Origin of the sequence: Thermoflexibacter ruber, from assembly GCF_900113045.1 — a bacterium.
GTDB classification, from domain to species: domain Bacteria; phylum Bacteroidota; class Bacteroidia; order Cytophagales; family Thermoflexibacteraceae; genus Thermoflexibacter; species Thermoflexibacter ruber.
Genome location: NZ_FONY01000022.1, coordinates 1 through 57,671, shown reverse-complemented (window position 1 = coordinate 57,671; position 57,671 = coordinate 1). Strand labels below are relative to the sequence as shown.

General features: G+C 37.2%; 46 protein-coding genes, 1 tRNA gene and 1 pseudogene (1 of these 48 running past the window's edge). 20 read left to right on the top strand and 28 right to left on the bottom strand.

The window, feature by feature from the left end; translation table 11 throughout:
* The 3 genes from BM141_RS12945 to BM141_RS12935 form a co-directional block, all read left to right on the top strand.
* Positions 1 to 674, top strand: the 3' end of a protein-coding gene (locus BM141_RS12945; protein ID WP_091546103.1) for a DNA polymerase/3'-5' exonuclease PolX. Its footprint begins 1,015 nt before the window's first position; the window shows 674 of its 1,689 coding nt (coding positions 1,016-1,689); the start codon falls outside the window, past its left edge; its stop codon occupies positions 672 to 674.
* A 105-nt stretch (positions 675 to 779) separates the two neighbouring features.
* On the top strand, positions 780 to 1,568 hold the full coding sequence (locus tag BM141_RS12940) for a cysteine hydrolase family protein (protein WP_091546098.1): 789 nt from the start codon (positions 780 to 782) through the stop codon (positions 1,566 to 1,568).
* 23 nt (positions 1,569 to 1,591) lie between these two features.
* A complete protein-coding gene (locus tag BM141_RS12935) occupies positions 1,592 to 2,356 on the top strand; it encodes an SDR family NAD(P)-dependent oxidoreductase (RefSeq protein ID WP_091546093.1) in 765 nt (254 codons plus the stop codon).
* Positions 2,357 to 2,361: 5 nt separating this feature from the next.
* On the opposite strand, the gene BM141_RS12930 is transcribed toward BM141_RS12935, so the two are convergent.
* The 3 genes from BM141_RS12930 to BM141_RS12920 form a co-directional block, all read right to left on the bottom strand.
* Entirely contained in the window at positions 2,362 to 3,273 is a 912-nt protein-coding gene (locus BM141_RS12930) for a magnesium transporter CorA family protein (protein WP_177217373.1), read from the bottom strand.
* Between the two features lie 14 nt (positions 3,274 to 3,287).
* The gene (locus BM141_RS12925) at positions 3,288 to 3,632 is read right to left on the bottom strand and encodes a hypothetical protein (RefSeq protein ID WP_091546089.1); all 345 of its coding nucleotides are present in this window, start codon (positions 3,630 to 3,632) and stop codon (positions 3,288 to 3,290) included.
* A 196-nt stretch (positions 3,633 to 3,828) separates the two neighbouring features.
* Complete coding sequence (locus BM141_RS12920; protein ID WP_091546087.1) at positions 3,829 to 4,404, bottom strand: acyl carrier protein phosphodiesterase; 576 nt, start codon at positions 4,402 to 4,404, stop codon at positions 3,829 to 3,831.
* Positions 4,405 to 4,687: 283 nt separating this feature from the next.
* Between BM141_RS12920 and BM141_RS22605 the strand changes: the two genes are divergently transcribed.
* Genes BM141_RS22605 through BM141_RS12910 form a run of 3 tightly spaced genes read left to right on the top strand, consistent with a single transcriptional unit; the run spans position 4,688 to position 6,547 of the window.
* Positions 4,688 to 4,918 (top strand): hypothetical protein, encoded by a 231-nt coding sequence (locus tag BM141_RS22605; RefSeq protein ID WP_143090920.1) that lies wholly within the window; start codon positions 4,688 to 4,690, stop codon positions 4,916 to 4,918.
* Between the two features lie 14 nt (positions 4,919 to 4,932).
* Positions 4,933 to 6,066 (top strand): DUF4221 family protein, encoded by a 1,134-nt coding sequence (locus BM141_RS12915; RefSeq protein WP_091546084.1) that lies wholly within the window; start codon positions 4,933 to 4,935, stop codon positions 6,064 to 6,066.
* Between the two features lie 25 nt (positions 6,067 to 6,091).
* On the top strand, positions 6,092 to 6,547 hold the full coding sequence (locus BM141_RS12910) for a hypothetical protein (protein ID WP_143090919.1): 456 nt from the start codon (positions 6,092 to 6,094) through the stop codon (positions 6,545 to 6,547).
* A 124-nt stretch (positions 6,548 to 6,671) separates the two neighbouring features.
* On the opposite strand, the gene BM141_RS12905 is transcribed toward BM141_RS12910, so the two are convergent.
* Positions 6,672 to 10,340, bottom strand: a complete 3,669-nt coding sequence (locus BM141_RS12905; protein ID WP_091546078.1) for an AAA family ATPase — start codon at positions 10,338 to 10,340, stop codon at positions 6,672 to 6,674.
* A gap of 69 nt (positions 10,341 to 10,409) precedes the next feature.
* On the opposite strand from BM141_RS12905, the gene BM141_RS12900 reads away from it, so the two are divergent.
* On the top strand, positions 10,410 to 15,293 hold the full coding sequence (locus BM141_RS12900; RefSeq protein WP_143090918.1) for an nSTAND1 domain-containing NTPase: 4,884 nt from the start codon (positions 10,410 to 10,412) through the stop codon (positions 15,291 to 15,293).
* On the opposite strand, the gene BM141_RS12895 is transcribed toward BM141_RS12900, so the two are convergent.
* From BM141_RS12895 to BM141_RS12870, 7 genes are read right to left on the bottom strand one after another with little or no spacing between them, the layout of a single operon-like run.
* Positions 15,264 to 15,992, bottom strand: a complete 729-nt coding sequence (locus BM141_RS12895; RefSeq protein WP_091546072.1) for a VOC family protein — start codon at positions 15,990 to 15,992, stop codon at positions 15,264 to 15,266. The two genes, BM141_RS12900 and BM141_RS12895, sit on opposite strands and share 30 nt — an antisense overlap.
* Before the next feature lie 7 nt (positions 15,993 to 15,999).
* Entirely contained in the window at positions 16,000 to 16,980 is a 981-nt protein-coding gene (locus BM141_RS12890) for a GNAT family N-acetyltransferase (protein WP_091546069.1), read from the bottom strand.
* 12 nt (positions 16,981 to 16,992) lie between these two features.
* The gene (locus BM141_RS12885) at positions 16,993 to 17,757 is read right to left on the bottom strand and encodes an ABC transporter ATP-binding protein (protein ID WP_091546066.1); all 765 of its coding nucleotides are present in this window, start codon (positions 17,755 to 17,757) and stop codon (positions 16,993 to 16,995) included.
* Positions 17,758 to 17,804: 47 nt separating this feature from the next.
* Positions 17,805 to 17,969 (bottom strand): hypothetical protein, encoded by a 165-nt coding sequence (locus BM141_RS22965; RefSeq protein WP_177217371.1) that lies wholly within the window; start codon positions 17,967 to 17,969, stop codon positions 17,805 to 17,807.
* A gap of 3 nt (positions 17,970 to 17,972) precedes the next feature.
* On the bottom strand, positions 17,973 to 18,239 hold the full coding sequence (locus tag BM141_RS12880) for a hypothetical protein (RefSeq protein WP_091546063.1): 267 nt from the start codon (positions 18,237 to 18,239) through the stop codon (positions 17,973 to 17,975).
* A gap of 26 nt (positions 18,240 to 18,265) precedes the next feature.
* Positions 18,266 to 19,051, bottom strand: coding sequence for a carboxypeptidase-like regulatory domain-containing protein (locus BM141_RS12875; protein WP_091546060.1), 786 nt, complete (start codon positions 19,049 to 19,051; stop codon positions 18,266 to 18,268).
* A 25-nt stretch (positions 19,052 to 19,076) separates the two neighbouring features.
* On the bottom strand, positions 19,077 to 19,688 hold the full coding sequence (locus BM141_RS12870) for a TerD family protein (protein WP_091546057.1): 612 nt from the start codon (positions 19,686 to 19,688) through the stop codon (positions 19,077 to 19,079).
* Between the two features lie 440 nt (positions 19,689 to 20,128).
* Between BM141_RS12870 and BM141_RS12865 the strand changes: the two genes are divergently transcribed.
* Positions 20,129 to 21,478 (top strand): tetratricopeptide repeat protein, encoded by a 1,350-nt coding sequence (locus BM141_RS12865; protein ID WP_091546054.1) that lies wholly within the window; start codon positions 20,129 to 20,131, stop codon positions 21,476 to 21,478.
* A gap of 11 nt (positions 21,479 to 21,489) precedes the next feature.
* Here the strand turns inward: BM141_RS12865 and BM141_RS12860 are convergent, their stop codons facing one another.
* From BM141_RS12860 to BM141_RS12840, 5 genes are all read right to left on the bottom strand, one after another.
* Positions 21,490 to 22,911 carry an anthranilate synthase component I family protein gene (locus BM141_RS12860; protein ID WP_091546050.1) on the bottom strand — a complete coding sequence of 474 codons (1,422 nt, stop codon included), beginning with the start codon at positions 22,909 to 22,911 and terminating at the stop codon, positions 21,490 to 21,492.
* A 151-nt stretch (positions 22,912 to 23,062) separates the two neighbouring features.
* Positions 23,063 to 24,664, bottom strand: a complete 1,602-nt coding sequence (rho, locus tag BM141_RS12855; RefSeq protein WP_091546047.1) for a transcription termination factor Rho — start codon at positions 24,662 to 24,664, stop codon at positions 23,063 to 23,065.
* Positions 24,665 to 24,951: 287 nt separating this feature from the next.
* The gene (locus BM141_RS12850; protein WP_091546044.1) at positions 24,952 to 25,671 is read right to left on the bottom strand and encodes an RNA polymerase sigma factor; all 720 of its coding nucleotides are present in this window, start codon (positions 25,669 to 25,671) and stop codon (positions 24,952 to 24,954) included.
* Complete coding sequence (locus BM141_RS12845) at positions 25,662 to 26,804, bottom strand: glycosyltransferase (protein ID WP_245764056.1); 1,143 nt, start codon at positions 26,802 to 26,804, stop codon at positions 25,662 to 25,664. Before BM141_RS12845 ends, BM141_RS12850 begins: the two co-directional genes overlap by 10 nt.
* A gap of 151 nt (positions 26,805 to 26,955) precedes the next feature.
* A complete protein-coding gene (locus BM141_RS12840; protein WP_091546040.1) occupies positions 26,956 to 28,308 on the bottom strand; it encodes an acetylxylan esterase in 1,353 nt (450 codons plus the stop codon).
* A gap of 174 nt (positions 28,309 to 28,482) precedes the next feature.
* On the opposite strand from BM141_RS12840, the gene BM141_RS12835 reads away from it, so the two are divergent.
* A complete protein-coding gene (locus BM141_RS12835) occupies positions 28,483 to 29,463 on the top strand; it encodes a leucine-rich repeat domain-containing protein (RefSeq protein WP_091546037.1) in 981 nt (326 codons plus the stop codon).
* On the opposite strand, the gene BM141_RS12830 is transcribed toward BM141_RS12835, so the two are convergent.
* On the bottom strand, positions 29,433 to 30,941 hold the full coding sequence (locus BM141_RS12830; RefSeq protein ID WP_091546034.1) for a GH3 auxin-responsive promoter family protein: 1,509 nt from the start codon (positions 30,939 to 30,941) through the stop codon (positions 29,433 to 29,435). The two genes, BM141_RS12835 and BM141_RS12830, sit on opposite strands and share 31 nt — an antisense overlap.
* 317 nt (positions 30,942 to 31,258) lie before the next feature.
* On the opposite strand from BM141_RS12830, the gene BM141_RS12825 reads away from it, so the two are divergent.
* The 3 genes from BM141_RS12825 (at position 31,259) to BM141_RS12810 (ending at position 33,853) form a co-directional block, all read left to right on the top strand.
* A complete protein-coding gene (locus BM141_RS12825) occupies positions 31,259 to 32,395 on the top strand; it encodes a DUF2252 family protein (protein ID WP_245764055.1) in 1,137 nt (378 codons plus the stop codon).
* Positions 32,377 to 33,096: a sulfite exporter TauE/SafE family protein gene (locus tag BM141_RS12820; RefSeq protein WP_091546031.1), complete on the top strand. Its 720-nt coding sequence runs from the start codon at positions 32,377 to 32,379 to the stop codon at positions 33,094 to 33,096. The genes BM141_RS12825 and BM141_RS12820 overlap by 19 nt, the downstream gene beginning before the upstream one ends.
* 196 nt (positions 33,097 to 33,292) lie before the next feature.
* Positions 33,293 to 33,853, top strand: a complete 561-nt coding sequence (locus BM141_RS12810; RefSeq protein WP_091546027.1) for a DUF3575 domain-containing protein — start codon at positions 33,293 to 33,295, stop codon at positions 33,851 to 33,853.
* 48 nt (positions 33,854 to 33,901) lie between these two features.
* Here the strand turns inward: BM141_RS12810 and BM141_RS12805 are convergent, their stop codons facing one another.
* Both BM141_RS12805 and BM141_RS12800 read right to left on the bottom strand, forming a co-directional pair.
* Positions 33,902 to 34,294, bottom strand: a complete 393-nt coding sequence (locus BM141_RS12805) for a VOC family protein (protein ID WP_091546024.1) — start codon at positions 34,292 to 34,294, stop codon at positions 33,902 to 33,904.
* 1 nt (position 34,295) lies between these two features.
* Positions 34,296 to 35,270 (bottom strand): polyprenyl synthetase family protein, encoded by a 975-nt coding sequence (locus BM141_RS12800; protein WP_091546021.1) that lies wholly within the window; start codon positions 35,268 to 35,270, stop codon positions 34,296 to 34,298.
* Between the two features lie 124 nt (positions 35,271 to 35,394).
* On the opposite strand from BM141_RS12800, the gene BM141_RS12795 reads away from it, so the two are divergent.
* Positions 35,395 to 36,960 carry an MORN repeat-containing protein gene (locus tag BM141_RS12795; protein WP_091546017.1) on the top strand — a complete coding sequence of 522 codons (1,566 nt, stop codon included), beginning with the start codon at positions 35,395 to 35,397 and terminating at the stop codon, positions 36,958 to 36,960.
* A gap of 51 nt (positions 36,961 to 37,011) precedes the next feature.
* Here the strand turns inward: BM141_RS12795 and BM141_RS12790 are convergent.
* The 4 genes from BM141_RS12790 to BM141_RS12775 form a co-directional block, all read right to left on the bottom strand.
* Positions 37,012 to 37,084 (bottom strand) — tRNA-Thr (locus BM141_RS12790).
* Between the two features lie 134 nt (positions 37,085 to 37,218).
* Positions 37,219 to 38,388 carry a class I SAM-dependent rRNA methyltransferase gene (locus tag BM141_RS12785; protein ID WP_091546014.1) on the bottom strand — a complete coding sequence of 390 codons (1,170 nt, stop codon included), beginning with the start codon at positions 38,386 to 38,388 and terminating at the stop codon, positions 37,219 to 37,221.
* Between the two features lie 62 nt (positions 38,389 to 38,450).
* On the bottom strand, positions 38,451 to 40,712 hold the full coding sequence (locus tag BM141_RS12780; protein WP_091546012.1) for a sensor histidine kinase: 2,262 nt from the start codon (positions 40,710 to 40,712) through the stop codon (positions 38,451 to 38,453).
* A 40-nt stretch (positions 40,713 to 40,752) separates the two neighbouring features.
* Complete coding sequence (locus tag BM141_RS12775) at positions 40,753 to 42,519, bottom strand: ABC transporter ATP-binding protein (protein ID WP_091546009.1); 1,767 nt, start codon at positions 42,517 to 42,519, stop codon at positions 40,753 to 40,755.
* 193 nt (positions 42,520 to 42,712) lie between these two features.
* Between BM141_RS12775 and BM141_RS12770 the strand changes: the two genes are divergently transcribed.
* Complete coding sequence (locus BM141_RS12770; protein WP_091546006.1) at positions 42,713 to 43,378, top strand: hypothetical protein; 666 nt, start codon at positions 42,713 to 42,715, stop codon at positions 43,376 to 43,378.
* A gap of 25 nt (positions 43,379 to 43,403) precedes the next feature.
* On the opposite strand, the gene BM141_RS12765 is transcribed toward BM141_RS12770, so the two are convergent.
* Positions 43,404 to 46,211: a DUF1553 domain-containing protein gene (locus BM141_RS12765; protein ID WP_091546181.1), complete on the bottom strand. Its 2,808-nt coding sequence runs from the start codon at positions 46,209 to 46,211 to the stop codon at positions 43,404 to 43,406.
* A gap of 251 nt (positions 46,212 to 46,462) precedes the next feature.
* Between BM141_RS12765 and BM141_RS12760 the strand changes: the two genes are divergently transcribed.
* Positions 46,463 to 47,062, top strand: coding sequence for a peroxiredoxin-like family protein (locus BM141_RS12760; RefSeq protein WP_091546003.1), 600 nt, complete (start codon positions 46,463 to 46,465; stop codon positions 47,060 to 47,062).
* Between the two features lie 10 nt (positions 47,063 to 47,072).
* On the opposite strand, the gene galK is transcribed toward BM141_RS12760, so the two are convergent.
* The 3 genes from galK to BM141_RS12745 all read right to left on the bottom strand — a co-directional run bounded on the left by galK (position 47,073) and on the right by BM141_RS12745 (position 49,398).
* Positions 47,073 to 48,233, bottom strand: coding sequence for a galactokinase (gene galK, locus BM141_RS12755; protein ID WP_091546000.1), 1,161 nt, complete (start codon positions 48,231 to 48,233; stop codon positions 47,073 to 47,075).
* Positions 48,234 to 48,248: 15 nt separating this feature from the next.
* Entirely contained in the window at positions 48,249 to 48,698 is a 450-nt protein-coding gene (locus BM141_RS12750) for a hypothetical protein (RefSeq protein ID WP_143090917.1), read from the bottom strand.
* Positions 48,699 to 48,900: 202 nt separating this feature from the next.
* Positions 48,901 to 49,398: a hypothetical protein gene (locus BM141_RS12745; protein ID WP_091545993.1), complete on the bottom strand. Its 498-nt coding sequence runs from the start codon at positions 49,396 to 49,398 to the stop codon at positions 48,901 to 48,903.
* A 149-nt stretch (positions 49,399 to 49,547) separates the two neighbouring features.
* Here BM141_RS12745 and BM141_RS12740 point away from each other — a divergent pair, with 149 nt between their 5' ends.
* The 4 genes from BM141_RS12740 to pdeM all read left to right on the top strand — a co-directional run bounded on the left by BM141_RS12740 (position 49,548) and on the right by pdeM (position 55,515).
* Positions 49,548 to 51,626 carry a TonB-dependent receptor plug domain-containing protein gene (locus BM141_RS12740; RefSeq protein WP_091545990.1) on the top strand — a complete coding sequence of 693 codons (2,079 nt, stop codon included), beginning with the start codon at positions 49,548 to 49,550 and terminating at the stop codon, positions 51,624 to 51,626.
* Positions 51,627 to 51,655: 29 nt separating this feature from the next.
* Positions 51,656 to 54,085: a tetratricopeptide repeat protein gene (locus BM141_RS12735; RefSeq protein WP_091545986.1), complete on the top strand. Its 2,430-nt coding sequence runs from the start codon at positions 51,656 to 51,658 to the stop codon at positions 54,083 to 54,085.
* A gap of 99 nt (positions 54,086 to 54,184) precedes the next feature.
* Complete coding sequence (locus tag BM141_RS12730; protein WP_091545983.1) at positions 54,185 to 54,658, top strand: hypothetical protein; 474 nt, start codon at positions 54,185 to 54,187, stop codon at positions 54,656 to 54,658.
* 209 nt (positions 54,659 to 54,867) lie between these two features.
* Positions 54,868 to 55,515: a ligase-associated DNA damage response endonuclease PdeM gene (pdeM, locus tag BM141_RS12725; RefSeq protein WP_091545980.1), complete on the top strand. Its 648-nt coding sequence runs from the start codon at positions 54,868 to 54,870 to the stop codon at positions 55,513 to 55,515.
* Position 55,516: 1 nt separating this feature from the next.
* Here the strand turns inward: pdeM and BM141_RS12720 are convergent, their stop codons facing one another.
* Positions 55,517 to 57,193 carry an N-acyl-D-amino-acid deacylase family protein gene (locus BM141_RS12720; protein WP_091545977.1) on the bottom strand — a complete coding sequence of 559 codons (1,677 nt, stop codon included), beginning with the start codon at positions 57,191 to 57,193 and terminating at the stop codon, positions 55,517 to 55,519.
* A 287-nt stretch (positions 57,194 to 57,480) separates the two neighbouring features.
* Here BM141_RS12720 and BM141_RS22960 point away from each other — a divergent pair.
* Positions 57,481 to 57,671 (top strand): annotated as a pseudogene (locus tag BM141_RS22960) (IS982 family transposase); the annotation flags it as partial.

Sequence of the window (57,671 nt, the reverse complement as noted above, 5' to 3'; positions counted from 1 at the left end):
ACGGCAAAAACTCTTTGTTGCAGATGGCTCAGGCTTGCATAGACATGGGCTTAGCATATTTTGGTATTTGCGACCACTCACAAACTGCTTTTTATGCCAACGGACTTACAGAAGAAAGAGTTATCCAACAGCACGCCGAGATAGAAAAACTAAACCAACAATTAGCTCCTTTTAAAATCCTAAAAGGCATAGAATCAGATATTTTACCTGATGGACGGCTCGACTATCCTGAAGAAATTTTAAAAACCTTTGACTTTATCGTGGCTTCCGTCCACTCAGGGCTTAAAATGGATAAGGAAAAGGCAACTGCTCGTCTCATCAAAGCCATAGAAAATCCATATACTACTATTTTGGGACACCCCACAGGTCGCTTACTATTGCGGCGAGAAGGTTATCCACTTGATTTTGAAAAAATTATAGATGCTTGTGTAGCAAATCATGTAGTCATAGAAATCAATGCTAATCCTTGGCGACTGGACTTAGACTGGCGCTGGGTACACAAGACAATCGAAAAAGGAGCGATGTTAAGTATCAATCCCGATGCACATGAAATTGCAGGATTAAAAGATATGTACTATGGAGTCTTGGTAGCAAGAAAGGGAGGTGCAAGCAAAGAAAACATCTTGAATACCATGAGTTTACAAGAAATTGAAAATTTTTTTTCAAAAGTGTAAAAAAAACACTAACCTTCGTGTATTTTTTACGTTCGTACTATTGAAAATTCTAATAAGCAAAAAAAAGAATTGACAATAGTTGAAACATCTAAACAAATCTAAGAAATGAGAAAGAAAAATGCCATACTAATCATTGATGCTCAATATGATTTTTGCAATCCTGCGGGTTCGCTTTACGTAAATGGTGCCGCAGAAGATATGCAAAGATTGAGTGCCTTCATTGTCCGCAACAAAGAGGCAATAGACCACATTTGCGTAACTTTGGATTTCCACCCTGTTAATGACATTTCACACCCTTCTTTTTGGCAAGATGCAGAAGGCAACTTTCCCCCTCCTTTTACCCAAATTACTTTGGCTGAGGTAAAGGCGGGAAAGTGGACTCCAAGATTTTACCCACAAGAGGCAGTCCAATATTTGACAGATTTGGAAGCACAAGGGCAGTTTCCTCACTTCATCTGGCCAGAACACTGCCTTATAGGCTCAAAGGGGGCTTCGCTTGACGATACCTTACTCGCAGCACTAAGAACTTGGACGCTTGACGGGAAGTGGTACCAAGCAGTTACCAAAGGCACAAATCCCTTGACAGAACACTTCGGTATATTCATGGCACAGATTCCGCTACCCAATGCCCCTGAAACTCAACTAAACCAAGAATTGATAGATACTTTGTCAAGCTATGAAAATGTCTATCTGGCAGGCGAAGCCAAATCGCATTGCGTAGCGACAAGTTTGCGTCAAGCAATGGAATACGCACCGCATTTGGCAAGTAAAATGATTGTATTAGAAGATTGTATGTCTGACGTAAAAGGTTTAGCACACTTAGGTACACCTATTTATGAGGAAGCCCAAAAGAGGGGGATTCGCTTTGCTAAGTCCTCAGAACCAATAGTTTAAAGAGTAATTTTAGGTAATTAAGCATGAATCAACAAAGAAAAGTAGCCATCGTTACAGGAGCAGGACAGGGCATAGGTTTAGAGATTGCTATGCAATTAGCTAAGTCAGGAGTAAATATTTTGCTCAATGATGTTGATGAGCAGTTGGCGAGCCGTGCCGCAAGAGAAATTCAAGCCCAAACTGATGCTTCCTGTCTTGCTTTTGCTGGTGATTGTAGTGAGGTAGCCTTGATAAACCAAATGGTGGCTATGGCGGTGGCTGATTTGGGCAGCGTGGATATAGTGATTGCCAATGCAGGAATTACTTTATTTGGAGATTTTCTTTCTTACACTCCTGAAGCATTTCATAGGGTCATGCAGGTAAACTTGGCGGGAACTTTTTTTCTTGCCCAAACTGCCGCTAAGCAAATGATAAAGCAAGGGAAAGGGGGAGCTTTGTTATTTATGTCCTCTGTTACAGGGCATCAGGCTCACAAGCACTTGGCAGCGTATAGCATGAGCAAGGCGGCTTTGGAAATGTTGGCGAAAAATTTGGTCATAGAACTCTCTGAATATCAAATCAGAGTAAACTGCATAGCTCCAGGAGCTACACTGACTGAGAGAACGATGGGGGATACAAGTTATGAAAAAGTTTGGTCTAAGATTACTCCGCTTGGTCGCCCTGCCGTAGTGGAAGACATAGCCCAAGCGGCTGTGTTTTTAGTTTCTGACAGAGCCAAGCACATTACAGGGCAAAGTCTTATCATAGACGGTGGTTGGACAAGTGTAAGCCCTTCGCCTTATGAATAAGAAAATTAACTTAACCAGCCCTTGCTTTTGAACCAAAAATAAATGCCTACACAGATGACCAACATCACAAGCCAAACGGCTGAGTAGCCCCAAACTGATTCTAACTCAGGCATATACTTAAAGTTCATTCCATAAATACCTACAATAAACGTCAGAGGAAGGAAGAATACAGATAAAATCGTAAGTACTTTCATCACCTCATTGGTGCGATGAGAAGCCAAAGAAAGGTGAATATTGAGCAAGTTATTAGTATCTTCGTAAAGTTGGTCAGAGTAATATTGAAGTTTTTCGCCTGTTTCCAGTACGTCCTTAAAATAACTAACTAACATCTCATTGCCTACCATTTGTTTTTTGAGTAATTCATTGAACAAGAAAAGCATCTTTTTGTAAATAGAGGCTTTGCGACGAAGCAGGTAGAGTTTCTCGATGATGGTCGCAGGCTCGTTATTATCAAAAATAGCCTCCTCGTATCTTTCTACAAGTTCCATAGCATCTTTGATAGGAATTTCATAGGTATTCATCGCAGCAGCATAAAGGTCAGTAGAAATTTTGAGTGCAAGGTTATCTTCATCTTTCCTTGATACTCGCCATTTGTTGCGAACTACTCGCAAATACTCATGGTCTTTGCGATGAATAGTTACTAAAAAATCTTTTCCTATAAAAAAGGCAATTTTATTGGTCAATTTCTGCACAGTATCGCCGTCTTTACTTGCGCCTAAATCATACGCCCTAAGTACCATAAAAGCGACCTCGTCAATAACTTCGTACTTAGGCAGATGCTCTGGTTCTAAACAATCATGCACAGAAGCAGAGTGAAGATTGTACTGAACGGCTATTTGAGCTAATTCTCGGATAGAGGGGTTTACCAAACTTACCCATTCAAAACCAGTATTACTTTTTAAAACAATTTCTGTCACGATTTGGACTGAGTTTATGATTTTTGCTTATTTTTAAATTGTCTTTCCATGAGGATTTTAGCTATCTCATTTCCCCCTTCTGCAAGTTTTTGAATTTCATTATTTTGAGGAGGCAGCTGCTGAAGTGGTGCATTTTGAGCTTCTCCTAAGGTAACTATGGTTTCTATATTTTCTATGCGCTTTTTCAAATCTGCATTTTCCTTAGACAAAGCTTTTACTACTTGTATCAACTCTACATCGGTTTGTTTTGCTCTGTCGAGCTTTTCCAACTCCATTTTCTTAATTTTGATAAGCGCACTACTCAAGATAGCTACGATAGGAATAGAGGAAAGTATGCCAATGACGAAAACAGGCTCCATAACTTTTAAGTTTAGTAAGTAAAAAAATAGTAAGTTTTTATAAAAATTGACTACCTCTCATCAATAAGTCATCTTCAACAAATTTAGGTATGATTTTCTTATGCGATACTCATATTACTTCATACCAAGCCCAAAGTTACAAATTTGTTTTAAAAAGTGCAGATTATTTTCTTAAAATGTGTTATATCCCAACTGCTTACTTGTTTTCCGCTACAAAGTCAATCAACAAGGGAAAAAATGTATAAAATTCTTCTTTAAACTCCTCATAATACATCAAAAGGCTTTCAGAGGCTATTTCCATACCAGAGGAAAAAGGGGTACGGTGCGACATTCCCGTCAAAACTTTGTGTATGCCCTCTATGCGAGTATATGCCTCAAAAATTTGATTTTTGAGCATGTATTGGAAAAAATACAAGGATTTTTGGGGAAGTAGCGTCTGATACTTAAAAATAATTTGATGTATTTGTTGGCTGTACGACGACAAGTCCTCATGGTGAAAACTTGACCAATTCGCCGCCAAAAAGTGGTCATAAAAAATATCTACTATCACGCCTGCATAGTGTCTATGTTTATCTCTTAGTCTTGCTTTGCTTTGTTTGACAATCTCATGCTGGTCTGTGAAATCATCTATCTGCCTGTGCAATAAAATCCCCTTTGCTATGCTTTCGCTGTACTGCAAAAACTGCTTGCCTTTGACATGGTCAGCAATAAAATTGCCAATGAGTATCTCCTCCTCCTCGCCAGAAAGGTAAGCATGTGCTAAAAAATTCATGTCAAATGTTGCTGTTAAGCAGGTTTTGTTGGTAAAAAATATCAACTAACTATTTTGTAAACAAAAAACTCAAAATATATCATTACTTTTTTGTATAATTTATTTTAAAATTTTACATTTATATTCATATTAAAAAGGAGTCAAACTTACTTCAATTATATTAGAATAATAGAGTTCTACTCTTTTTTTCTACTCTTTCTTTCTACTCTTTTTTTCTACTCTTTCTTTCTACTCTTTCTTTCTACTCTTTCTTTATTTTATTTAACTTAAATTTTTAATTATTATGAAAAAGAAAGTTTTAATCCTATTTCTATTGTCTTTGTTTGTATGGCTTTGTAATGCGAGTAGTCCTGAGATTTATGCGCAAGAAACACTTCCACCTTCCTATCCTCCGTCTATCCCGTCTTGTTACGAGCTTAGTGCCTGTGCTGTTATCAACCCGAAAGGACAGTCTTGGTGTGCGACAGAAGGTACTGGTTGTCCTTGCTACGGTACTCCTTGTGACTGTTCCTAAATTTTTCAAATCTTATGCATGTATTTAGACTTAGTGTGATACTGTTGATAGTTCTTGGTTGCACAGGCTCTTCGCAATTTCCAAGCACAGATGTTTATACTTTAAAGCAGTATAAACAGTTGATTATTAATGATACTTTACTAAGCAACGCTTCTTACTGCATACAAGAAGTAGAAGATAAAGGAAGGAGTTATCTTATGTTTTCTAAACAACTTAAACTTATCTTGTATGATATAACAAGCAATAAGGTAATTAGTACTATTTCTCTACCTAAGGACAAAAACCTAAAGCCTAATACTTTTAGTTGTGTATTCATCAATCCAGACTCTATCTATGTTATTCCTTTTATGCATCAAAAAGTAAATAGTATATTACTTATTGATAGTCAGGGAAATCTAAAAAGAGAAATAACTTCTCACAAGGTAAATAACTTCAATCAAGCACAAATTTCTTGTATATTCTGTAATGGTAATTTGCCTATGTACTATCAGCATCAGCTATTTTTACCCAATAGGAGTACGTATTCTGCTACTACAACACAGTACTATGATATGCTGCATGCTTTTCAGATAAAAATAGATTTGCAAACAGGAGAATATAAATTAATGGAAGGAAAATATCCTGATGATTATAGAGGAAAATTGTGGAATAGAGAATATTTTGCTGATGTGGACAGAGAAGGAAGATTGATAATGTCCTTTGCGTCCTCATCAAAATTGGTGGTAAAAGATATAAAAAGTGGTCAAGAAAAATTAATTGACGCTCATAGTAAGTTTTTTGATAAAGTAAAGCCATTGGATTCTTGGGAAGATTGGGAAGTAAAGAAAACTTATCATCTCCAAGAAGCGTACTACCAATTTGTAGTTCATGATAAATATCGTCAGTTGTATTATAGGTTTGCCTTTCTTCCAATAAACTGGGGAGATAAGCAAAAAAAAGAAGACTATGATAAGCCTTTTTCTATCATTATCCTCGATAAAGATTTTCGGATAGTAGGTGAAACAAAGTTTAAAGATAGTAGCTACGTGAATGGCGCATTTTTCATAGGTAAAGCAGGACTGTATCTCTTAGATAGAAAAACTTTCTTAGGAGAATCTTCTGAGAAAGGCATTTATTCATTTCATATTTTCCGATTAGAAAAACGCTAACTATAAAACCCTAAAAAATAATCTTATGAAAAAAGTATTTGTTTTAATTTCAATTTTGTCCGCATTATTATTGTCTTGTAACAAGATAGATGTCAGTGAACAAACCTTAGTAGCATCACAAGATTTTACTAATCAAGCTATTATGCCTGAGCGCTTTACCCAATTCGGTTCTGGACTACTTGCTAAGCATAACAAGCATAGCTCTATACTTCCCTTAGAAACAGAAGGGATATATACCATTCGCATGGGTAGTTCTAATGGAGAATTTGAGAATGTTTTTGCAAACTTGTATAATCAACATGGAGAGTTGGTAGCATCTAACTATGCCAAAACTGCTAAAGGTACAGTAAAATTTCATGATGCTTGGATATATCGCTGTGCAGAAGCTGGCAATTTCAAATTAGTCTTGGATACAAGAAAGTCTGAAGCAGATATAAATTATGCTTTAGGTGTAATCAAACCTAAGCAAGTGCTGGATTAAATTAACTCTTTAGAGATACATACTGTTCTCCTTGTTCATAAGACCAACGAGAACAGTATTGTTAAAGCGATTTTAAGAAAACAATATGGTAGTTTGGCAGCATTGCAAGTTGCAAATCATACTCTTAACCTACTATCCGTATCTCACTTACCCCATTGCCTTTGGGCTGTACTTGGATTTGAGTAGTAATCCTGTTTTTGAGTTCTTCTACGTGGGAAATGATGCCAATTTGTTTTCCCCCTAACTGCAAGTTTTCCAAAGTATTAATCGTATCGGCTAAGGTATCGGGGTCAAGCGTACCAAAGCCTTCATCTATAAACAAAGAGCGAATCTGCGTCTGTCTGCCCGCCGTAGCCAAGTCAGAAAGTCCTAACGCCAAAGCTAAACTTACCAAGAAAGTTTCTCCGCCAGACAACGTATTGATAGAGCGAATGTTATCTGCTTGGTCTTTGTCGACTATTTCCATGTCTAATTCTGCTTTATCTTTTTTTCTTAGGTGGTAGCGTGGGTTTATTTTCTCTAAGTGCTTGTTTGCCAATGCAATCAAATGAGCAAGCGTAAGACTTTGGGCAAAGGCACGCAACTCATTGGTCGTTTTTGAGCCTATGATGTCGACCAAAGTTTTCCAGCGTTGGTATTCCTTGCGTTGTTTGTCAATCTCTTTGCGTTTCTCACTGAATTGTTTTTCTAAATTTTCATTTTCTCGAAGTCTAAAACTCTGCTCATTGATATTTTCGTTTAAAATTCTTAACTCGCTTTTGTACTTTTCTAAGTTAGCTATTAAAACTTCCAAAGTTTCATAGCTGATGCCTGCTGAACTACTCAATTTTTGGAGGTTTTCCTTTGTCATTTTGATATTGGTTTCACATTGTACCAACTTATTACCCAATTCTTCTTTTAGCTTACGAATCTGAACTACTGCTTCATTAGAAAGCAGTGATTGTTTGAGTAATTCAATATTCTCAAAATCAGGGAGTATTCTTTTTTGGAGTTGGTCTGTCTTATGAGCTAAAGTTTGTCGATTTTCTTGTAAGCGATTTTTTACTTGGGCAATGCTACTTTTCAAAATCTCTACCTCTTGTTGCACATTGGTAAGAGCAGTTTTCAAATTTTCTAATCTATGCTGCTCATTTTTAATTGTTTGTGTAATTCTTATTTTTTCTTCTTGGGTATTTTTTTCTCCAAAAATTGCCTTGCGATTGCTTTGCAAATCTTTTAGCTCATTTTGCATTTTTTCTTGTTCTCTTTGGAGGTTTTTCAACTGTTTTTCCATTTCTATAACAGTAGCCGTAGTTTGTCCTTCCTCACCTTGCAATTTATTAATCTTATCTAAAATAATCTTTTCATTATCAATGTTTTGCTGATAGCTATTTACCCTCTCTTCCAATTTTCTGAGCCAAGTTGCTTTGTCCTTTTCCAAAGGAATAGCCTCCTTGTACTTTTTCAAAAGGTCTAAGAGTGCCTCTTTTTCTTTTTTTCCTTTGTCTAAAATCTGCGAACCTTCCTGCTCTAATTGCTGGCGTTCTTTTTCGTAATTAGCTAAGTCAGTATTTATTTTAGTTAGCTCTATTTCAAGTTTTTGGATTTTACTTTTCCAGCTTTCTTCTTCTTTTCCTAAGTGTTCTATTTCTTTTTGCTTTTCTTTCAGAAGCATATTTTGCTTTTCAAGAGTTTGTAGGTGTTTTTCTTTCTCCTCCCACTGATTGCGAACTTGATTGCTTTCATGAATTGCAATTTGTGAGGAGAGTGTAGCAGAAAGTTCAGTAAATTGCTTTTGTAATTCTTGGATTTTTATTTGATTATCCGCTAATTCTTGTGTTTGTTTATTGAGTGTAACTTCTAAGCCTTTTGCCTCGACTTCTGCCTTTTTTATTTTTTCATTTGTCCTGTCCAACTCGTTTTGATATGCTCTCCAAGTTTGCTCTTTGGCTTTGGTATCTGCTTGATAATGAGCAAAGGGGTGATGAGTTGCTCCGCAAAGTGGACAAGGTTCACCTTTTCTAAGTGTCTGCCTTACTTGCTTATAACTTTGTATCAGTTGCTCTTTTTCATAGAGTTCCCTTGCCAAATCCAATTTTTCTTGAAGATGTATTTTTTCTTCTTTGAGAGTTGCTAAAAAAACAGCTACTCTTTTTTCATCATTACTATTTTTAAAAATATCTTCTCTTAGCAATCTTATCACTTCTGTTAATTTCTCGAATTCCAAAGAAATATCAGCTATTTGCTTGTACTTACTTAGATTAGACAAAAGCTGATTGTAAGCCTTTTCTACTTCTTGTATTTCTCTGCCTTGTAAAACTGTTTCTTTTTCTGCGTGTACTTGTGTAGTTTTCTGGACAATTTCTGCTACTTCCTTTTGGTATTTTTCTAAGATTTCTCTTTGTTTTTTCTGTTCTTCATGTACCTTTTTAGTGCTATCTTCATTTTCTTTTTTCCTTTGTGAGTTTTTGTCTATTTCTTTTTTCAACTCAAAAAGATAGTCTAACTTTTGTCTGATGACACCTAAATCTTGGACAAGTAATTTATCTTGGTGATTTTCAAAAATATACTGCTGTATTTTGGCTAAGTTTTCTTTTTCACTTTCTATGACTTGCATTATGTGTTGCTTTTTCTGATAGGCAAGATTTATTTCTTTTCCCTGTTCGCCTATTTGCTTGCGAGTGGCATCTAAGTTTTTATTCATTTCGCTTATCTGGAAATCCAACTTTTCTGCTTGCTCTATCTTAGGAAATTCGGCATTCTGCTCCTGCTCTGCTTTGGCTAAGTTTTCTTTTATCTGATTGAACTCTTGTTGCTTTTTTTTGATTTCTATTTCTTTTATAGGGAGTTGTGATTGTTCTTTATCTAATTTTTCCTGTTCTGTTTGCACTAAATTAGAAAGCGTTTCTATTTCGCTGAGTTCCCCTTTGAAGTGAGCTGCCTTTTCGTGCCTTAGCAATTTTTCAAAATCATTTTTTGCATTTTCTTGTTGTAGCATAACTTGCTGATAAGTTTGCTCAAAATCAGCTAATTGTTTATTTAACTCTTGAATTTCTTTGGCTTTTTTGATTTGCTCATTGGTAAGTGCTATTACTTGGTCTAATTTTTCTTTTTCTTTCTGATTTTCAACAAGTTGGCTTTTGATAGCTGTTTTCTGTTCTTCTGAAAGCAACTTACTTTCATCTATTTGGCTTTCTAAAAGTTCTAATTTTTTTTTCTCCTCAAATCGCCTTTCATCAGCTCGTTTGGAAAGCTGGGAGTAGATTTCTGTCCCTGTGATTTTTTCTAAGAGTTCTCCCCTGCTTTTTTCATCGGCTTTGAGAAAAGCAGAAAAATCACCTTGTGCCAGCATAACAGAACGCAAAAAACGCTGATAATCCAAGCCCGTAAGTTGCTCAACTTTTTCCTTTACTTCTTTGAGTTTGTTTGCTTCTAAGATAGTTCCTCCCATCTCTGCCAATTCCATTTTCTCTGCATATTCTATTTCTCCACTTTTCTTTACTTTTCTAAGGAGTAGCCACTTAGAAGTATAAATTTTATTTCGTACTTCAAAATGGACTTCTGAAAAGCAATCGGCTGCCCCTCTGCTTAATATCTCATTTGCCTTGTCTTTCCCAAAGCGAGGCGCAACCCCATAAAGTGCCAAAGTAATGGCATCTAAAATGGTACTTTTCCCAGCTCCTGTTGCTCCTGTAATGGCAAAAAGTCCAGCCTCTTTCAGTGGAGAGGCTTGGAAGTTTATTTCAAAAAAATCGCCTTGCTTGTCTTTACGGAGAGAGTTCAGATTTTTGAAACGGAGTGCTAAAATTTTCATTTTTAGATATTTACAATCAATTTTCTTTTTTACAGTAAAAATAATGAAAATATATGAAAAAGCTAATCAATGTTTTACAAAATAATGTATATTGCTGGTTCATTGTTATTGGGTATAGAGGGAATAATTCACAAGGAGATGAAACCAATTATCTTTCTGGCTTTTGCAAATGACAAGGTCGACAATGCGCGTTACCTCAGGAACTTGCCTTGGGAACTTGACGGTATCCGAAAGGTACTCCAACCTGCTGTCAAAGAGGGACTTTGCGAAGTCATAGAAAGAGCCAATGTAAGCATAGAGCAAATTTTTGACATTTTCCAAACCTACAAGGAACAAATTGCAATTTTCCACTATGGCGGTCATGCAGACGGCTATCAGTTGTTATTAGAGTCCTCAAATCTGGCAAGTTTTGAAAACCTGCCAGATTTTAATGCAAACAAGGTTGCTCATGGCGAAGGTTTAGTTTCTTTTTTTGCAAGGCAGAAAGGATTAAAGTTGGTATTTTTCAATGGGTGTAGCACCCAGCAACAGTCTTTGGAGTTGGTCAAAGCGGGTATCCCTGCTGTCATAGGCACGAGTAACTCTATCAATGATGATGTAGCTACTACTTTGTCTATTCGCTTTTACTCTGGGCTTGCCAAAGGAGCGAGTTTGGAAAAAGCATGGCTTGAGGCAACTGACGAGGTAAAAATGAAGGAAGGTACAGCCAACTTGCGAGGACTATACCGCAAAAGCCAAACAGAAACTGCTCCAGACCGCTTCCCTTGGGAGATTTACTTTCGCGAAGGAGCAGAAAAAGTCAAAGAATGGAACTTGCCAGAGGAGGTGGACAATCCACTTTTTGGCTTGCCGCCAATTCCCCCAACTTTTGCCCTGCCCGAGTCCCCTTTTTTGTTTTTAAAACGCTATGAACGCCCTCATGCAGAACTATTTTTTGGTAGGTCATTCTATGTCAGAGATTTATACAATAAGATTATCGATACACAAGCTCCACCTGTCATTTTGCTCTACGGGCAGTCGGGAACGGGCAAGTCCTCTTTGTTTGATGCAGGGCTAAATCCACGTTTGGAAAATTCGCATCAGGTAGTCTATCTCCGCCGAAATCAAAACTTGGGCTTGATAGGCACATTGGCGGAAGGTTTGGTTTTACAAAATCAAATCCCTGCTAAAGAGCATAAATACATAGAAGAAAATAATAAAAAAGGAGCGGAAGACAAACGCCTTCTTCTGTTAGAAAATCTTAAAAATCAGTTGCTTACACTTGCAGAAAGCGAGAAAATAAACCTCTCGGCTACCATTGAAACTTTGGAAAGAGAACTTTCTTCTTCTTTTTCTGAGGGAAAAAAATATCAGATAGACAAAAATTTTGATACTTCTAAAAAATTTGATGCGGCGATAGAGCAGAGATTTCTTGCCCAAGTAGGCGAAACGCCTTTTTTACCTTTACTCAAAGCATGGCACGAAGCTGAAACTCATTTTCAAAAGCCGCTATTGGTGATTTTAGACCAAGCAGAAGAACTTTTTACCAGACCTAATAAGCAGATAAGTAATGAGTTAGATGATTTAGCCCAATGTTTAAAAGTTATTTTTAACTTTCCTGTTTTTGCGCCACAAGGCAAGCTAATTTTAGGGTATCGCAAGGAATATCACCCTGAGTTTGAGGAAAGTTTTAAAGAGTATGCCATTCCACGGGCTAAGGTTTTTTTAGAGCCACTTTCTCGCAAAGATATTTTGGATATTTTCAAAGGGCTTACAGACACACCTACACTGAAAAAAAGATACAATTTACAGGTGGACAAGAACTTACCTGTCATTATCGCAGATGACCTACTCGAGGATAAGGACTCGCCTGTTGCACCTGTGTTGCAGATTTTGCTTACCAAAATGTGGGACAGGGTACGGGATAAACAAAATCCTACTTTTACCGTAGAATTATACCAAAATCTGAAAAGAGAGGGTTTTTTATTAGATGATTTCTTCCGTCAGCAAAGTAAAAAATTGGCAGAGTGGAATCCAGAATTGGAAAGTTCGGGCTTACCCTTAGACATTTTGTTCTTTCACACTACGCATTTAGGAACGGCGGGAAGTAGAAGTTTGGAGGAAATACGAAAACACTATGCCCATATCCCCGAGAAGGCAGAACTTTTGCTCTACAAACTCAAAGACTTGTATCTTTTGGTAGAAGCGGGAGATAATCGGACTAACCTTACTCACGACACGCTTGCCCCTTTGGTGAAAAATGAATTTAGAAAATCAGAAAGAGCAGGGCAAAGAGCAAGTCGTATTTTGGAAAACCAACTTAGTGATTTTCTTATAGATAGCAAATATGTCTTAGATGAGTTGGAGGTCGAGATTGTGGAAAAAGGCAAGGAAGGCATGAGGGTCTGGACGGAGAATGAAGAAAAATTTGTAGCCGCCAGCCAAGAGGTTCGTTTAGAGAAAGAAAAAGCAAGGCGCAGACGCAGAAGGTATGCTATTGCAGCACTTTCCATGATTTTGATTACAGCTTTGTTTTCTTTGTACCAATGGAATCGGTCAGTAAAAAGTGCGGATTCTGCCAAAATGAAAGAGCTGATGCTTCTTTCTGCCCAAAATGTAAACTCGGAAATAGACTCTGTGAAAGACTTGGCGATACGCTTGGCAGAGCAGGCGGCAACTTTTGCCGAGCAGGTAGAAAATAAAGAAAAAAGCGAGGTTTTTGATAATTTTAGAAAAGTCAGCGAAAGTTATCGTACTCATAAGGCAGAGGGCAAGTTTTGGCTACCTCCTTACCAAGAAATTCGCTATCGGGAGCTGCCTTTTGATGCACGATTTAGCCAAAATAAAATGAATGACGCCGCTTTTTTAGCTTTTCGCAGAAGCAGTGCAGAGTTTGGGGAATTAGCAGAAGAATTACCTGATTTCCCCCAAGAAATTTTTGACTATACCAATCAAGTAATTTACAAAAATACACTTGACCATAAGCAGTTAGTGATATGGATTAAAAATCATTCTTTCCGAGTGTATCCATATAAGAGAGGAGAAGCCAGCCAGCTTTTCAAGGCGGATAGTAGTTGGACTGATTTTTTAGCGGTGGACAGCACTAATTGGTTTGTAATAGACACAGCCTACCAAATCAAAGCCTTTTCTCCAAGAAAACGCTCTGCTGAGTCGGTGCTAACTTTGCCTAAAGACTCTGTATCTGGCGCATATAAGTTTCAGTTTCTTTCCTATCAAAATAATGCTTTGTTTATTTGGTATGCCAATAAACTTTTAAAACTAAGTTCCAAAAAATCAAATCCTAACTCCTCAAGTTGGGAAAATGTAAGTGTAGATACCTTGGCAGAAGTAACAGACGATAATCCTTCTTCTTCAGATTTTTATACAGTAGCTTACGGCTTGTCATGGTACGGATATAACTCGGCAGAAGTAGCTTTTAACCAAGATTTCAGCAAAATAATCGCCTACACGGATAGAAATGCAGTACTACTTTACAAAGACAAGCAAGATAGTACCTATCGTTTTTTACCTATCAAGGACTTTCTCGCTTATACGGATTATAAAAATAGTATTAGTTTTTCCAAAGACCTTCAATATGTGGGGATTATCAATAGAGATAAGAACTTTAGCTTGTACCGTTTGCAAATCAAAAATGATAAAGTCGTACTTCAAGAGATTTTCAATAGAAGTATCAGGATAGGGGATAGTTTTCTTGGCAAAATTCAGCTTGCTCAAGACAACCATATTCTTGTTCAGGTAGTTGGGCAGACAAGTTATGCAAACCAAGCACTAAGTTCTAATCAAATACGAATTTACGATTTTCAAGGACGCCTTGAAGACATACACTACCTCTCCAGCGAAACCAAGGGTTTCTCATTTTCTAACGATGGGAAATATCTCATGGATTTACAAGAAAATAAAATGATTCTCCGTTTTCCCATTTATCATTTACGAGATTGGCTGGAACGAACCACCGCCCCACAACTTAGCATAAGGCAGAAGATAAAGTATGATATTGCCTCCTTCAAGGAAAAGTGGCAACAATATGATGCTCAAAAGTTTATCTTAGCTCAAATAGTTTCTTTTATGACTATTTTGCTAATCCTGATTAGATATATTCCTGTATGTATTCAACTTTATAAAGAAAAAAGATATTACAAAATATTCATGTATGGCTTAGCCACTTTTATTTTTCTCATTGCCGCCATTTATCGCGAATTTTTTACCGAAATGGAGGAGAACATCATCAATAAATTAGCCGACAACTTCATTATTTTAGCATTTTTCTACTTGTGCTTGATTCTTTTTGAGCAAAAAGAAGAAATCCGAAGCTACGTATTGGAAAAAAAGTGGACTTCCTTAGTTTTGTATGCCGCACCAGAGGTAATTGTCCTGACTATCAACAGTTATGCTATCTATCAGCTCTTTGTCTATGGCAACTTGCAAGACTACGAAATAATAGTTGAAAAAGGATACTTTTATATTTTCTTACCTTTGTTTTATGCTTTTAATGCTTTAGTTTTGTGGACTTTGCATCTATCAGAATCCTCATTTTATCAAAAAAGATATATAAAAACTTTGGGCTTACTATTTTTTGCGTATAGCTATTTATCGTGGTTTCTTACTCAGTACGCTACTCCCGACAGGTTTGACCTTTTTGGGTGGGGAATCGCTGTTTATTTCTTCTTTTGGTTTACTCTGTGGGTAGGTGAAAAGGTATATCGGTACTACGAACCTTTGATAAAGCAGTTGATTAGAGAAAAAAATTGGTTTGTATTAGCTACAAATCTTCTGCCTGAGCTATTGATATTTTGCTTTTTTTCTTTGATACTTTATTACAATTTTACTGAAAAAGGCAATATCCAAGAAAAATGGGTAATGGCTTATGTTTTTTTCTTGAGTTTTGTTTTTCTGCTTTGGATAGTATTAACAGGGAAAAAAGCGTTAGGAAAGATACGAAATAGAAAAACCTAAGTGAACATCACCTTTGCAAACAGCTATCTGCCCTTTTTCTAATTGGAAAACGACTTTTTCCTCATCAGAGTAGGCTATTTGCTTATCTAAAAATTGTTTATAGGACTGCACGGCATTTTCAAAGTTATTTTTAGGAATATAAACACTGAGTTTCTCTATGCCTTTGATGCCGTTTTCATGCTCTAAATTGGCAGGCAGCGGGGAAAATGGTGGCTCATAAGGGGTCATGACAAAAGGCAAATACATAGAGAAAGGCGTAAAAATTTTCCATGTAAGCACCTGTCCGTCAGGCTTTAATCTCTGCATAGAGGTAAGATGGGTAGTTGGGACTTTTCGCTTTTGGACTTCCCAAAAATCTTGCTCGCCTGCGGTAGCCAAGAGGCAAAAATCTATGATGCCCTTTGGAAAAAGCAAGGCTCTTCCTACAAATCTTTGCTGGAAACCTGAGTGAGGGGATTGGCTGTCAGCCTTAAAGTAGCCAATTTGGAAAAGTAGCTTTGTCCACTTTGTTTTCCAACGCTTTCGCACAGCCAATATTTCTATAAAAGTCCCGTTTTTAAAATGAATGAGTGCATTCTCTGTAACACCGTTGTTGTGTTTGCCTCCTTTGCTTACTTTGAAGCCCTCTTTTTGATATTGCTTTATGCCCTCATCGAGGTTTTCAACCAAAAGTACTACGTGGTCAAGTTGTAATGCCATTGTTTTATCAGCTTAAATCTATCTGAAAATGTAAATGCTTGCAAACCTCAGCCCCCCAACTGATTTTCCATTGGAGCAGTCCTTGGTTTACCTTATTGCTTCCATGTTCGTTGGAAATTCCAAAACTAAAGTAGCAAAAATTTTTGTATTTTTCTTTGATGAGATAGTGAAAGAGCAAATCTGTGGCACGTAGTTCTTTGCCTAAGTTATTAGAAGCGACGTATTGACAGTGAGCAACTTGTCTATCTTCAAAAATGGTTGCTCCCGCTAAGATTTCGCCTTGCTGATAGACATTGTACTGCTTGATGTTTTGAGGAAAGCGAGCCGCCAGCAAGCTAATTTCTGAAAGGGTATGTGTAGGGCTTAAACCATACTTATTCTTTAATTGAGGAATGAGCAGTTCGTTCCAAAAGCCTTCAAATTGGGTAAAAGAGGAGTCTTCTATGATTTCCAAAGGAGGGATGGCATGAGAAGCCTTTTTGATGGCTTGCTCTCTTCCATGCCAAAGGTGAATTGGGCTTTGCAAATCTATCACTGCCCCCATATCTTGCTGGCAAAGCCTAATAAGATGCACTAATGTCTGATTGCTAAGTGATAAAGGATAAAATTTCGGTTCAGTAGGTTTACTTTTTTGGTAAAAAAAAGGAATTTCTTTATAAAAAATTTTTTCAAACTCTTTACGTTGATAGTAATGAAAAATTGCTTGAAAAATATTTTGATAGCTTTCTACCGAAGGGGCTACAGCTACTCCCCCGTAGGTCAGTCCTCCATGCGAATAGATAACATTGTCTTTTTCATTGGCAGGAAAAATAGCAAGTAGTTCTTTATCAGCGAAAACCATGACAGAATGGTCTTGGAATCTGTCCGCATGATAGTCCATAAAACTGCGATGAAAAAGGAAGGTAGCATTTTGAGCTATATTGACAAACTCATTCCAAATTTGTTGATAATGAGCATGGTATCTAATCGCTTGCAAGGCTATATTCATGAAATCAATAGCTTAAGCAGAGGAAGGTTCATTTTTAAACCTTCTCATCAATTTATTGGAAAACAAAAACTCATTTAATTCTGGTACATCGGAATCAAATAGCGTTTCGTTGCTTCCCTCCCACTTCTTTTCACCTTGATGCAAGAACATGATGTATTCACCTATCTCCATGACAGAGTTCATGTCATGCGATACAATGATAGTCGTAATATCATATTCTTGAGTGATTTCTTGTATCAAGTTATCTATTCTAATAGAAGTGAGCGGGTCAAGTCCTGAGTTTGGCTCATCACAAAAAAGATAACGCGTAGTTTCTAAGGCAATGGCTCTGGCAATACCCACTCTTTTTTTCATGCCTCCACTTATTTCCGAAGGAGTTTTCTTAGCAGCATTTTCCAAACCAACCCTTTTCAAGCAAAAATGCACCCTGTCCATTTTTGCGTCTAAGGGCATCTGCGTAAGCATATCTAAGGGAAAGCGTACATTTTCCTCCACCGTCTTAGAATCAAAAAGGGCAGAACCTTGAAACAACATGCCTATTTCTTGGCGAATGTCTTTTTTCTCTTCCTTGCTTGCTTTGATAAAATCTCGTTCATCATACAGCACTTTTCCTTCGTCAGGTATCACCAAACCTACTATATTTTTTAGTAATACACTTTTTCCCGTCCCGCTTGCCCCGATAATCATGTTGGTCATGCCTCGCTTAAAAACCCCACTAATGTTTTTCAATACATCTTTGTCCCCAAATTTTTTGCTTACGTTCTTTACTTCTATCATGTTTTATATTTATAGTTTCTGATTTATTATTTTTGGTTTGTATGGTACTACATCAATTTATACGTATATAGTCTGTCCTCAAGAGAAATAGAATTAGAAACAGTGTAGAGAATTTCGCCTGTTTGGGAAACTTCTATACCCACAATACCTTCTTTTTGCAAGTCATCTAATTTGGCTTTGAGTTCGTGCAGGGGTATATCCAAGCGCATCATAAGTTATGCTAAGATAGTTTTACCATACTTTTCGCTTATTAAATGTACTATTTTCTTAGAAAGTTCCAATTCTTTTTGTGCTTTTTCTTTTTTAGCATCTTGTAATAAAGCATGAATACTCAGTCCGCCTAAGCTAAGAGAAAACAATGCTAAAGCATATCCCCACATAGGCGCAGCAAACGGATTGTATAATATTGCATCTAAGAAAAATAAGCCTGCTGTTGAGCCAAAAAATGCCCCGATTTGTTTAAGTAATTTTTTAAATTTCATATTTGGACGTTTTTTTAAAAGTTAAACTAATTTCGCAATTTGTAATAGATTTTTTTATATAACGGTACATTACCATGATAATCTATTATCACTACTTCGCCAGTTAAAATACAACTATCCAATGCTAAATCAATATTCAGTACTATAGCATTAGCCCTTACAGGAGCATTTTTATTGATAGTAGAAATTTTTACTTCTTTGGTTTCAAAGCCTACAAAGGCAAAAACAATGATTGCTTCGGAAAAATTCTTATTTATCTCCAATAGAAAATCCCCGTTTTCATCAGTGATAGTTCCTATGCTCGTTCCTTTGAGAGAAACATTTGCACCTGGCAAATCGTAATACTTATTATCTCCTTCTTCACCCCTCACCTTGCCAATAGTTAATTTTTCGGAATCTTTGAGTTTTTCTTTTGGCTTTACCTGTTCTCGTACCTGCTCTTTTGTTGAGAATATATTTACATAATCTTTATTGCTCTTTATTTCTGTAGGAATCTGAGCCTTTGCGTGGGTAGGGACAGATAAACTCGCCACAATCGCATTGGCAAGAGCAAAAAAATAGGTCTGAAAGTGAGTACGGCTGATTTTGGGTTCAGGCAGGGCAATGGTTCTAAGCTGGCTTTGGCGAAATCTCCCACAAATTTTTCCTTGATGCTGTAAAATAGTTTCTGCGATTTCTTTATCTGATTGATTGGTAAAGTCAATTACTGTTTTTTGACAAGAAAGGCAAAACCTCCCCTGTTCGTTGGTCTGCATCGCCAACCAATTTTCACGACAAGGCGTAGGAATGGAAATATTTACTTTTTTTGCCATAAGACTATAAATCTAAAACTACAAACTAACCCAAAAACCTTTCCTTTATCACCGAAACCGTACTAAGCAATTTCTCAGAGGTCAGCCCTTCTCCTATGGCTTTAAATTGCCAGTTTTCTGCTTCTTTGTAGAGTTTGCCTAAGACCATCGCTACTTTTCCTGCAAACTGCTTTTGGGCGGAGATATTGTACTCACCGAAGATATTTTCTATTTGGTGTACCTCTCCACTGTAAATTCTTACTTTGGAATATGGGATATGCGCAAAATCTTGGCGATTTGCACTGACCAAGAAAAAAACCATCTGTACGATATTTTGGCTAAGTTTCTCAAAGTTAATGCTAATGACCTCGTTGTCTTTGTTGTCCTCTTTGATAGATTTGTCGCCTGTGGTGTCATCGCCACTATGATAAACCGCACCGTCAGATGAGTGAGTCTTAGCGGGATATATCAGGTCTATCATATCTTTGTTGTTATTAAATATCGCTACGCAAATGTCCAAGTTTACGTTTTCCCATTTGGGGAACAGACCTAATAATTTTTTTTGAGCGATAGCACCCCAATTGATGCCTATGTTTACTTTGATAGGTTTAGCAGAGGATGCCGCCTTGATGAGAATAACCGTGCCAGATTCGAACATAAAAATTAGGGAGAAAGTAAAAACTTGAAATATTTGCTTTAAGGCTTGTTAGCAAAAATATAGAATTATTACAAGACTTTACCAAAAGTAAGATGACTTTTCAAGAAAAAATCTTATATATAACAAAACTTTGGTCTAATACTTGGTTAGAGGCTTCATTTTGCATTTTGAGGAGTATCAGAGAACCCCAATACTGTATTAAATATTTAGAATGTTTGTCCAAATATGATGAATTACTCATTTTTAAGAAAATTTATCACTTATCTAAGAATAATTTGAATTTTAGCAATTAAATATCTATTTTTATACTGGAATTTTGCATACTTTTTGAACTTGCAAAAGTGGCAAGGTTTTTTTATAAATATTTGAGAACCTCAACCCCTAAAGAAAATATTTAAGCGTTTATCATATCATCTTACGAATTAAAAAAGAATATATATATGAGAAAAACTTTTACGTATCTACTGTTTTTTTGTTTTTGGTCTTGTGCTGAGGCATTTGCACAAGTGGGTCTGGATTTCGTACTAAAAGCAGAAGAATTCAAAAGAAGTAAAAACTATGATGCGGCATTGGCAGAGTACGATAAAGCCATCAAAGCTGACCCAAAAAATCCCGAATATACCTACCGCAAAGGGCAAGTTTACTATATTAAAAAAGATGCAGAAAATGCTATCCAATATTTTGAGAAAACTATTAGTCTAAGACAAGACTATTTGAATGCCCATGTAGGACTGGCTCGCCTTTATACACTGAAATCTAATAACGAAAATGCAGTAAAAGCCTTCGAGAGTGCTTTCAAGTATGAAGACGATAAGGCAAAGAAGATAGAATACAAAATGAACATAGTCAAGATTTTGTATCGTCTTAATCGCTTCAAAGAAGCAGAAACCCACATTATCGATGCCTTAAAAATAGAGCCTAACAATCTTAACTTACTCTATTACAGTGCCTTACTGAACAATACGCTTGGTAAGTACGAAGAAGCAAAAAACGACATGCTCAAAGCAACGAGTATCCTTAGGAGCGATGACCCCAAAGAATTTTCTAAGTATTACTATGAGTTGGGCTATGCTTACTATCATCTGGAAAAGTACAACGAGGCACGTATGGCATTGGACAAAGCAAACTATGGTCCCTTCAAGCAACTTGTTTTCAAAATGACCCCGCCATATTTTTACGGCATGGCATTGGCATATTTTAAAATTTATGACATAGAGGACAGCAAACGCTACTTGGAGATAGCCCTAAGAATGAAGCCTGATTTTTCCCAAGCCCATGACTTATTGCTCAAAATAGTGGCGATGAAAGCAGATAAAAGTGCCATGATTGAGTCTATGAAAAGGGCAGTAGAATATGAAAAAGAACCTCAAAAAAAAGCCACAGGATATGCCAACTTGTGTGAGTTACAGTTCAACTCAGGAAAATATCAAGATGCGGTTAATTCTGCTAATGCTTGTCTGGCGATTCAGCCTCAAAATACACAAATTGCATTTTTAAAAGCTATTGCAATGTATAGGCTCAAAAAGGTAGATGATGCTATTAATTTATTGAATATCCTTACCAAGCAAACTACCTTAGACCAAGAATCGAGGGCGCAATACAATTTTGCTTTAGGAGTGATGTATAGCCGCAGTGGTAAAGATGCCAAAATAGCAGAAAATACCTTCAAAAAAGCAGATTTTGCAGGGTATAAGTATGCCGCAATGGCAGAAATAGAGAGTCTTAGTGGTCAAAAAGCTGATGACCAACCTAAGTTAGATACAGAAATAAAAATAGAAACGGATAATTAAACGTTGTTTCTTTACCAGTGAGAGGACTCTTCCTCAGCCAACTTTAATGCGGTTCTTAAAGCACGCAATTTGTTATTTACTTCTTCTAATTCGCTTTTTTCATTAGATTTAGCCACTATGCCCGCGCCTGCTTGATAGTAAAGCGTGTTGGCTCTGCTTAGAAAAGAACGAATCATAATGGCTTGGTTAAAATCCCCATTGAAGCCCATAAAGCCAATACAACCTCCATAATAAGAACGAGGCGTAGGTTCGTATAGGTCGATGAGTTGCATGGCTTTGTGCTTAGGGGCACCTGAAAGTGTACCCGCGGGAAAAGTATCGGCTACAATCTGTACAGCACTTGCTTGATTCTTTAAGTCCCCTTGAATGGTTGAAACCAAGTGAATGACATGAGAAAAATACTGTATCTCTTTGAAAGTAGTAACCCTTACGTTATCGCAGTGCTTGCTGAGGTCATTGCGAGCAAGGTCGACTAGCATGATGTGTTCTGCGTTTTCTTTGGGGTCTTGTAGTAGTTTTTGAGCCATTTCTGCATCTTGGGCGTCGTGTCCTGTCCGCTTAAAAGTGCCTGCAATGGGATATATAGAGGCTTGGTTGTTTTTGATAGCTAACTGAGTTTCAGGCGAAGAACCAAAAATTTTGAAGTTACCGTAATCAAAATAAAACAAATAAGGAGAGGGATTGATAGAACGTAAAGCGCGATAGACGTTGAAATCATCGCCTTTGAAATTGCGTTGAAAACGCCGCGAGAGTACGATTTGGAATACATCGCCGATTTGGCAGTGGTGCTTGCCTTTGCTGACCATTTCTATATATTCCTCATCACTCATATTCGAGTTTTCTTCTCCATCAAGCGCAAAATGATATGCAGAGAAGTTCTTATTGCGTATCAAAGTTTCTATCTGGTGGATTTTACTTTCTTCTTGTTTATCGGCTAAGGTATGTTCAAAAATATAGAGTTCGTTATTAAAATGATTGATAGCAATAACAAATCGGAAAGCCTGATATAAAACTACGGGAATTGTATCTTGTGTATGATTATCTTTCAGGTTTATGTCCTCATAGTATTGTACTGCCTCATAAGCCATATAGCCAAAAAGCCCATTATTAATAAACTTTGTAGTTTGGTAATCAGACTGAAAGGAGTGAGCAAACTGGGCAAGTAAGCTAACCACTATTTTTTTATCACTGATGCTTATGGTTTCTATGCTACCATCAGGGAACTGCATACTGACTTGCTGATTTTGCACCTCAAACTTAGCAATAGGTTCGCAACAAATATACGTAAAGGCGTTTTCGTTGCCGTGATAATCAGAACTTTCTAAAAGCAGGGTGTTGATGTATTTATCTCTGAGTTTGAGGTAGATACTTACAGGGGTAAAAGTATCTGCTAAAAGTTTTTTGCTTACGGTATGTAGGTAAAAAGTTTTCATAGAGCTTATCTAATGAATGTTTAAGTTTACCTACAAAACTACTATATTATGGTAAGAAAACAATGTATAGGTTAATTTTCTTGTTTTTGGCATGAGAAATATAGTTTTTATAAAAAAAAAGAGCAGTTTGAAACTACTCTTCTTTTTTATTCTAATTATTCATAGAAATTAAGAACTCCTCATTGTCTTTTGTGCCTCGCATATTGTTGAGCAAGAACTCTATTGCTTCGTTGGAGTTCATATCAGACATGTATTTGCGTAAAATCCAAACCCTTTGGAGCGTGTCCTTGTCTAAAAGCAAATCTTCTTTGCGTGTACCAGAAGCAGGTATATCAATAGCAGGATAGATGCGTTTGTTGGAGAGTTTTCTATCCAGTTGTAGTTCCATATTGCCCGTACCTTTAAATTCCTCAAAAATCACATCGTCCATCTTAGAACCTGTTTCTATCAAGGCAGTGGCAATGATAGTCAAAGAACCTCCATTTTCTACATTTCTTGCCGCTCCAAAGAACCGCTTAGGCTTATGTAGTGCATTGGCATCGACACCACCAGAGAGAATCTTGCCTGAGGAAGGGACTACAGTATTGTATGCCCTTGCTAATCTGGTGATTGAATCTAATAAAATCACTACATCGTGTCCACACTCTACCATGCGTTTAGCTTTTTCCAAGACGATGCTGGCAACTTTTACGTGCCGCTCTGCTTGCTCATCAAAGGTAGAGGCTATGACCTCTGCCTTTACGCTGCGCGCCATGTCAGTAACTTCCTCTGGTCTTTCATCTATCAGCAATACAATCAAGTAAACTTCTGGGTGATTATAGGCTATGGCATTGGCGATTTCTTTTAATAAAGTCGTTTTTCCTGTTTTAGGCTGAGCTACAATCATACCTCTTTGCCCTTTTCCTATGGGCGCAAATAGGTCTAATAAACGAGTAGAATACAGGTCAGATTTGGTGCTGAGGTGTAGTTTTTCTTCGGGGAATAGCGGTGTGAGGTATTCAAAAGGTACTCTATCGCGGATTTCTTCTGTGGTTTTACCATTGACGGATTCTACTCTGAGCAAGGCAAAATATTTCTCTCCTTCTTTGGGAGGTCTGATTTGTCCTCTAACCGTATCTCCTGTTTTTAAACCAAAAAGTTTGATTTGAGAGGGAGAAACATAAATATCATCTGGACTTGCTAAGTAGTTATAGTCAGAAGACCTTAAAAATCCGTAACCATCTTGCATGATTTCAAGTACACCTTCATTTTCTATAACCCCATCAAAGTCTTTTCCTTGCTTCTTATTTCTATTTTCGCTACTGTTTTGCTCTTTATGCTGAGGTTTGGTTTCTTTTTTTTCTGTATAAACAATGGGTAGTTCTATTTCTGGCTCTACAAAAGGAATATTCGTGTCTATGATTTCTTCTTCCAAAGAAGGAATATCTGTAATGATAAGGTCATCGTCAAAATCAAAATTTAAAGTAGGCGATTCCTCATCTAAATCAAGTTTAACGCTTTCGCGTTTTACTCTTGGACGCTTTTTACTTTCAGGTTTCTCTTCCTTAGAAATAAAGTCCATTGAAGCATCGGAAGTAGTTTTCATTTTAGAGGGGAGTGGAAGTTCGGATTCAGGGAGAACGGCTTGTTGGTCTAAAATCTTGTAAATCAAATCTTTTTTTGCCAACTTATTGGTATTTTTGACCCCTAAATCATCGGCAATTTGTCGTAGTTCGGACAAAAGCCGTACATTCAAATCATCAATCGTGTACATACGAAAATAAATGTGTTGTGTTGATGTGATAAGTTAAAAAAACATTATGGTAAAATGCAGATGAACATTTGATATTTGTTGATTGCTATTTTAGCAAAGTTATTCAAGGTTAATTAAGTAAAAGATAAATGGATTTTTTTCAAAAATTATATTGAAATAATCAGCTTAAAAATGTCGTATAGAAAGGTGTTCGGAAGCCCCAAATGGGGTAGTGAACTGCTTTTAAGAGATTAGTAATGCAATATTACAATATAAAATGATAATTTGCAAATAGTTGATAAGAAAAATTATATGACATCTCTTTTCTCCTTGACCAAATCATATAATAGTTCACGCGCTCTGTGTAATTGGGCTTTCACTGTACCTAAAGGTGCTTGCAGATGCTCGGCAATTTCTTCGTAAGAAAGCTCATCAAAATAACGCATTTCTACTAATCTTTGGTATTTTTCAGGAAGTAAACCTACAAAATTGCGTACAAGTTCTATCTTTTGCTTGCTAATTGCGCTTTCTTGTGGATTCAAATTTTCATCTCTGATGTCCAAATCTACAGGCTCTCCGCTATCGTCAGTATAAGATGTATTGATGCTCATAGTTTCTAATTTTTTCTTTCTGATGAAATCAATACAGTTATTTGTAGCAATGCGAAACAACCATGTACTAAAAGTGTAGTCTTTTTTGAATTTAGGCAAGTTTTTAAAGGCTTTGGCAAATGCCTCTATCATCAGGTCTTCGGCATCGTCAGCGTTCCTGACCATTTTCATCAAAGTATGCTGAACAGGCTTCCTATAACGACGCATCAATTCAGCATACGCCTTCTCATCGCCAGAGGTAGCTTGGTCTATCAATTTGAAATCCGATAAAGCCCTTGATGAAAATTCTCTTTCTTCTAATACATCTTCCGATTCATCTTGGAGTTGATTATCTGAATCGTTTATAATATCTTTTTGTTCTATGCTTTCTTCTAAGTCCTTGTTTTCCACTTTGTTATTTTCGTCTTCTATGACCATTTCACGTTTTTAGTGCTGAGAGTTGCAAATCCAACGACAAGATAATAGATTGAATACAGAAAATCTAAAAAAGGTAAAAAAATTAGTGATAGTTCATCAGATAATCTTTTTTTGATTTGATACATTACTATCCACAGGGCTATCCATCGGAGTGTCATCAGTCCAATAATAGTAAATACAATTACAATCTCCTGCTCACAATAACAAAAATAAGCAATCAGCATACCGCTTATCCAACACAAGATATGAGATAGACTTAGTAGCCCCAGTCTCCATTTATCAGAGGCTTTATAAAATTTGCCTACGGACAGATGCCTTTTTTTCTGCTTGAACCAAGCCAGCCAGCTGGTTTTAGGTAAAGAAAGGATTTGACTGTTTTTCCCAATAGCAATGGCGGTATTCTCGGCGGTAGCGGCGTGATTTACAAATAAATCATCATCTCCCCCTGTAATTACTAAATGCTTAAAGAAACCATTTTGTTCAAAAAATAACTTTTTCCTATATGCTAAATTTCGTCCTACTCCCATGTAAGGCTTGCCCAGCAAAGCCATAGATAGATATTGGACAGCGGTGTAGAAAGTCTCGAATCGAATCAACATATTAAGCAAGCTACCTTTTCTTTTTTCATATTGGGAGTAGCCCAAAACCAAGTGCTTTTTCTCGCTAAACTGCTGACTAAGAGAAGTTATCCAGTGTTCATTGGCTGGTACACAGTCGGCATCTGTAAAAAGTAGATGTTCGTTTTTAGAGGCTTTGATACCCATAGTCAAGGCAAACTTTTTACCGTTGATATGTTCGGGTTTTCGTTCTATAGTCACTACTTTCAGGTGAGAAAATTGTGCTTTTAAGCCCAGCAAATAATCATACGTACCGTCAGATGACCTATCATTTACTACTACCACTTCAAAACAAGGATACTCCTGACCAAGCAAAATAGGGAGCATTTTCCTAAGGTTCTTCTCCTCATTGTGAGCGGCTATAATTACCGAAACAGGCTTTAACTCATTGAGAAGGGGCTTAGGGGGTCTATTTTTAAAAAAAGCAAGTCGAGAAAAAACAAACAAAATATAATATAACTGAACGACAATACTGACTGCGAATACGACAATCAGCGTTGTTTTGAACCAATCCATGAAGCAAAATAAATTTAATAAAACATTGCTTTGAGTAGTTGATACGATAACACAATAATTTTAGGTCTAATTACCTCTACTCAAGTCATTTCATTCTCATCACTTGCAAAAATAGGAATTAATTGTAAATAAAAAAATATATTCTTGACTACTACATACCAAACCAACTTCTTATCCAGTTGAATTTGAGTTTGCGATGTTCTACTCCTCCGCCGCCATGCTTGCCGTATGGATAAACACAATATTGCTTAAAGGTAGATTTGATTTGGTTAAAAGTAGCAAAATTAGTAGCGGGAGGGCAGGTATTATCTTGCAAGCCTGTACTCATCAGTACAGGAATTTTTATCATAGGGGCAAAATTTTTTGTATCAAAGTAGCTAAGATTGTTAAGTGCTTGGTGATAAGAAAGATTTTTATTTTTCTTAATGTATTTTTCTATTTCATTTTTTACCCAGCCAGTCTGGGTAGTCAAGTTTTCTATATCGCAAAGGAAAGGCACATCTGCGGCACAGAGTTTTACTCTATTGTCTAAGGCAGCTACTATCAGGCTTAGTCCGCCTCCTTGGCTCGCTCCCTCTATGGCGATTCTTTCTTTATCTATTTCAAGGCGTTGTGAGAGAAAGTCTAAGCCACGAATAGCATCTGCTACCGCCCCCCGATACACATACTTATTTTTATCGTGCAGATTATGAGTGATATACGTAAAGACATCTTTCCCCACGTTGAGGTGGTCTTTGCTGTTGCCGTGTCCTCGGATATTGAGGGAAAGCACTGCAAAGTCTAACGGAACACCATAGAGGGGCTGCTCGTCTAATGATTTAGGATTGGTAAAGCCACCTCCCAAAGAAGGCAACTGCAAGATAGCAGGCACATTTCTTTTGTTTTTAGGAGTGCGATAAATGCCTCTTATCGTCATGTTATCAAGGCTTTGCATCTCTACCAAGTAAATATCGTACTGAGCAGTAGAAAGCTCTGTTTTTTTGGTCAGTCTGAAGTTAGGTGCAACCTGTGCCAATTCTTGCCGTGTTTTTTGCCAGAAGGTATCAAAGTCTGGCTTTCCACTTTTATTTACCTGCATTTGGTCTATGGCATACCCTGCTACTAAGCTATTTACATTGAGTTTACTTTGTGTGCTTTCCAATTTGACAGTTATTTTGTAAAATCCTGCCTTAGACGGCTGGAAACTGAATACCAATGCCTGTAGGTCTTTGGGATAGACCTCTATAGGCTTTACTTCATTAGATAGATTTTGCTGTTGGAGCGTAGAGAATTGGCATATCAACTGCCCACTAATTTTTCGCTGGGTAGGATTTTTAAGATAAAAAATGACTTCTATGGGTTTACCCTCTGCAAAAATACCATTACTTTCTGCGGGAAACTCCAGACTTGCTTCCTCTTGGGCATAAAGGTTAGGAAAAGTCAGTAAGCATAGCAACCAAACAAAAGTTCTTGTAGAGTAGGATATAAAATAAAATAAATTGTGTTTTTTTAACAATTTTATCATTTTTCATCTATTTTTAGTGGAAGAATGTGTTAAATATACGAATTTTGTATTGAGTATTAAATTTTTGTAAATGTAATATTTTTTTGGCTAATGGAAAGATTTTTGCTATCTTTACGCTAACTATGAGTGTGTTCAACTTACATTTATAGGTACAAAATTTACCCTCTTATAGATATGTCTGAAGAATTATCGCAACTACTTTGCACAGTTGCTAAAAACCAACAAAAATTTTTGGATTTGGGAAATTATGCTTTGCAAGCACTTCCTAAAAAAGTTACTGAATTTGCACCATGTTTAGAAAAGCTAAATTTAGGTCAGTGGTACATCGACAAACAGCAATGGATAAAAAGTCCCCTCAGGTCATCTCCTAATCGCTTTTTTAACCTTAAATTTATTCAACAATTAACCTCTCTCAAAGAAATCTATCTTTGTGAAAGCAAGATTGCCAATATAGATTTGAGTAATCTGACCGCCCTGCAAGAGCAAAATCAAAGCCAACATCAAGTATCTAACCTGAACTTAGAGGCTCTCAAACAGTTAGAAATTTTATTTTTAAATGTGGACAGAATGACGAACTTGACTATATCCAATTTGCCTAAACTAAAGATTTTAGTCTTGATAGCCAATGACTTAACTAATATTGAGTTGGTCAATCTGCCACAACTTGATACCATGATTATTTCTACTGACCAACTTACTCAGGCTAACTTTTGCCAGCTAAACCAATTAAAAGAATTTTATCTTTGTGCTAACTACTTGACTAACATTACTTTTTCTCAAATCGTTGAGGCAAAACAGTTTTACCTAAAAGCTAAAAAAATTAGCAACTTGCATCTCAAAGAGTGCAAAAATTTAGAAATCTTAGATTTGGAGTCAAGCTATGCGACCAATGTAGTCTTTAGCCACCTTCCTATCTTGCAAGAGATTAGTTTAGCTTCGCAGAGAGTAGCAAATCTTTCTATTTCTCAGCTGCCTTCTTTGCTTTCCCTAAACATAGAAAATAGCCAAATCACTAACCTACGTTTGGATAGCAAGGAAGTCGAGGTAGCCAAAAGAAGTAAAAAAATACACAAAATAGTACAACAAACTCAACCTAAGCAGAGGATTGGTCAGTTGCAGCCAAGTCAAATTCCTACAAGTATATCTTCCACGTAAGTTCTTGAATTGGAAAGTCTTGGTACTTTGTTTTGTCCACCCAACTTCCCTCTTTTTCGCATCCACTCATAGAAAGTACCTCTGGGAACTTGGTGGACTTTGGGCATAACTAAGGCTATATCCATGTATCTCTTGGCATCATAGTCAGAATTGACCTGTCGCAAAGTTTCATCTAAAATATAGACAAATTTCTCCAAGCTATCAGGCTCTTTCTCAAACTCTATAATCCACTCATGCCCTCCTTTGTTGCCGATTTCTAAGTAAATCGGTGCAGCAGTATAGTCATTGACCATAGCCCCTGTATGCCTACAGGCTTTTTCTATGGCTGTATCTGCATTTTCAATGACCAATTCTTCGCCGAAAGCATTGATGAAGTGTTTGGTGCGTCCTGTGATTTTGATTCTATAAGGAGATAAAGAAGTAAAACGGACTGTATCACCTATTTTGTATCGCCAAAGTCCTGAATTGGTTGAGATAACTAAGGCATAATTTTTTCCTATTTCTACCTCATCTAAGCTCAGCGTTTTAGGATTCTCCTCTTCAAAATGCTCCATAGGAACAAACTCATAATATACTCCATAGTCGAGCATGAGTAATAGTTCTTCTGAATTTTTTTGGTCTTGAATTCCAAAAAAACCTTCTGAGGCATTATAAGTTTCCATATAATTCATGGTTTCAGAAGGTATCAGACTTCTGAACAACGATTTGTAAGGAGCGAAAGCCACAGCTCCATGAAAAAAGGCTTCTATGTTTTCCCAAACTTCACAAATATTGGACTTTCCAGTGATTTGCAAAATACGTTGTAAAATTACTATCGTCCAAGTAGGCACGCCTGAGAGTGCCGTTACGTTTTCTTTGATAGTAGTTTGAGCGATTTTTTCTATCTTCTCTTCCCACTTACTCATAAGGGCTATTTCTAAACTTGGGGTTCGGAGGAACTCTGCCCAAATAGGTAAGTTTTTCATAATCAATGCAGAAACATCGCCGTAGTAGGTGTTAGGGTTGAGGTGATTTTGCTGGTAGCTTCCTCCAATACCCAGCATTTTGCCTTGAAAAATTTTAGTTTCTGGATAGTTATTCACGTACAAGCAAAGCATATCTTTGCCTCCTTTGTAATGACATTCTTCTAAGGCTTCGTCAGAAACAGGAATAAACTTACTTCGGGCATTGGTCGTTCCAGAGGACTTGGAAAAGCACTTAATTTCAGACGACCAAAGTACGTTCTGCTCGCCTTTCATCATGCGTTCTATGTAAGGATATAACTGCTCATAAGAAGAAACAGGTACCCTCTCCTTAAACTGAGTCACATTTTGCAGGTCTTTGTAGGCGTATTTTCTTCCCCACTCTGTATTTTTTGCATTAGAAATCAGATACTTAAAAAGTTCATGCTGAACATCATGAGGGTAGTCCATAAAGCGTTCTATCTGACTAAATCTGCGTTTCATCAACCAAGCTAACAAGGCGTTCAACCATTCCATGCGTATTCATTGATTTGGGTTAAGCAATTAAAGAGTTCCAAAATTAGATAAAAATTTAATTCTCTGTTCTTATATAAGCCAAATTTGTAGCAATTATTTGAAGGTTTTATTACATGAGTTTATAAACGCAAAAAGTCAAAATCTGTTAATATGAACTAAATATTAATTTATTGTTAATTTTATTAGTAATTTTGTGAACTTAATGTTACGTAATCAAGTTAAGTAATTATTATTTTCAAACCATTTTAAATTTTTTATGCAAGTTGGAACACATTGGACAGATTTTAAAAAGTAGCTTTTTACAAAGTACATTTACCTTGGAAAATCATCAATTTACTGAAAAACTAAATATCAATAAGGATTTTTTAGACGAGAAGCGAGGGACATTTTTCTTTTTCCGCAGCATGTCTATGGCTATGCAAGCCCGCTTCATGGAACTTATTGAGCATAAGGGAATGCCTCGTGTATTTTTGCATGGCAACCCTCACGTCGAGAATTATCTCATTACTGAAAACGGCGGAGCAATGACCGATTTTGACCGTGCTCGCATAGGAGTCTATGCTTGGGACATAGTGCGCTTTCTCTCCTCAGTCGCAATCAAAAAAGAGAGGAAAAGCGAGGAGCAGGCTGATAAAAACCTGCTTTCCCCAAAGGCAGAAAGTAGCGATTATTTCCTACCCAACTTTGTGTTGGAGTATTTTTTAGAAGGCTACTTCCGTAGTTTTTACAATCCTAACTTATACTTTAAAAAAATTAGTATTGCCAGCGATAAGGCAGACAAAAAAGTTTGGTTTGCAAGCACTAACGAATATTTGGAAGCAAATATTAAGTGGGCAAAGAAGATGCGCAAGAATCCCATAGATGTCAAAGATAAAAATATGAGAGCCATCTTGATGGGGTATCTGAAAAGCCGCAAAGAAACTAAGCTGCTTAAAGATTTTCAGATTAGCGAAGCTGGCATCAGCGAAGGAACATTTGGCAACAAACGCTACTTGGTAGTGCTTTCTCCAAAAAAGTTATCAGAGTACACTGACAGTATTTTTTTAGACTTAAAAACAGTTTACCAAGACCCTGACAACGCTTTTTATTTCAATCCTTTTAAGCATCATGGACTAAGAATGATAAAAGCCTCGCAGGTATATGCCCCCAACATAGAACTTCGAATGGGCTATACAACTTACAAAGGACAGCAATACTGGGGCAGGGAAATTCCGTCCAAAGGAGCGAAAATAAAAGAAAACCTCGATGAGTTAGAACAACTCGATATGGTTTATTCTGTAGGTACCCAATTAGGTAGGGCGCATCGCAGAACGCTTTACAAGTCTAAGCCCAAAGATTTAGTAAGGCATTTGGAAAATAACTATGAAAAATTGGTGCAGATAGGGCATCAACTCAACGCAGAAATCATAGAAGCCCATTCCCTTGTCAAAGAAAAATGGCAGCAGGTATTGTAATTTTTGCCGCTCTGCTCAGTGCCGTCATAACAGCGATGTTTGGTTTGGCGGGCGGCTCTATTTTCTTTGCGATGGTTACTTGGGTACTCAGTGCAAAGGAGGCGATTCCTTTGCACAGCCTTACCCAACTCATGAGCAACACTACCCGACTGCTTGCTTTTTGGGATACTATTCGCTGGGAAATAGTAGGTTATTTTGCTATGCTCTCACTCTTGGGAGCGTACTTAGGTAGTCTTTGTTTCCTATACTTCAATGCAGAAATATTGGAAGTATTAGTAGGTATTTTTGTCTTATTTACTCTTTTTTTGCCTAAGAAAAATGGAAAAGCCCTTAGCAAGGGCATGATTGTCTTGTTGGGGTTTTTATCGAGTTTTTTGGGAATGATAGTAGCCGTAACAGGTCCTTTGGTTTCTGCCTTTTTTGTAGTCAATGGCATTACAAAAGAAGAAATGGTTTCCACCAAGTCAGTCTGCCAAGCCATTGCCCAAGTAGCCAAGATGTTGATGTTTGCTTCGGTGATAGACTTTGATTTTGCTCAGTATAGTAGCTTGCTTATATATTTAGCCCTTGCCACTATCTTAGGCACTTGGTTTGGGCGAACACTCATAGCAAAAATTCCTGATAATCAATATGATAAACTGAATAATATCATTTTAGGTTTGGTGGCACTGAGTATGATTTTGAAGCCTTTATTTTCCTGATATACTCAAAACAAAATGGTTTTTCTCAACCTAAGTCCCTTTTTCTTGCTGAGAAAGGGACTTTTTACTAAATCAAACCTCAAAGCTAATTTTGAGTTGGTATATATTTTACAAACATTACACAAACCTTATTATATGCTTTACGTTAAAAAGCCTATTAATCTATTTTTCATTGCTAACCTAAACCTAAACTAAAATGAAGAAAGTTAAAATTTTATTTGCTCTGCTAATTGCTATTTTTTCATTGGGTAGTTCCTCTTTTGCACAAGACGGAAAGAAAAACATCTTTAAAGTGAATGTTATAAGCCCCATAGTACGCACAGGTTCATTTTTTTACGAGAGAGCTATTACCCAAAAAAGTAGCTTACAGTTAGGCGTTTTTTATACGGGCTATTCCGTTGATGACACCAAACTGAGAGGTTTCGGTATTACGCCTGAGTATCGATTTTATCTTTCCCAAAGCAAAGAAGCCCCACAAGGATTTTTTGTTGCTCCATTTGTGCGTTATGAAAGTTTGAACCTTTCTACCAATAGTTCCAGAGATGAGGCGACTTTAAGCACTTTTGGAGGTGGACTGCTGATAGGCGGGCAGTGGATATTCTCTAACATCATTTCCTTAGATGTTTTTGGCGGCCCCAGAGTAAATTCAAGGAGTTTTAAAGCAAGCACAAGCGGCACAACAGAAGATGACTTCACTTTGACAGGTTTTGGCTCTTTTGGCTTCCGTTTTGGTGTTACCTTAGGTATTGCTTTTTAAATCAACCATTAATTCCATAGCCTATAAGTTTTACAAAATCTTATAGGCTTAAACAGCAGCAGGCTCTATCAAATCCCACAAATTACCGTACAAATCTTCAAATACAGCTACTGTTCCGTACACTTCTTTGCTTGGCTCTCTAATAAATTTGACTTGTTTGCTTATCAAATTGTGGTAATCTCTCCAAAAATCGTCTGTATGCAAAAACAGAAAAACTCTGCCCCCCGTTTGGTTGCCTATCCTGCTTTTTTGCAAGTCATTAGAGGCTTTAGCAAGCAACAAACCACACTCCGAACCTCGTGGCTTTACTAACACCCACCTCTTGGTTTGAGAAAGCGGCGTGTCTTCTATCAAGTCGAAACCAAGTATTTCTGTATAGAATTGAATTGCCTCGTCATAGTCCTGAACTACTAAGGAAATGTAGGCTAACTTTTGTTTCATCTTATTTTTCTCTGTTTATCAAATCATTGGTAAAGGAAATCAGTGCTTCTTTTTTTTCTTTTTTTATAGGTATGCTATCCAAACTTTGAAATGCTTTGTAAAAGTATTCATTCATCTTACTTTCTGTTTCTTGCTTGATATTCAATGAATTATAAATCTCAATTATGGCTTTTACTTTTTCTTCTTTGTCAAAATCTACTTTTGTAAGCCAAGATTGAAGCTGGTCTTGAGTTTCTCCTGTAGCTTTTTCTAAGGCTTTGATGAGCAGAAAGGTCTTTTTGTTGGCAATGATGTCGCCCCCTACTTGCTTGCCAAACTTGGCTTGGTCGCTGTAAACATCTAATAAGTCGTCTTTGAGTTGGAAGCCAATGCCGATATTTACCCCAAAGTCGTAGAGTTGCTGGGCATTTTCTGGGTCTGCTCCCCCTATGACTGCTCCAAATTCTAAGCTAAACCCAAGCAAAACAGCTGTTTTCAAGCGAATCATATTAATGTATTCTCCTTGGCTGATTTTCTCGACTTTCTCAAAATTCATGTCTAACTGCTGTCCTTCGCAAACCTCTATGGCGCATTGATGAAATTTTCTAAGAATTGTATGAAAGTATTTTTCCTCTACAAAATCAAGTTGTTGGTAGGCTTTGACCAGCATCACATCGCCAGAGAGCAAGGCAATATTGCTATTCCATTTTTCATGTACAGTAGGTTTGCCTCTGCGAATAGGCGCATTGTCCATAATGTCGTCATGTAACAGGGTAAAATTATGGAAGATTTCTACGGCAAGCGCAGGTTTAGTATTTTTTTGCCAGTCATCAGTAAACAGATAATTGCCTATCAAGACCAAAATAGGTCTAATCCGCTTACCGCCTAAGTCCATGATGTAGCGAATTGGCTCGTAAAGCTCTGTGGGGTGTGTACCGAGTGCAATGTTTTGTATCTCTTTTTCAATGCTTTGCAGTGCTTGTTGGGTATCAAACATGGAATATTTTGTTTTTTATGCAAAAGTATCACAAATTCAAACCTTCACAAGTATTTATCAGATTTTAGTAATACCTTTTTAGCAGATTTTGCGTATATTTGGTAGAACTCATAATCCACTTTTAATGAAAATATCGTTTTTATCTTCTATCATTCTATTTATTTTCTCTACCTATTTGTTTGCTCAGGAGGTGCAATATCAGCAGTTAATTAGTCATAAATTGGTTCATCTCTTAGGAAAAAAGTTACAAGATAGCGAGGTGCAAGAACTGCTCAAAGAATTGGGGCAGAGGTCGGAGATGCTAAGTGGGACAAACTTGTATGTATATCCGCAAAAAGGAATCAAGTTAGAGTTTTATGCAGGCAAGCAATTGGAAACCATAGAATTGTATAGTGGAAAAACTACTCAAAAAGGCGAACTTTTCCAAACTTATCAAGGCTTGTTGCCTCTCCAACTTTCTTTTGGGTTGAATCGCCGCCAAGTAGTATCAAGACTGGGTAAGGCAAGCTATTTCACCAATGAGTACCTCCAATTCAATATCGAGGAGATTTCCTTGCTGATTTATACAGATGAAAAGCAGATTTCTAAAATCATTATCAAGCGAAGAACTTGTATTTCTGGGGATTGCCAAAATGGATACGGCATATTTGTAAGCCGTACAGGGGAGCGGTACGAGGGAAATTGGAAAAATGGCGTAAGACAGGGCAAGGGAATATGCTATTACGCCAATGGTGATGTCTATGAAGGGGAATGGCTTGCTAATCAATGCAATGGAGAAGGCAAAATGACCTATAAAAATGGTACAGTAAAAAATGGGCTTTGGGAAAGAGATGTATTCAAAGGAGAAATTAAAAATAAGGAGCAGCTGCTTTATACCCTTTTGGGTAAGCATAAAACAAGTAGCTCCATCAAATTGCTTACAGAAAGCTATGGTAACGGCTTCAAAGAAGTTCGCTTAGAGCGAGATTTGACTAATTATGTTTTTAATAATGGAAAGCTAACTTTGAGTTTTGACGAATACGGATATTTATATAAAATTAGTTTGAAAAACTCTGGTTTACAGGACTTCTCGAGTAGTTTGCCCAAGAGTATCCCTGCGTTTAGCGATGAGAAATACATTAGGTATGCACTTGGTACACCAAAAGAAATTGTGAAGTCAGAAACAGGAAATATCTTCCTTTACCAAGAAGGCGACTATACAATTTATGTCCGCTTTAATACCAAAACTATGCTTACTTCTGTAGATTTTAAGGCAAATATAAGTACCTTCCAATTTATTTGCCAGAAAAGCTACTTGGATTGCAAAAAAGGAGATTGTAAAAATGGCTACGGGGAGTTAAATCATTTGAGTAATATTTATAAAGGCAATTTTTCCAGAGGAATGTTTGATGGCAAGGGAGAAATGCAATATTTTAGTGGAGGCAACTATTTTGGTGATTTCAAGGAAAATAAGCGAGAAGGCAAAGGAAAATATACTTGGACTGATGGAAGTTACTATGATGGCGAATGGAAAAACAACCAAAGAGAAGGCAAAGGCACGATGGTTTATGCCAACGGAGATAAGTATATAGGGCATTGGCTGCACGACTTGCGTGCGGGAGAAGGTACGCTCTACAAGGCAAATGGTAAGAAGATTTCAGGAAATTGGGAATTGGGCGAATTGAAAAATTCTTTTACTTTTAGTAGATAAATGCAAAGAGTGATTGCAAATTATTCATTTACAATCACTCTTTGAGATTTGAGCCCCCGGACGGGATCGAACCGACGACCTACTGATTACAAGTCAGTTGCTCTACCAGCTGAGCTACAGAGGCTTTTATTCGCTATGTTTTGCTGAATTGCGGTGCAAAGGTACGATACGTTTTTTGAATTTGCAAAGCCTTTGAAGAAAAAAATTTAACGATTTATTTATAAAGACAAAAACTTATTGATAATCAAGGACAAAATTTTATAAAATCTGCAATACATAAAACTTCAAGTAAAGCGTTTCCTCTACATTCCACAAGATAGGGTGGTCATTCCCTTGCGGTCTATACAAAACTTCCCTAATAGTTTTACCTGCATCTATGGCGGCATCATAAATTACTTTCTTAAAAATATCGGGTTTGATAAAGTGAGAGCAAGAACAAGTAATCAAAAAGCCTCCCCTTTTGACCAATTTCATACCTCTCAAATTGATTTCTTTGTATCCCCGCAGGGCATTGTCTATGTTACCTCTGGTCTTGGTAAAAGCGGGAGGGTCAAGAATCACTGTATCAAACTGCTTTCCTTCTTTTGTCCATTCTTTTAAAAGGTCAAAAGCATTGGCTACTACAAAGTCTATGTTGTCCAGCGAGTTAAGTTTAGCATTTTCTTTGGCAGTGCGAATGGCTACTTCTGAAATATCAACGGCAGTAACTTTTTTTGCCCCATATCCTGCGGCATGAATGGCAAAAGAACCTGTATGCGAAAAACAATCCAATACGGTTGCTTGATTGACGAAAGGAGCTATCGCAGCGCGATTGGCTGTCTGGTCTAAAAAGTAACCTGTTTTTTGTCCGTTAGCGATGTCTATGAGGACACGAAAGTTGTTCTCTTTGATAACAACCTGTGTATCAAAATCTTTCCCTAAGAATCCACTCATTTGACTTAGCCCTTCTAACTCTCTGACAGGTACGTCGTTGCGTTCATAAATACCTTTGGGATTAAATATTTCCTCTAAGATTTCCACTATATCATTTTTAAATTGGTCTATGCCAAAAGCTAAGGTTTGGAGAGAGAAATAATCTCCGAATTTGTCAATAACTAAGGCAGGTAAAAAATCAGCTTCTCCAAAAACAAGGCGAAAAGTATCTTGATAGCCCAGTTTCTGTCTATAGGCGTAGGCTTCTTGGATTCTTCTTTTGAAAAAGGTCCTGTTAATTTCTTCTTTCGGATTAGTAGTCAATAGACGAACTAAGATATGAGAAAGCGGATTGGCATAGCCTTTCCCTATGAATTTTTTTTTGTGCGTATAGACTTCTACTATTTCTCCTTGCTTTACCTCGCCTTGGATATCGCTTACTTCGTTGTCATATATCCAAGGATGCCCATTTTCTATGCGTCTATTTTTCAAAGGAGATAAAATAATTTTTGCCATTACTAATTTGATTGTCTAAGAGAATGATTATGAAAGATTTAATTGTAACAGATTTCACTTAGCTAAGAAGGACGTCGGGGGAAAAAAACATAAAAAGTAGTTCCTTCGCCCAGTTTGCTTGTAATTTCTACCTTTCCTCCTAAGGTTTCCATTTGAGTCTTAATCAGGTAGAGTCCCAGCCCTTTCCCCTCCACATGGTCGTGGAAACGGCGATAGAGGGTAAAAATTTTCCCCTTGTTTGCCTCCAAGTCTATACCTAAGCCATTGTCAGCTACGCTTAGCACTACATAGTCGGTTTGTATTTCTGTTTTAATTTTGATATACGGTACTTTTTTAGGATTTCTGTATTTAATTGCATTACTAATCAAGTTATACAAAATACTCTCCACATAAGGACTAACCGATTGAATAGTATCAATTTGAGAAAAGTCTGCTTCCAATTGAGCTTTGCTATCATAAATTTGATTTTCTAATAGTCCTTTTACTTTTTCCAGTTTTTCACTAAACTTAATTACTTCTATGATTTGATTGATGCCTTTTTTAATATCTAAAATGATATTTAAGTCTTTAATCACTGTTTCCAATTCATGGGCTACTACTATCATTTTTTCCAAAACAAATTGGTTATCAGAGTTATTTAGATTTTTTGTATCTAAAATATTTGCTAAGCCTAAAATGCGAGCCACAGGAGAGCGAAGGTTGTGAGCTGTAATAAAAGCAAACTGCTCTAATTGATTATTTTGCTTAATGAGTTCGGCATTGGCTTTGGCAATTTGTTGGGTGCGTTCTTGGATTTGGGCTTCTAAGTTTTCATTATACTTTTTGAGCTGTTCGTGTTGTTCTTGTATTGTTTTTTGTGCTTGGGTAAGTTTAAAATAGGCTTTTTGTAGCACGGCTTCATTGGCTTTCATGCGGCGATTTTGCAAGAAAAGTTCTTGGTTTTGTTGTTCTATAACGCTTTTTTGCCTCTGCATCTCCTCCTGCTGTGCCAAGAGTTCTTCATTTTGCCTTAGTATTTCTTCTTGCCTGTTTTGCAAGTCTAAATTTCTTTCTTGTATCTGCTCCTCTAAATCTGATTGTTGCTGTTTTAGTTGCCGTTCGTTGGTTTGCAAAGAGTTGAGTAACAAACTTTGAGTCTTTATTTTTTCCTCTTCCAAAATTTTAATGCGATGCGCTAAGGCAAAAGAAAGCAATAGCATTTCCAAAGCAGCCCCTATTTGAAGTTGGTAATTGATGAAAAATGCAGCAGGGAAAATTCCTAAGTTGGACAAAATCATCCATACAGCAGTAAGCAAGAATACCCCCCATGCCAACAAATAGAACAAGGCTGGTTTAAATCCTTGCCGATATACTTGCGCTGCCCCATAAAAATACAAGGGAAAGATAAGCAATACTACAATGCTAAAAATAATGCGAAGTGTTTGCAAAGGCAGTATTTTGAAAATATCAAAAAACCAATAAGCAATAAAGAAAAAAGCAAATCCTTTGAAAGCCAAGTGCATACGAGGGGTGTATTTGGCTGTATGTAAAAAAGACATAGTAAACAAAGTAGCACTTACCGCCAACACCCCGATGGAGGTATAAGGGTAATGATAAAATCCAATATTTAATTTTTCGCTTAGTAGTAAAAAATAGCCCCAATGATAAACAGCATTCAAAATCAGCCCTATGCCAAAGAAAACATAGTACAAATAGCAAACTTCTCGTAAGCTAAAGTATAAGAATAAGTTATAGAGAATAGCAAAAGTAATGATACCAAAAAATAAGGCATCTATGCTTTGAAATTGGCTAACTTCTTTCCAGATAGCGTCTTTAGTCCCGATTTTCAAAGGCAAATAGATGCTATTAGTAGATGTAATTTTCAAATAATAAGTTAAAGGTTGGGAAGAAGGGCTAAGAGCAAAAACATAAGCAAAGGCAGTAGGCAAATCTCGTTGATTAAGAGGTAGATAGTAGCCTGTATTTTTAGTGGCAAATCGAGAGGAGGAGTCTTGGGAAATATAAAGAGTGAGAGAATCAATCGTAGCACTTTTGATAAAAAGGAAACACGGCTCTCCTGTTAGGTTTTTTACTGTAAACTTGCACCATATCGGATAGCTGACTATGCCAAAGTTAGGAATTGACCGTGAAGATTTAGTAAATTGTATTTCCCAATTTTTTTCTTTTACCTTTTCAATAGAAAAAACACTTTGTTTGTCCTCAAAAAAGTAGCATAAAGCATTTATGTCTATAGTTTGGTTTTTCTCCACAAGCACAATGGTTTCCTGTGCTGATGCACAAAAAGCCATGAGCATGGAGCATATCAAACCAAGCATTTTTTTCATATCAAAGCGTTGTCAGTTCTCCAAACATAAGTAAATCCTTTCAAACTAACAACTCTTTGTACTGCATTTGATAAAGTTGGGCATAAAATCCTTCGTGTTCCAATAGTTCTTCGTGAGTGCCTACTTCTTTGATTTCGCCCTTGTCCAAGACAATGATTTTGTCTGCTTTTTGAATAGTTGCCAAGCGATGAGCTATTACGATAGAGGTACGTCCTTTCATCATTTTTTCTATGGCATTTTGTATAAGCTCCTCTGTTTCAGAATCTACGGAAGAAGTTGCCTCGTCCAAAACAATAATAGCAGGGTCAAATACCATAGCCCTTACGAAGGAAATCAACTGTCTTTGCCCTACGGAAAGCGTAGCCCCTCTTTCCATGACGTTGTAGTCAAAGCCGTTAGGTAATCTATCTATAAACTCCCTTGCCCCTACCCACTCGGCTACTTGTATGACTTTTTCTCGGCTGATGTCCTTCCTTCCCAAAGTGATATTGTTCATAATAGTATCAGAAAAAAGAAAAACATCTTGCAAGACTACCCCAATTTTTGACCTAAGTGCCGAAAGTTCATACTCTCTAATATCTATACCGTCTATTTCTATATGTCCTTTATTGATTTCATAAAAACGACTGAGTAGATTGATAATAGAGGACTTACCAGAACCTGTTGCTCCTACCAAAGCTAAGTTTTGTCCTTTTTTTACCTCAAAAGAAATATCTTTTAACACATAATTCTCCTCTTCGTAAGCAAACCAAACATTTTTAAATTTCACATGACCGTTGAGATGCTCAGGTTGATAAGTGCCTGTATTCTGAATCTGGTCTTTGCTATCCAATAGTTTTAAAATTCGGTCTGCACTCACTATGCCCATTTGCAAGGTATTGAATCGGTCAGCTATCATACGTATAGGTCTGAAAAACAGAGAGATATACATGATAAAAGCTATCAATGTACCCAGAGTGGTATATTCTTGGAGTACGCCCTTGCCCCCATACCAAACCAACATACCCGTAGTGATAGCCGCAATTACCTCTGCTACAGGAAAATATACAGAGTAATACAGCACAGATTTGAGATTGGCGCGGAGGTGTTCTTTATTGATTTTCTTGAACTTTTCGTATTCAATATCCTCACTGTTAAATATTTGCACAATATTCATTCCTGTAATATGCTCCTGTACAAAAGAGTTCAGGTTCGCTACTGCGGCACGTACTTGATTGAAAGAATGTTTGACCTTTTCCTTGAAAATATAAGTAGCCACAAATAAAAGCGGGATAGAAGAAAGGCTCACCAAAGTAAGTTTCCAATCAGTGTAGAGCATGATGCCCAAGATAAATACAAGTTGGAGTAAATCTCCTACAATCGAGGCAAGCCCCTCAGTAAAAACACTTGATAGCGTTTCTACGTCAGAGATATTTCTTGTAACCAATCTCCCAATAGGCGTTTTGTCATAAAATTGGGTTTTCATGGTAGTAAGATGCTGGTAGAGCTTAATTCGAATATCTCTGATGACGTGCTGCCCAATCCATTCAGAAAGATATACCTGAACAAATTGGATAAGGGCTTGGATAGCAGTTACAGCTATAAGTATGCCGACCATCATTACTAAGCCGTCTTTATCTCCAGCCGCCACATAGTCGTCCATAGTGAGTTGAGTAAGCCAAGGACGAACAGGCGTAATAACACCTTGAAAAATAATGAGAAAAACTAAAAGGTAGAAAAGATGAATGTAGGGCTTGACAAAAACGAAAATCCTTTTAAGAATTTTACTATCAAAAATATTACCGCTTGCGGTTTCCTGCTGTGCCATGAATGAGTTATTTTTTATTAGCTACAAAGTTAAAACAAATAATTTTTCTATCACAGTGTAAACATAGTTCTTAGATTAACGTTTTGATATAATAATAAATTCACATTAAAATTGATTATCTCATTTTTTGATTGAAAGATATTGATACTTTTGTATTGATAAAGGATACTACCTCAGCATAAGCTAATAAACAATGGAACATAAAGGGAACGATGCCATGACTTTAACAGAATTAGAAACCAGTTTGTATGAGCATCTGAATCAATTTTTATCCAAAAGAAATTTTCACTTGATGCCTGAACTTTACCAGTTCCGCAAACCTACGGAAACAGGCTTTCAAAATATTATACTTACTTCTACACGCTACGAATCAGAACTTTGGGTAGAAGTAAACATAGGGGTACGCATAGATACCGTAGAAAATTTAGCCCAGCAGTTCTTAGATGTTACGCCTGAGTACCGCAAACATGCCAATACGCTTATTATTTCCATAGGAAAGCTAAGTGATACTAAATACTTACGCTATAAAATTGCTAATCAAGAAGATGTGTTTTTTACTGTGCAAGCCATCAAAGATTTTATGAAAGGTAGGGGATTTGATTTCTTAGAACACAACTCGCACATCAAGCATTTAGACTGCCTTTTTAATGATAAGCCCTACCAGCCCTTGAAATATGTTTATAACCAAATACATAGATGTTTTAAAGGGGCTATTATTGCTAAATACAACAATAACCCACAGTTTTTCAAACTTTTAGACCAGCATCAGCATCAATTGGAAAAACTCAGACCTGCCCCTCTCATCATGGAAAACTACATCAAGTTAGCAAATTATTTAGTGTATCTGTCTATTAATTAACCACTTAAAATCTGTGATTTCTCTTTTATTCCTTCATTATTACTTCATCTAAGTTCAGCAAGACGTTAGCGGTTACAGTCGTTGCGGCTAAAGCTGTCAGGTTTTTAAGACCTGACGGCTTTGCATCTTTGCCCACTATTTTCTTTACCTCATCAGGTTTTGCCTGATAATATTTCAAGGATTTTTCATAAAGCTCATGCAAAACTTTCAAAGTCTGTGCAGTAGGTTTTTTGAAAACTAAGAGTTCATATCCCTTTTTTAGTTGATTTTCAAGACCTTGCTCTTGGAGCATTTGCTTTGCTAAACCTCTTGCCGCAGCGATATATACCGTATCGTTGAGGGTTACTAAGGCTTGCAAAGGTGTATTTGTCCTGATTCGCCTTGATACACACACCTCTCTTGCCGAAGCATCAAAAGTCATCATAGAGGGGTAAGGTACTGACCGCCTCCAGAAGGTATAAATTCCTCTACGCCAAGCATCTCCGTCTTTGCTTGTTTCCCATTTTTCTCCACTATAAACTACCTGCCAAACCCCCTCAGGTTGTGGAGGCATGACGCTTTGTCCATACATTTTTTTGCTCAAAAGCCCACTTACCGCTAAGGCTTGGTCGCGTATCTGCTCAGCAGAAAGGCGTACTCTTGCCCCCCTTGCCAAATAGCGATTGTCAGGGTCTTTTTCTATCAAATTTTTGTTTGATTTGGAACTTTGTTGATAGGTAGCCGATAGCACGATAGTTTTCAAGAGTTTTTTTACACTCCATTTATACTCGTCGCGAAACTGCACCGCCAACCAATCCAAAAGTTTTTGATTAGTAGGCTTAATACCTTGCGAGCCAAAGTCTTCCAAAGTTTCTACGATGCCCGTCCCAAAAATCTGTTCCCAAAAACGATTGACCATCACTCTGGCGGTCAGTGGATTTTCCTGGCTTACGAGCCACTTTGCCAAGCCTAATCGATTAGGTGCGTAGTTTTCAAACTTGGGCAACGCTTTGGGCGTTTTGGGCTGCACTTCCTGTCCTTTGACCAACCAATTACCTCTAATAAAAACTTGTGTTTTTCGCCTGAAATCGCCCTGATTTTCCTGCATGATAGGTGTGTTTTCACTTTTGGTATTGAGCAAAGCCAAAATCTCTTGTTTTATTTTTGAGGCATCTGGCTTGCTCTCATCTATCAGATTATCAAGGAATAAAACCCATTCTATCAAGCAAACATAATCTTGTGGATTTTCAAAAGTAGGATTTTTAAATACGAAATAAAGGTCATGCTTGCCTTCGGTAGGTTTGAGTTTGACGGCAAACTTTTTCATTGACCACCAACTTTTGGTATTTTCAGGAACGAAAGAAGCGACAACTTCTCCGTCTAATCGGTCTTTGCGGATTTCTACTAAACCTTTATCTTGATTGGTTCCACAAGCCAAGAGAAGTTCTTTTTTACCTGATAAATCGATATTTTTGAGGCGTGCAAAGCCCAAATGCCCACCTCCTAAAATTTTTCCGTCCACCATTGCTGCATTGGTTAGGGTATCAAAGCTATGGGCATGGATTTTTGGCTCGCCTATTCTGAGCAAGTAATCTATTTCTTTGCTTTTTTGCTTGGCTTCGCTTTCTGTCAGTTGAGTAGCAATCCAATTTTTGATTTTTAAAATCTTTGCTTCTTCTTCTGGCTTAAAATGCTGATAAATAGGATACTCTGCGGGAATATCCTCATCTCTGGTATTATTAAAAAAAGCCAAAGAAGTATAAAATTCTTCATGTCGGAAAGGGTCGTAGGGGTGCGAATGACACTGCACGCAGCCCATAGTAATGCCCTGCCAGACTTCCCAAGTGTTGCTCACTCTATCTATCAAAGCGGTTGTTCTAAACTCCTCATCATCAGTCCCACCCTCATCATTGTTGGTTGTGTTGCGGTGATAAGCCGTTGCTATAAGTTGATTTTCAGTGGGTTCAGGTAATAAATCCCCTGCTAATTGCTCTATGGTAAACTGGTCAAAAGGTTTGTCCTCGTTAAAAGATTGGATTACATAATCTCTAAAACGCCAAATTTGGCGCGGGGTATCTTTCTCATAACCTTTAGAGTCGGCATAACGAGCTAAATCGAGCCACATTGCCGCCCAACGCTCTCCAAAATGAGGCGAAGCAAGCAGCCTATCTACTACTTTTTCATGCGCTTTTTCTGATTTATCATTTTGAAAATCAGCAACTTCTTCTAAGGTAGGTGGTAAGCCAATTAAATCTAAACTCAAGCGACGAATGAGAGTAGCCCTATCTGCTGGCGGAGAAGGAGAAAGACCATGCTCTTTCTGCTTTTCAAAAACAAAATTATCAATAGGATTTTTTCCCCAAGCAGTATCTATTTTTGGAATTTCTGGTTTTTCTAAGGGAAGATATGCCCAATGGTCTTTCCATTTTGCCCCTTGTCTAATCCATTGTCGTATTTTTTCTACTTCCTCTTTGCTCAAAGGTTCTGCATGATAGGGCATACGCTCCTCTGGGTCTTTAGCAAGCAAGCGTTTGACCATTTCACTCTCATCGGGTTTTCCTACGATAATAGCAGACTTGCCCGATTTGGTTTTCCGCAAAGCATCTTCACGAGAAAAAAGACTAAAACCGCCACTTTCCTTGACTCCTCCATGACAGGCGATGCACTTGGTATTAAAAATTGGGCGAATGTCGGCGTTGAAGTCTATCTCTTGAGATGAAGGAAAAATGGCATTGATAGGCGAGAAATCTAAGCCAAATGTAGCATTGGCATAATTACGCACCTCTGAAAAGTTAAATAAAGCAAGTACTACAATCAATAGAAGACCTATAAACGAAAGGAATATTTTTTTCATTTTCATCATTATTTATCCAATCAAATATAGATAAATAAAGCGATTTATTCAAAAAACTTCATTCCCCTTGTTTACCTTTTCAAAAAAAGGCAATAAACTTTTAAATTTTTAATGTGTATGTATGCTTTTTGAAAAAGGACGATGGATTTTCCGCCGTTCTTTTTTTGTTTTTTTATTCATGTTCTATTGTCCGCTAAAAGACATTGGGTAAGGGTATTTTTTTCAAACTTTGTTGAAAAATCTAAATTCTTATGAGAAAAATTGTATTACTCTTAGCCCTGCTTACTTCTTTTGCCTTTATTCCAACAAGCGATACTATTCCTGAAAAGCCAGAGGATATTAGCCCGTTGTTAGTTGGGGAAAAAATACCCACTAAGTACTTGACAGATGCAAGTGGACAAACTGTTGATTTACAAAGCACCATTAGCAAGCAAGCAACTATCTTGATTTTTTATCGTGGAGGCTGGTGCCCTTTCTGTATCAAACACTTAGCAAGTATTCAGACCATAGAAAAAGAACTGCTTGAATTGGGTTGGCAGATAGTTGCCGTAAGTCCTGATAGCCCTGAGAGCTTGAAAAACACCATAGAAAAGCAAAATTTATCTTTGCCATTATTTTCTGATGCTGATATGCGATTAGCTAAAAATATGGGCATTGCTTTTAAAAGTACTTATGGTAAAATGTTAATAGAAAAGTCTGGTGGGAAGAACACAGAGCCGTTGCTTCCTGTGCCTGCAGTATTTGCTGTAGATAAAAACGGTATTATTCGTTTTGAACATATCAATCCCGATTTCAAAGACCGCATACCTGCCGCTTTCTTACTTGCAGTAGCAAAGGCTTTGGCAAATTAGGAAAAACTCGTCAGCTAACAACACTTGTGCCATTCACTACATTTACAGCATATACTTTTAATTCTTTACTTGTGTAAGAAAAATATGCCTCTTTTATTTTCGCTGAAAATGCTTCTACACCTTGCTTTCTTACTAAGTTAATCGTGCAACCCCCAAAGCCACCGCCCATCATACGCGCACCTATGATATTGGAATCGTTTGCGGAAAACTCTGCTAAAAAATCTAATTCGATACAGCTTACTTCGTACTCGTACTGCAATCCATAGTGCGATTCAAACATTTTTTTACCTACTTGCAGTATGTCATTGTTTTGCAAGGCGTTACAAACATCTTGTACTCTTTCGTTTTCTTCTATCACGAACTTACACCTTTTCCATAGTGTAAAGGGCAATTTATCGCTATACTTGTCCAATATTGAAAAGTTTACATCTCTAAGGCTTTGTATGTGAGGCTCGTAGTAGCTTAGGATACTCACCCCTTCTTCGCATTGTTTACGCCGAGTATTATACTCAGAAGAAGCCAGAGAGTGATGCACACCCGTATCTAAAAGTAAAAGTTGATAATCTGTAAGTTGTAAAGGGAAATATTGGTAAGTCAAGTCTTTGCAATCCAAACGTATTACATGATTCTCTTTCCCAAAGGTATTGGCAAACTGGTCCATGATACCACACTTTACTCCAACAAATTCATTTTCAGCTTTTTGGGAGAGTTTTACTAAACTTAGTTTGTCCAATTCAAATCCAAAAATTTGATTGAGAGCCAATGCCAAACCACACTCCAAAGCGGCAGAGGAGGATAAACCTGCTCCTTTGGGAATATCTCCACCAAAAGCACAATCAAAGGTAGGCACTTCATAGCCAAGTGCTTGGATTTGAAGAACTACGCCTAAAAGGTAATTTGCCCATGCAAACTGCCCTTTTTGCTGACTAATCTGCTCAGGGGAGATTTCTACGTATTTATCTATGTCATGGGCAAAAAATCGGTACTTCCCTACGTGGTTAGGGGCAACGGCAAAAATAATTTCCTTATCTATGGCGGCAGGAAGCACATAGCCCAAATTGTAATCTGTATGCTCTCCAATGAGATTAATCCTTGCAGGAGAGCGAACTACGACAGGTTGCGAATGAAAATGTGATACAAACTTTCGTGTAATAACTGATATATTATCCATATACCTGTTTAAAAATTAATTATTTCTTTTAAATCCTATTGAAATGTAGCCACACAAGGGTTGTTTTCTTTCTTTATTGCGAAGTTCAAAATTAAAATAATACATTCCCGTTTTCTCACATTTAATAGTAAAGCCATCTTGGTAACGCAAGGTTACTTTATTATAAGATGATGCAACTACGTTTCCGTTGTTTATTAAATTTAAAATAATACCCTCATCGGTAATGCTTTTATCACCTCCGCTTACAGTAAACTTAACGCAATAGGTAGAGCCTTCGCTCATTACCAAAGCAGCCGTAGCGGGTTCTCCTGTTTTCTTAGTCATAGGAAATGTTTTGGCGTAGGTATATTCACGAGCGATTTTGGCAATAGATTTTTTCTGCAAGGTATCACATGATACGATTTGAGCAGAAGCATGAAAAGACAAAATTAGCAACAAAAACAATAGCAAATAGGGGTTACGCATAAGGCATTTTTAAGATTTAGAATAATTTTAGATGGAATTGATTTTATCTACATTAAACTTTGCAAAAATGTTCGCTTTTTTATGATATGCTTTACTACGTTCATGTAATAATCTACTCTCAATAAAGTAAAAATACTTATAAATTTAGCGATTATGCGTATAATTTGATAGTAAATATTTTAAAAGTTTTGTAATCTGATTACTATCTTTGATAAGTGAGCTTACTTAGAAAGACGATTCCTTGCCGAGTGTCGCTATAATTCACTTTCATTTCCTTAGCACTCAACTCTGTAATGCGATAAGCACGAGGAGTAATTTTAGCTTCTGCATTGTAGGTAAGTACAAAAGTTGCCGCTTCCTGCCTAAAAGTATAGACCCCTGTCCACGTCTTGTTTGCAATGCTTTGATAGCAGTTACTTGTTTCTGCAAATTGGCTATCAGCTTGCAAATCTAAGATAGCATTTTGCGAACAAAAACCCGTAGTATCTACAGCTAAGAGAAAGTTAGTTCTGTCAAAAATATCAGTAATGACGATAGCCCCTCCTCCTATATCTGCCGACCCTGCTACTAATTTCCACTTGCCTACCAAGTCCCCCGCATTGAATATGGGTATTGGAGGAGCTGGGTCTTTAGGCGTATTGCAGGAAAGCAAGCCTAAAAAACAAATAGAAATAAAATAAGTAATATTTTTTTTATTCATAAGAATATTTTGAATAGTTTTTGCTATATAGTAAAAAAAAATAACTTAATTGCTAAGTCAAAGTTAATCCCTCCTTAACTTATTTATTACAAGCAAAAATAGAGCTAAACGTGCAATAATTAAAACATTAAAACAATTTTATAAAATTGATGAAATCAGTATTTTCAATCATAAACTTACATTTGTATAATATTGCTTTTCATCTACCCGAAAAGAAGAAATCCTATATTATCTTTTTAGTTTGCCTTCTTTTGCAACCTATCAATACATTTGCTCAATTAGATACTACCAAAGTTTTAAATTTTTATAAATCCAATATAGAAGAAACAACTAATCTCCCTCGACTCAATAAATCAGAACCCAGCGTATCTGTAGCAGGCTTTACTCAGACTACGCTCAGAGAATCGCCAAGTATTGTTACTTTAATTACAGGCGAAGAGATACGAGCAATGGGAGCAAAAGATATTTTAGATGTCTTGCGCTTAGTTCCTGGTTTTGATATTGCTTTTGATGTACAGCCCGCAATTATGGTCAGGGGAAACGGTGGTAGCGAGGCAAAAATTCTCTTACAAATAGACGGACAAAACCTCAATGATATTAGCTTTGGCTACAGCTATATAGGACAGCGTATTCCACTTCAAACGATTGACCGCATAGAAATCATACGCGGCGCAGGCTCGGCGATATATGGAGGCATGGCAGGGCTGGCTGTAATAAATATTATCACTAAGAAAGTAAAAGCAGGGCAAGTATTAGGGGCTTCGGCTCAGATTGGCGTAACACAAAATGGCTTGATGCGAGATAATTTGGAATTTTGGGCTTTGCAAAAATACAATAATGGCATAGAGTTTAGCTTAATCGCAGGTAGAAATAATGGAAAAATGACTGATGTAAACTACGTAGGAGGGTTGCAAAATAATTTTGTGGACAACCAACGTTTTTCTGCTATTACTTCTGATATGATTAATTTCAATTTTAGCTATAAGAAGCTATCTATCAATATTTTATACAATAATTATGATAATCGCCTTCCTCATTTGGGAGATGCCAAGCTAAATATTAAGGGACTTTGGAGTACACTTAATTATAGGATAGATATTTCCGATAAAATGGTTTTGCATACCAACGTAAATGTAAAACAACAAAACCCCTACAATTTTACAGATATTCCTGATAGACCTATTACCGCAGGAGGAGGGAAACTTTTTGTGTTAGAAAAGTCTAACACAGAAGACAGGCGTTTGGCAGCCCGTTCTTATCTGTTATATCAGTTTTTACCCAAAGTAACCCTCATAGGTGGAATAGAAACTTTTTTAGACGATTCTAAGTATCAGGCAGATAGAGTTTTCGGTGACGGAAGACGGCGCGTAAGCTACTCGAATTTGGGGGCTTTTGCAGAGGCAAATATCCAATCCAAGTTTGCTAACCTTACCGTAGGGGCAAGAGTAGATAAATACACTAACATTAAGCCCGTTATCGTGCCTCGTTTGGCGATTACGAAGGCATTTGAGAAAGTTCATTTTAAGGCTCTTTACAACGAGGCTTTTAAAACTCCTACCATTCAGAATATACAATTTGCAGTTAATCAGTCTATTCAGCCTGAGAGGTTTCAACTGATAGAATTTGAAGTAGGTTACAAACTTTTCAATGATTTGCAACTCAATGCTAACATTTACAATATCCTCATCAAGGATTTTATAGTGCGCGAAGATATTATTACAGGCGACGTACAGTACAAAAATATCGGCAACTCAGGTACGCAAGGCATAGAGGTAGAGGCTCGCTATCGCAAAAAGTGGGGATATATCAATTTTGGCTATGCTTTTTATAGGGTTTCTGAAACTCAACCCAACCAAAAATTACCTTTGGTAAGCCAAGTTTTCTCTGGAACTCCCGCTCAAAAAGCAACTTTGCAGGCAAGTTTTCAGGTAAGCCCTATGATTTCTTTAAGTCCTACTATTCTTTATACTACCAATAAATTCAAAATTGCTTCTATCTTATTTAACCCCACAGACTCTAAAGAATATGCCCCCGAAACGTTGATTAATTTTAATATAAACTTCAAAAATTTTCTTGTGAAAAACCTGACTTTGAGTGTAGGTGGATACAATTTATTAAACCAAGCACATTGGTACGTGCCTTGGAAAATAGATTTCAGTAGCGAGATAGAACTGCCCGCACAAAGCAGAGAATTTTTACTACGACTAATGTATGAATTTAGCAATTAGGCTATCACTTATGACTTGATTTTTATCCGATGAAAAAATATTATTATATATCGCTTTTACTCTTTGGTTTGCTTTTTTTGCTTGTTCATATTACGCATGGGCAGGCTATAGAAGTGTTACTAAATAAGTTAGACACCGAAAAAGACTTACCCAAGCGAAGCGAACTCATGTATCAAATCGCTAATGAATACCAACAACAAGGAGCATACAAAAAGGCAGTAGAATACTATGAAAAATCTTTAGAAACCTATAAAGGAACTGCTGATGAGGTCTTAGCTAAAAAACGTAAGATTGTGCAAAGCCATGTTTCTTTGAAAGCATACAAAGAGGCTATCCACATCAATGAAGAATTATTGGAATACTACCGCACTCATGCTCGCGAAGAGGAGGTCATTGGGCTTTTGAATGAAAACTCTGAATACTGCCAATATGAAAATCTTTATGATAAAGCATTGATTTATAATGCCGAACTGCTAAAAATCTATGAAAAAAGAAATGACTTAGCGGGCTTAAATCAAGTATATAACAATCTTGGAATCATTTATCGCAGGCAAGGCAGCTCGCAAAAATCAGTGGAAAGTTTTAGCAAGGCGATAGAAGTGAACAAAACTATGCTTAAAGAAAAAAAGTCGACCAATCAAATAGATGCTTTTCTACAAATAAATGCAGGAGTTACCTATCTACAGCTAAAAGACTACAAAAAAGCTAATTATTACTTTGAAGAAGCCATAAAAGTAGCAGATAATCACAGAGATATGCAATCGCAGGCGGCGGCTTATAACTACGGTGCTATGTCCCATTACCTCAGCGATGAGAATGGTTTAGCTATTACTTACGCCTCCAAGTCTTTGTCCATTGCAGAAGAAAACAAAGACTATGACAACCTACTTACTGCTTACCAGATTTTATCCCAAATTTACCAAAGTGAGGAAAACTACAAAGAAGCCCAAAGCTACCAATCCAAATACCAAGAACTCAAGGCGAGATTAGAAAAACAAAAGCAGCAAGCTATCCAAGAGGCGTTGGAAAAGGAAATTGCGGTGGAGCGAAAAGAAAGCGAGTTGAAAAGCCTCATTGCAGAGAAAGACCGCCAAGAAGCCGCCCTGAGGCAGTCAGAATTGGAGCGTCAAAAACAAGAGCAAGAACTCAAGCTCCGTGAAAATGAATTAGTTTTGCTCAGAAGGAATCAGGAACTCCAAGCTGTTAGGCTCAAAGCCCAAGAAGCGGAAAAGCAACGCATAGAGCAACTCTTAGAACTTACTAAGCAAAAAGCGGAAACAGAACGCCAAAGGCTGTTAGCCGAAGCCCAAGCCCAAGAAGCCGAGCAGCAAAGACTGATAGCACGCCAAAAGCAGATAGAAAGCAACGCTAAAAGTAGGGACTTGCTCATGGCGAGAGCGCAGCAAAAACTTCAAATAGAGAAGTTTGAGCAGGAAAAATATATTCGCTATTTAGGAATAGGGGTAATTATCTTAGTATTAGGCATTTTATTCTTCGTTTACAGGGGTTTAAGAATTACTAAAAAGCTAAACAACCAACTTTCTGAGAAAAACCAAGAAATAGAAAGAGCCAATATTAGTTTAAAAGAAAAGCAAGAGGAAATTAACGTGCAAAATGAAGAGTTACAACAAAGTCAGGAGGAGGTAGTTGCACAGCGAGATGCTCTGGAGCAGGCAAATAAGAAATTAGAAAAAAATAATCAGGATATAAAGGATTCCATTACTTATGCAAGCCGTATTCAGGAAGCAGTACTGCCAAGCACAGCGACTTTTCAAAGCAAATTGCCTCATAGCTTTGTGCTTTACAAGCCGCGAGATATTGTTTCAGGAGATTTTTACTGGATAGAAAAAGCAGAAAATAAAATTATTTTAGTGGTAGCAGACTGCACGGGGCATGGTGTACCGGGTGCTTTTATGAGCATGCTGGGCAGTGCAGGGATTTCAGAAATCGTATTCCAAAAGCATATTATAGAACCCAACGAGATTCTTAATGCCTTACACCTTTATATCCGACAATACCTCAAACAAGACGAGAACCAAGGCAGAGATGGCATGGACGTAGCCATAGTAACTATAGACCAAGAGGCAAAAACTCTTACTTATGCAGGCGCCAAAAACCCTATTGCTTACATACAAAATAATGAGTTACAACTAATTAAAGGGGATAAAATGCCCATAGGAGGCGAACAGAGAGAAATCAATCGCCTTTTTACAAAGCATACTATCCCTATTGATGTACCTACTACCTTTTATCTATTCTCTGATGGCTACCAAGACCAGTTTGGTGGGAAAGATAGCAAAAAGTTTTCCAGTGCAAAAATGCGGGACTTACTTTTTCAAGTACATCAAGAAGACATGAGGCAGCAGAAATTGACTTTACAATATACCATAGAAAAATGGATAGAAGATGGGAGAGAAAATCAATTAGATGATATTTTGGTAGTGGGCGTAAGATTATAAATCATATAAATCTTGCAAAATATCTATACTTTTACTATTATTGTTGATTAATAAAAAAAGTAATCATATTATATCTTTTTAATTTAACTACTCAAAAAAATGAAAAACAACGGTTTAAAACTATTATTGCTAATGCTTGCAAGCCTAATCATCATACAAGGATGTAAAAAAGAAGGAGCAAGTCCCCAAGATACTGCCAGAGATAATATTTCTCGCACTTGGAGAGTCGACCCCGCTTCTATTACTATCAATGGGCTTCCTATCGCTACACTTTTGGCACAAGTGCCTCCTGCCGCAAGACCAGACTTTACCAGACTTCGCATGACTCTCGAGAAAAGTGGTACTTATAAGGTAGAAGGGGTAGATTTAGCAGGTATCGCACCCTCTGGCACTTGGGCTTTTGATGGTTCTCGTACTGACCGCATTATTTTGAACCCAGGAAATGTAGCAGCAGACATCAGCAACTTGACAAGTACTACCATGACTATCAACTATCCTTTCCCAACTGCAGGGACAATTTACGCACCTTTGGGGGCGACTGCTTCTGTAAGAGCTAACTTAGTTTCTCCATAGAGATTGCCTCTTTACATTTGATTAATTTCAACAATAGAATTCTTGCGAAAGTACCTATTTCCCCTCTCAGAAAGAGAGGGGGCAGAAGTGAGGCGAAAAAAACACTTTTGCAAGAAGTCTAATTTCTGTAGAACAAACGTTAAAGCGAAAGATACTTCCTAAGAGCATCTTTCGCTTTCCAATTTATAATCAAAACGACAACAAATTACATGGAATATACGGTAAAGCAACAAAGGCTAATCTTATTAGCAGAAAAAGCTATTTGGTGGGCAGAGGAGAAAATGCTTTTAGTCGCTGATATTCACTTAGGAAAAGTAGGACATTTTCGCCAAGCAGGAATTCCTGTCCCTACAAAAATACATCATACTGATTTACATATACTTAGTTCGCTTATTCAACAATACTGCCCGCATAGTTTAACTATTTTAGGAGATTTGTTTCATAGCAAGCTAAACAATGAATGGCTACTATTTGAGGAGTGGTGTGAGAGTCATAAAAACTTGGAAATCAACCTCATCAAAGGAAATCACGATATTATTCCTATCCATTTATTTGAAAGTCAGCGCATCAAAGTTTTTCCCACAACTTGGGAAAAATCGCCTTTTATCTTTTCTCATATTCCCTTAAATATAAATGATTTAGACGGAAGTCTATACAACCTTTGTGGACACTTGCACCCCGCTGTTACGCTGAACGGCAAAGGGAAGCAATCTCTGCGACTACCTTGCTTTTATTTTGGTAAAAAACAAGGCTTCCTTCCTGCCTTTGGACAGTTTACAGGCATGGCAAATATTACAGCAAGACAAGGAGATACTATTTTTGCCATTGTCAATGAAAAAGTAGTACAAATAGGATAAATTACTTTTCTCGCTTGACAAATCTGCCCGGTTTTGCTCCCGTATGCTCGCCATCTTTGAGTACTTGTACGCCATTTACAAAAACATGAACCATGCCTGTAGCGTATCGGTGAGGTTTCTCAAAGGTAGCGTGGTCTTGAATCTTATCTGCATCAAATATCACAATATCAGCAAAATAGCCTTCTTTAAGCAAAGCTCTTTTCTTGATTCTTAGTTTTTCAGCGGAAAGTGAAGTCAATTTTCTAATAGCCTCCTCCAAAGGGATAATTTTTTCCTCTCTTACATATTTCCCTAAGAGCCTTGCTACATTCCCATAAGCCCTTGGGTGCGGGTTATACTTCAAAAAGCTACCTTCGGGGGCTAAACTCTCTGCATCAGAACCAAAACTCATGTAAGGTAAAGCAATCTGCTTTCTTACGTTTTCCTCTGACATCATAAAATAAGCCGTCCCTACTCTACTGCCGTCCTGTACTACCAAATCTATGGCGGTTTCCTCTGGAGATTTTCCTCGGATTTTAGCCACTTCTGCTAAAGTTTTCCCTGTCAAATACTTCAAGGAGTCATTTTTAAAACCTATTAGCAATACGTTCTCAGGAGAACCCGCTCCGAGGTACAAGTTTTCCCATTGGTTAGTAGGGGTCTTCATCTCTTGGATTACTTTTTTGCGAATTTCAGGCTTCTGCAAGCGTTCTGCCCATTTTTCGTAACCTCCCTCTTGTACCCAAGGCGGCATAGCAGCATCTAAACCTGTCGCCCCAGCAATATAGGTGTACATGTCTGTACTGATTTCTAAACCAGCTTTGCGTGCCGAGTCTATTTTTGCAATCACCTTATCTATCTTATGCCAATTTTCTTTGCCCGCTGCCTTTAAGTGATAAATTTCTGCCCTGATTCCCGCTTCTTTGGCGATAGTCAAGAGTTCATCAACAGCTTTTTCAAAACTATTCCCTTCGCTACGCAAGTGAGAAATATACAAGCCATCATACTCCGCAGCTACCTTGCAAAGTGCTATCAACTCATCAGTTTTAGCATAAAAGGCAGGTGCATAAATCAAAGAAGAACCTACCCCTAATGCTCCTTCTTCCATAGCTTGACGTACTAAGTCTTGCATTTTTTTGAGTTCCTCCTCAGTGGGTTTTCGGTCTTGGTAGCCCAAAACATGGATTCTTGCAGTAGTAGCTCCCATGAAAGAAGCCACATTACAAGCAACTCCTTTTTTTTCCAAAAATGTAAGATATTCTCCTAAGGTAGTCCATTGGTTTTCGTATTTGAAATCTCCCCCTTCTTTTCTATACTCTTCCTTCATTTTCTCACTCAGCGGTCCCATAGAAGTCCCCTCTCCAAAAACTTCTAAAGTAACGCCTTGTCTTATATCGCTTTGCGAATTACCGTCTATGAGCAAAGACTCCGTAGCCCAGCTAAGCATATTGATAAAACCCGGTGCTACTGCCAATCCCTTGGCATCTATTTCTTTCTTGCCTTTGAATTGGCTCAAATCACCTATGAAAGCAATGGTGTCTGCATTGATTCCAATGTCTGTCTTTACAGCAGACTTCCCACTGCCATCGTAAACCATTCCATTGCGAATAATGAGGTCATATTCTTGCTGAGGCAAACTGCACCCCCAAAGTAAGCCAAAAGCAAGTAATAAGTTTAAACCTATAATTTTTATCTTCATAATCAATTAGTTGTATGTAAGCAGCTTGTTAAGTTACTTGCTAAAATACAAGATAATTAGGAAAAACCAAGCAATTAGGAAAATCAATTTGAACAAGAAAGCATTTGAAGTCCTAATTTCTGCTCGTAGGAAAATAATTTAGCCAAAATCTTTGAAAGTAGCGGGGAAAACCCTTAAAATAACGTGAGTTATTGAGGTAATTGCTTAAAAGTCAATTTTTTATGATAAAAAATGTTCAATATTAATAAATATAGTATATTTGAAAATTACACTAATCAAAGAATACTATGTACTTAATATTGAACACAACAAAACTAATAGAAATTTACATTACTTGTGATGACTTTGCTAAAAAATTTGAACAGTATCAATTAAGTCAAGGACAAGTTGTACCACAAGAAAAAATGTCTTGTTCAGAAATCATGGCAATTGTGATTTATTATCATATATCAGGCATGAAATGTTTCAAATATTACTA

What these genes read in the sequence shown, in the direction of transcription:
- BM141_RS12885 (WP_091546066.1), bottom strand. Translation starts at nt 17,757, where the DNA reads ATGATAGAAGTAAAGAACGTAAGCAAAAAATTTGGGGACAAAGATGTA.
- BM141_RS12730 (WP_091545983.1), top strand. Translation starts at nt 54,185, where the DNA reads ATGAAAAACAACGGTTTAAAACTATTATTGCTAATGCTTGCAAGCCTA.
- pdeM (WP_091545980.1), top strand. Translation starts at nt 54,868, where the DNA reads ATGGAATATACGGTAAAGCAACAAAGGCTAATCTTATTAGCAGAAAAA.
- BM141_RS12860 (WP_091546050.1), bottom strand. Translation starts at nt 22,911, where the DNA reads ATGAAAACTTTTTACCTACATACCGTAAGCAAAAAACTTTTAGCAGAT.
- BM141_RS12785 (WP_091546014.1), bottom strand. Translation starts at nt 38,388, where the DNA reads ATGGCAAAAATTATTTTATCTCCTTTGAAAAATAGACGCATAGAAAAT.
- BM141_RS12890 (WP_091546069.1), bottom strand. Translation starts at nt 16,980, where the DNA reads ATGAATATAGCCTTGCAAGCGATTAGATACCATGCTCATTATCAACAA.
- BM141_RS12920 (WP_091546087.1), bottom strand. Translation starts at nt 4,404, where the DNA reads ATGAATTTTTTAGCACATGCTTACCTTTCTGGCGAGGAGGAGGAGATA.
- BM141_RS12900 (WP_143090918.1), top strand. Translation starts at nt 10,410, where the DNA reads ATGTTTTACAAAATAATGTATATTGCTGGTTCATTGTTATTGGGTATA.
- BM141_RS12875 (WP_091546060.1), bottom strand. Translation starts at nt 19,051, where the DNA reads ATGGCAAAAAAAGTAAATATTTCCATTCCTACGCCTTGTCGTGAAAAT.
- BM141_RS12735 (WP_091545986.1), top strand. Translation starts at nt 51,656, where the DNA reads ATGAAAAAATATTATTATATATCGCTTTTACTCTTTGGTTTGCTTTTT.
- BM141_RS12770 (WP_091546006.1), top strand. Translation starts at nt 42,713, where the DNA reads ATGGAACATAAAGGGAACGATGCCATGACTTTAACAGAATTAGAAACC.
- BM141_RS12760 (WP_091546003.1), top strand. Translation starts at nt 46,463, where the DNA reads ATGAGAAAAATTGTATTACTCTTAGCCCTGCTTACTTCTTTTGCCTTT.
- BM141_RS12870 (WP_091546057.1), bottom strand. Translation starts at nt 19,688, where the DNA reads ATGTTCGAATCTGGCACGGTTATTCTCATCAAGGCGGCATCCTCTGCT.
- BM141_RS12745 (WP_091545993.1), bottom strand. Translation starts at nt 49,398, where the DNA reads ATGAATAAAAAAAATATTACTTATTTTATTTCTATTTGTTTTTTAGGC.
- BM141_RS12915 (WP_091546084.1), top strand. Translation starts at nt 4,933, where the DNA reads ATGCATGTATTTAGACTTAGTGTGATACTGTTGATAGTTCTTGGTTGC.
- BM141_RS12940 (WP_091546098.1), top strand. Translation starts at nt 780, where the DNA reads ATGAGAAAGAAAAATGCCATACTAATCATTGATGCTCAATATGATTTT.
- BM141_RS22605 (WP_143090920.1), top strand. Translation starts at nt 4,688, where the DNA reads ATGAAAAAGAAAGTTTTAATCCTATTTCTATTGTCTTTGTTTGTATGG.
- BM141_RS12935 (WP_091546093.1), top strand. Translation starts at nt 1,592, where the DNA reads ATGAATCAACAAAGAAAAGTAGCCATCGTTACAGGAGCAGGACAGGGC.
- BM141_RS12925 (WP_091546089.1), bottom strand. Translation starts at nt 3,632, where the DNA reads ATGGAGCCTGTTTTCGTCATTGGCATACTTTCCTCTATTCCTATCGTA.
- BM141_RS12850 (WP_091546044.1), bottom strand. Translation starts at nt 25,671, where the DNA reads ATGGTCATAGAAGACGAAAATAACAAAGTGGAAAACAAGGACTTAGAA.
- BM141_RS12830 (WP_091546034.1), bottom strand. Translation starts at nt 30,941, where the DNA reads ATGGAATGGTTGAACGCCTTGTTAGCTTGGTTGATGAAACGCAGATTT.
- BM141_RS12805 (WP_091546024.1), bottom strand. Translation starts at nt 34,294, where the DNA reads ATGAAACAAAAGTTAGCCTACATTTCCTTAGTAGTTCAGGACTATGAC.
- BM141_RS12880 (WP_091546063.1), bottom strand. Translation starts at nt 18,239, where the DNA reads ATGAAATTTAAAAAATTACTTAAACAAATCGGGGCATTTTTTGGCTCA.
- BM141_RS12775 (WP_091546009.1), bottom strand. Translation starts at nt 42,519, where the DNA reads ATGGCACAGCAGGAAACCGCAAGCGGTAATATTTTTGATAGTAAAATT.
- BM141_RS12840 (WP_091546040.1), bottom strand. Translation starts at nt 28,308, where the DNA reads ATGATAAAATTGTTAAAAAAACACAATTTATTTTATTTTATATCCTAC.
- BM141_RS22965 (WP_177217371.1), bottom strand. Translation starts at nt 17,969, where the DNA reads ATGATGCGCTTGGATATACCCCTGCACGAACTCAAAGCCAAATTAGAT.
- BM141_RS12720 (WP_091545977.1), bottom strand. Translation starts at nt 57,193, where the DNA reads ATGAAGATAAAAATTATAGGTTTAAACTTATTACTTGCTTTTGGCTTA.
- BM141_RS12910 (WP_143090919.1), top strand. Translation starts at nt 6,092, where the DNA reads ATGAAAAAAGTATTTGTTTTAATTTCAATTTTGTCCGCATTATTATTG.
- BM141_RS12780 (WP_091546012.1), bottom strand. Translation starts at nt 40,712, where the DNA reads ATGAAAAAAATGCTTGGTTTGATATGCTCCATGCTCATGGCTTTTTGT.
- BM141_RS12810 (WP_091546027.1), top strand. Translation starts at nt 33,293, where the DNA reads ATGAAGAAAGTTAAAATTTTATTTGCTCTGCTAATTGCTATTTTTTCA.
- BM141_RS12865 (WP_091546054.1), top strand. Translation starts at nt 20,129, where the DNA reads ATGAGAAAAACTTTTACGTATCTACTGTTTTTTTGTTTTTGGTCTTGT.
- galK (WP_091546000.1), bottom strand. Translation starts at nt 48,233, where the DNA reads ATGGATAATATATCAGTTATTACACGAAAGTTTGTATCACATTTTCAT.
- BM141_RS12905 (WP_091546078.1), bottom strand. Translation starts at nt 10,340, where the DNA reads ATGAAAATTTTAGCACTCCGTTTCAAAAATCTGAACTCTCTCCGTAAA.
- BM141_RS12740 (WP_091545990.1), top strand. Translation starts at nt 49,548, where the DNA reads ATGAAATCAGTATTTTCAATCATAAACTTACATTTGTATAATATTGCT.
- BM141_RS12895 (WP_091546072.1), bottom strand. Translation starts at nt 15,992, where the DNA reads ATGGCATTACAACTTGACCACGTAGTACTTTTGGTTGAAAACCTCGAT.
- BM141_RS12750 (WP_143090917.1), bottom strand. Translation starts at nt 48,698, where the DNA reads ATGCGTAACCCCTATTTGCTATTGTTTTTGTTGCTAATTTTGTCTTTT.
- BM141_RS12835 (WP_091546037.1), top strand. Translation starts at nt 28,483, where the DNA reads ATGTCTGAAGAATTATCGCAACTACTTTGCACAGTTGCTAAAAACCAA.
- BM141_RS12765 (WP_091546181.1), bottom strand. Translation starts at nt 46,211, where the DNA reads ATGAAAAAAATATTCCTTTCGTTTATAGGTCTTCTATTGATTGTAGTA.
- BM141_RS12820 (WP_091546031.1), top strand. Translation starts at nt 32,377, where the DNA reads ATGGCAGCAGGTATTGTAATTTTTGCCGCTCTGCTCAGTGCCGTCATA.
- BM141_RS12795 (WP_091546017.1), top strand. Translation starts at nt 35,395, where the DNA reads ATGAAAATATCGTTTTTATCTTCTATCATTCTATTTATTTTCTCTACC.
- rho (WP_091546047.1), bottom strand. Translation starts at nt 24,664, where the DNA reads ATGTACACGATTGATGATTTGAATGTACGGCTTTTGTCCGAACTACGA.
- BM141_RS12800 (WP_091546021.1), bottom strand. Translation starts at nt 35,270, where the DNA reads ATGTTTGATACCCAACAAGCACTGCAAAGCATTGAAAAAGAGATACAA.
- BM141_RS12845 (WP_245764056.1), bottom strand. Translation starts at nt 26,804, where the DNA reads ATGGATTGGTTCAAAACAACGCTGATTGTCGTATTCGCAGTCAGTATT.